At 69.9% G+C, this 57,222-nt stretch carries 50 protein-coding genes, 1 tRNA gene and 1 pseudogene (2 of these 52 running past the window's edge); 31 read left to right on the top strand and 21 right to left on the bottom strand.

The genetic code is table 11. The features are described from left to right. Together RZ1_RS10490 and RZ1_RS10485 are read left to right on the top strand one after the other, a co-directional pair. Positions 1-36 carry the final stretch of a biotin/lipoyl-binding carrier protein gene (locus RZ1_RS10490; protein ID WP_068157911.1) on the top strand. The gene continues 180 nt to the left of window position 1, outside the view, so only the last 36 of its 216 coding nucleotides appear in the window; its start codon lies beyond the left edge, outside the window; its stop codon occupies positions 34-36. Positions 37-50: 14 nt separating this feature from the next. Next, the gene (locus RZ1_RS10485) at positions 51-1,529 is read left to right on the top strand and encodes a sensor histidine kinase (protein WP_072811560.1); all 1,479 of its coding nucleotides are present in this window, start codon (positions 51-53) and stop codon (positions 1,527-1,529) included. Between the two features lie 122 nt (positions 1,530-1,651). On the opposite strand, the gene RZ1_RS10480 is transcribed toward RZ1_RS10485, so the two are convergent. Both RZ1_RS10480 and RZ1_RS10475 read right to left on the bottom strand, forming a co-directional pair. Further along, positions 1,652-1,906, bottom strand: coding sequence for a WhiB family transcriptional regulator (locus RZ1_RS10480; protein ID WP_072811558.1), 255 nt, complete (start codon positions 1,904-1,906; stop codon positions 1,652-1,654). Between the two features lie 248 nt (positions 1,907-2,154). Continuing rightward, complete coding sequence (locus tag RZ1_RS10475; protein WP_072811556.1) at positions 2,155-3,093, bottom strand: diacylglycerol/lipid kinase family protein; 939 nt, start codon at positions 3,091-3,093, stop codon at positions 2,155-2,157. A gap of 47 nt (positions 3,094-3,140) precedes the next feature. On the opposite strand from RZ1_RS10475, the gene RZ1_RS10470 reads away from it, so the two are divergent. Beyond that, positions 3,141-3,584: a hypothetical protein gene (locus RZ1_RS10470; protein WP_139281804.1), complete on the top strand. Its 444-nt coding sequence runs from the start codon at positions 3,141-3,143 to the stop codon at positions 3,582-3,584. A 3-nt stretch (positions 3,585-3,587) separates the two neighbouring features. Here the strand turns inward: RZ1_RS10470 and RZ1_RS10465 are convergent, their stop codons facing one another. Further along, positions 3,588-4,070, bottom strand: coding sequence for a GNAT family N-acetyltransferase (locus RZ1_RS10465; protein WP_072811725.1), 483 nt, complete (start codon positions 4,068-4,070; stop codon positions 3,588-3,590). 95 nt (positions 4,071-4,165) lie between these two features. On the opposite strand from RZ1_RS10465, the gene RZ1_RS10460 reads away from it, so the two are divergent. Further along, positions 4,166-4,951, top strand: coding sequence for a ParA family protein (locus RZ1_RS10460; RefSeq protein ID WP_072811723.1), 786 nt, complete (start codon positions 4,166-4,168; stop codon positions 4,949-4,951). Positions 4,952-4,990: 39 nt separating this feature from the next. Here RZ1_RS10460 and RZ1_RS10455 read toward each other — a convergent pair whose 3' ends face one another. Beyond that, on the bottom strand, positions 4,991-6,208 hold the full coding sequence (locus RZ1_RS10455) for an Rv3212 family protein (RefSeq protein WP_072811554.1): 1,218 nt from the start codon (positions 6,206-6,208) through the stop codon (positions 4,991-4,993). A gap of 6 nt (positions 6,209-6,214) precedes the next feature. Next, positions 6,215-7,849: a DEAD/DEAH box helicase gene (locus RZ1_RS10450; protein ID WP_072811552.1), complete on the bottom strand. Its 1,635-nt coding sequence runs from the start codon at positions 7,847-7,849 to the stop codon at positions 6,215-6,217. A 204-nt stretch (positions 7,850-8,053) separates the two neighbouring features. On the opposite strand from RZ1_RS10450, the gene RZ1_RS10445 reads away from it, so the two are divergent. Next, on the top strand, positions 8,054-8,758 hold the full coding sequence (locus RZ1_RS10445) for a ferritin-like fold-containing protein (RefSeq protein WP_072811550.1): 705 nt from the start codon (positions 8,054-8,056) through the stop codon (positions 8,756-8,758). A gap of 45 nt (positions 8,759-8,803) precedes the next feature. Further along, the gene (locus RZ1_RS10440; protein WP_072811548.1) at positions 8,804-9,034 is read left to right on the top strand and encodes a DUF3107 domain-containing protein; all 231 of its coding nucleotides are present in this window, start codon (positions 8,804-8,806) and stop codon (positions 9,032-9,034) included. Positions 9,035-9,133: 99 nt separating this feature from the next. On the opposite strand, the gene fasR is transcribed toward RZ1_RS10440, so the two are convergent. Continuing rightward, entirely contained in the window at positions 9,134-9,808 is a 675-nt protein-coding gene (gene fasR, locus RZ1_RS10435) for an HTH-type transcriptional activator FasR (protein ID WP_072811546.1), read from the bottom strand. A gap of 301 nt (positions 9,809-10,109) precedes the next feature. Between fasR and RZ1_RS10430 the strand changes: the two genes are divergently transcribed. From RZ1_RS10430 to RZ1_RS10395, 8 genes are all read left to right on the top strand, one after another. After that, positions 10,110-11,021, top strand: a complete 912-nt coding sequence (locus tag RZ1_RS10430; RefSeq protein ID WP_238071988.1) for a DUF3152 domain-containing protein — start codon at positions 10,110-10,112, stop codon at positions 11,019-11,021. An 82-nt stretch (positions 11,022-11,103) separates the two neighbouring features. After that, the gene (gene moeZ, locus RZ1_RS10425; protein ID WP_072811542.1) at positions 11,104-12,279 is read left to right on the top strand and encodes an adenylyltransferase/sulfurtransferase MoeZ; all 1,176 of its coding nucleotides are present in this window, start codon (positions 11,104-11,106) and stop codon (positions 12,277-12,279) included. Between the two features lie 131 nt (positions 12,280-12,410). Beyond that, a complete protein-coding gene (locus tag RZ1_RS10420; RefSeq protein WP_072811721.1) occupies positions 12,411-13,265 on the top strand; it encodes a TIGR02569 family protein in 855 nt (284 codons plus the stop codon). Between the two features lie 126 nt (positions 13,266-13,391). Next, on the top strand, positions 13,392-14,843 hold the full coding sequence (locus tag RZ1_RS10415; RefSeq protein ID WP_072811719.1) for a nitrate/nitrite transporter: 1,452 nt from the start codon (positions 13,392-13,394) through the stop codon (positions 14,841-14,843). A gap of 49 nt (positions 14,844-14,892) precedes the next feature. Further along, on the top strand, positions 14,893-17,406 hold the full coding sequence (nirB, locus tag RZ1_RS10410; protein ID WP_072811529.1) for a nitrite reductase large subunit NirB: 2,514 nt from the start codon (positions 14,893-14,895) through the stop codon (positions 17,404-17,406). A 56-nt stretch (positions 17,407-17,462) separates the two neighbouring features. Beyond that, complete coding sequence (gene nirD, locus RZ1_RS10405; protein WP_072811527.1) at positions 17,463-17,879, top strand: nitrite reductase small subunit NirD; 417 nt, start codon at positions 17,463-17,465, stop codon at positions 17,877-17,879. Continuing rightward, the gene (locus RZ1_RS10400; protein ID WP_072811525.1) at positions 17,876-19,012 is read left to right on the top strand and encodes a uroporphyrinogen-III synthase; all 1,137 of its coding nucleotides are present in this window, start codon (positions 17,876-17,878) and stop codon (positions 19,010-19,012) included. The genes nirD and RZ1_RS10400 overlap by 4 nt, the downstream gene beginning before the upstream one ends. Then, a complete protein-coding gene (locus tag RZ1_RS10395; protein ID WP_072811523.1) occupies positions 19,012-19,701 on the top strand; it encodes a sirohydrochlorin chelatase in 690 nt (229 codons plus the stop codon). Before RZ1_RS10400 ends, RZ1_RS10395 begins: the two co-directional genes overlap by 1 nt. Positions 19,702-19,779: 78 nt before the next feature. Here the strand turns inward: RZ1_RS10395 and RZ1_RS10390 are convergent, their stop codons facing one another. Both RZ1_RS10390 and RZ1_RS10385 read right to left on the bottom strand, forming a co-directional pair. After that, positions 19,780-20,721 carry an SDR family NAD(P)-dependent oxidoreductase gene (locus RZ1_RS10390; protein WP_072811521.1) on the bottom strand — a complete coding sequence of 314 codons (942 nt, stop codon included), beginning with the start codon at positions 20,719-20,721 and terminating at the stop codon, positions 19,780-19,782. A 161-nt stretch (positions 20,722-20,882) separates the two neighbouring features. After that, the gene (locus RZ1_RS10385) at positions 20,883-22,628 is read right to left on the bottom strand and encodes an NTP transferase domain-containing protein (RefSeq protein ID WP_072811718.1); all 1,746 of its coding nucleotides are present in this window, start codon (positions 22,626-22,628) and stop codon (positions 20,883-20,885) included. A 199-nt stretch (positions 22,629-22,827) separates the two neighbouring features. Between RZ1_RS10385 and RZ1_RS10380 the strand changes: the two genes are divergently transcribed. After that, positions 22,828-23,751, top strand: coding sequence for a TIGR03564 family F420-dependent LLM class oxidoreductase (locus tag RZ1_RS10380; RefSeq protein ID WP_072811716.1), 924 nt, complete (start codon positions 22,828-22,830; stop codon positions 23,749-23,751). Positions 23,752-23,858: 107 nt separating this feature from the next. Then, positions 23,859-24,452, top strand: coding sequence for a DedA family protein (locus tag RZ1_RS10375; protein ID WP_083583634.1), 594 nt, complete (start codon positions 23,859-23,861; stop codon positions 24,450-24,452). 6 nt (positions 24,453-24,458) lie between these two features. Here the strand turns inward: RZ1_RS10375 and RZ1_RS10370 are convergent, their stop codons facing one another. Next, entirely contained in the window at positions 24,459-24,755 is a 297-nt protein-coding gene (locus RZ1_RS10370) for an MGMT family protein (RefSeq protein ID WP_072811516.1), read from the bottom strand. Then, positions 24,756-25,544: an alpha/beta fold hydrolase gene (locus RZ1_RS10365; protein WP_371306250.1), complete on the bottom strand. Its 789-nt coding sequence runs from the start codon at positions 25,542-25,544 to the stop codon at positions 24,756-24,758. A 101-nt stretch (positions 25,545-25,645) separates the two neighbouring features. Between RZ1_RS10365 and RZ1_RS10360 the strand changes: the two genes are divergently transcribed. The 5 genes and pseudogenes from RZ1_RS10360 (at position 25,646) to RZ1_RS10340 (ending at position 34,735) form a co-directional block, all read left to right on the top strand. After that, entirely contained in the window at positions 25,646-28,975 is a 3,330-nt protein-coding gene (locus tag RZ1_RS10360) for an ATP-dependent helicase (protein ID WP_072811512.1), read from the top strand. Beyond that, complete coding sequence (locus RZ1_RS10355; RefSeq protein ID WP_072811714.1) at positions 28,972-32,352, top strand: ATP-dependent helicase; 3,381 nt, start codon at positions 28,972-28,974, stop codon at positions 32,350-32,352. The genes RZ1_RS10360 and RZ1_RS10355 overlap by 4 nt, the downstream gene beginning before the upstream one ends. Positions 32,353-32,552: 200 nt before the next feature. Beyond that, positions 32,553-33,071 (top strand): EXLDI protein, encoded by a 519-nt coding sequence (locus RZ1_RS10350; RefSeq protein WP_072811510.1) that lies wholly within the window; start codon positions 32,553-32,555, stop codon positions 33,069-33,071. A 48-nt stretch (positions 33,072-33,119) separates the two neighbouring features. Beyond that, positions 33,120-33,860, top strand: a pseudogene (locus RZ1_RS10345) (ABC transporter ATP-binding protein); the annotation flags it as partial. Positions 33,861-33,877: 17 nt separating this feature from the next. After that, positions 33,878-34,735: an ABC transporter permease gene (locus RZ1_RS10340; RefSeq protein ID WP_083583622.1), complete on the top strand. Its 858-nt coding sequence runs from the start codon at positions 33,878-33,880 to the stop codon at positions 34,733-34,735. Between the two features lie 23 nt (positions 34,736-34,758). On the opposite strand, the gene RZ1_RS10335 is transcribed toward RZ1_RS10340, so the two are convergent. Continuing rightward, positions 34,759-35,151 carry a DoxX family protein gene (locus RZ1_RS10335; protein WP_072811506.1) on the bottom strand — a complete coding sequence of 131 codons (393 nt, stop codon included), beginning with the start codon at positions 35,149-35,151 and terminating at the stop codon, positions 34,759-34,761. Between the two features lie 93 nt (positions 35,152-35,244). Here RZ1_RS10335 and RZ1_RS10330 point away from each other — a divergent pair, with 93 nt between their 5' ends. After that, positions 35,245-36,312 carry a potassium channel family protein gene (locus tag RZ1_RS10330; protein ID WP_072811504.1) on the top strand — a complete coding sequence of 356 codons (1,068 nt, stop codon included), beginning with the start codon at positions 35,245-35,247 and terminating at the stop codon, positions 36,310-36,312. A gap of 34 nt (positions 36,313-36,346) precedes the next feature. Then, positions 36,347-37,246 carry an NAD(+) diphosphatase gene (nudC, locus tag RZ1_RS10325; protein WP_072811710.1) on the top strand — a complete coding sequence of 300 codons (900 nt, stop codon included), beginning with the start codon at positions 36,347-36,349 and terminating at the stop codon, positions 37,244-37,246. A gap of 126 nt (positions 37,247-37,372) precedes the next feature. On the opposite strand, the gene mrx1 is transcribed toward nudC, so the two are convergent. After that, positions 37,373-37,627 (bottom strand): mycoredoxin Mrx1, encoded by a 255-nt coding sequence (gene mrx1 / locus RZ1_RS10320; protein ID WP_072811499.1) that lies wholly within the window; start codon positions 37,625-37,627, stop codon positions 37,373-37,375. 111 nt (positions 37,628-37,738) lie between these two features. Between mrx1 and RZ1_RS10315 the strand changes: the two genes are divergently transcribed. The 3 genes from RZ1_RS10315 (at position 37,739) to RZ1_RS10310 (ending at position 40,566) form a co-directional block, all read left to right on the top strand. Then, entirely contained in the window at positions 37,739-39,883 is a 2,145-nt protein-coding gene (locus RZ1_RS10315) for an ATP-dependent DNA helicase UvrD2 (protein ID WP_072811498.1), read from the top strand. Positions 39,884-39,965: 82 nt separating this feature from the next. Next, a complete protein-coding gene (locus RZ1_RS30465) occupies positions 39,966-40,139 on the top strand; it encodes a hypothetical protein (RefSeq protein ID WP_169917892.1) in 174 nt (57 codons plus the stop codon). A 142-nt stretch (positions 40,140-40,281) separates the two neighbouring features. Beyond that, on the top strand, positions 40,282-40,566 hold the full coding sequence (locus RZ1_RS10310; protein ID WP_072811708.1) for a WhiB family transcriptional regulator: 285 nt from the start codon (positions 40,282-40,284) through the stop codon (positions 40,564-40,566). A 46-nt stretch (positions 40,567-40,612) separates the two neighbouring features. Here RZ1_RS10310 and RZ1_RS10305 read toward each other — a convergent pair whose 3' ends face one another. The 3 genes from RZ1_RS10305 to RZ1_RS10295 form a co-directional block, all read right to left on the bottom strand. Next, complete coding sequence (locus RZ1_RS10305) at positions 40,613-41,956, bottom strand: ABC1 kinase family protein (RefSeq protein ID WP_072811706.1); 1,344 nt, start codon at positions 41,954-41,956, stop codon at positions 40,613-40,615. Beyond that, positions 41,953-42,834 carry a hypothetical protein gene (locus RZ1_RS10300; protein ID WP_072811497.1) on the bottom strand — a complete coding sequence of 294 codons (882 nt, stop codon included), beginning with the start codon at positions 42,832-42,834 and terminating at the stop codon, positions 41,953-41,955. The genes RZ1_RS10305 and RZ1_RS10300 overlap by 4 nt, the downstream gene beginning before the upstream one ends. Before the next feature lie 94 nt (positions 42,835-42,928). Beyond that, the gene (locus RZ1_RS10295) at positions 42,929-44,389 is read right to left on the bottom strand and encodes a zinc-dependent metalloprotease (RefSeq protein WP_072811496.1); all 1,461 of its coding nucleotides are present in this window, start codon (positions 44,387-44,389) and stop codon (positions 42,929-42,931) included. A gap of 89 nt (positions 44,390-44,478) precedes the next feature. Here RZ1_RS10295 and RZ1_RS10290 point away from each other — a divergent pair, with 89 nt between their 5' ends. Then, on the top strand, positions 44,479-45,504 hold the full coding sequence (locus tag RZ1_RS10290) for a YlbL family protein (RefSeq protein WP_072811495.1): 1,026 nt from the start codon (positions 44,479-44,481) through the stop codon (positions 45,502-45,504). A gap of 10 nt (positions 45,505-45,514) precedes the next feature. Here the strand turns inward: RZ1_RS10290 and RZ1_RS10285 are convergent, their stop codons facing one another. Beyond that, on the bottom strand, positions 45,515-46,117 hold the full coding sequence (locus RZ1_RS10285) for a PPA1309 family protein (protein ID WP_072811494.1): 603 nt from the start codon (positions 46,115-46,117) through the stop codon (positions 45,515-45,517). Positions 46,118-46,292: 175 nt separating this feature from the next. Here RZ1_RS10285 and RZ1_RS10280 point away from each other — a divergent pair, with 175 nt between their 5' ends. Next, positions 46,293-49,283 carry a UPF0182 family protein gene (locus RZ1_RS10280; protein WP_174565185.1) on the top strand — a complete coding sequence of 997 codons (2,991 nt, stop codon included), beginning with the start codon at positions 46,293-46,295 and terminating at the stop codon, positions 49,281-49,283. Positions 49,284-49,342: 59 nt separating this feature from the next. Here the strand turns inward: RZ1_RS10280 and RZ1_RS10275 are convergent, their stop codons facing one another. Continuing rightward, positions 49,343-49,855 (bottom strand): transglycosylase family protein, encoded by a 513-nt coding sequence (locus RZ1_RS10275; protein ID WP_072811491.1) that lies wholly within the window; start codon positions 49,853-49,855, stop codon positions 49,343-49,345. 512 nt (positions 49,856-50,367) lie between these two features. Between RZ1_RS10275 and RZ1_RS10270 the strand changes: the two genes are divergently transcribed. Continuing rightward, a tRNA-Met gene (locus RZ1_RS10270) sits at positions 50,368-50,444 on the top strand. Positions 50,445-50,525: 81 nt separating this feature from the next. Here the strand turns inward: RZ1_RS10270 and RZ1_RS10265 are convergent. Continuing rightward, a complete protein-coding gene (locus tag RZ1_RS10265) occupies positions 50,526-52,148 on the bottom strand; it encodes an acyl-CoA synthetase (RefSeq protein ID WP_072811490.1) in 1,623 nt (540 codons plus the stop codon). A gap of 131 nt (positions 52,149-52,279) precedes the next feature. Here RZ1_RS10265 and RZ1_RS10260 point away from each other — a divergent pair, with 131 nt between their 5' ends. Together RZ1_RS10260 and RZ1_RS10255 are read left to right on the top strand one after the other, a co-directional pair. After that, positions 52,280-53,494, top strand: a complete 1,215-nt coding sequence (locus RZ1_RS10260; protein WP_072811489.1) for a winged helix-turn-helix domain-containing protein — start codon at positions 52,280-52,282, stop codon at positions 53,492-53,494. Between the two features lie 95 nt (positions 53,495-53,589). Next, the gene (locus RZ1_RS10255; RefSeq protein WP_072811488.1) at positions 53,590-54,402 is read left to right on the top strand and encodes a TspO/MBR family protein; all 813 of its coding nucleotides are present in this window, start codon (positions 53,590-53,592) and stop codon (positions 54,400-54,402) included. Between the two features lie 57 nt (positions 54,403-54,459). On the opposite strand, the gene RZ1_RS10250 is transcribed toward RZ1_RS10255, so the two are convergent. The 3 genes from RZ1_RS10250 to hisN all read right to left on the bottom strand — a co-directional run. Further along, complete coding sequence (locus tag RZ1_RS10250; RefSeq protein WP_072811487.1) at positions 54,460-55,671, bottom strand: acyl-CoA dehydrogenase family protein; 1,212 nt, start codon at positions 55,669-55,671, stop codon at positions 54,460-54,462. Between the two features lie 29 nt (positions 55,672-55,700). Then, a complete protein-coding gene (locus RZ1_RS10245; protein ID WP_072811486.1) occupies positions 55,701-57,116 on the bottom strand; it encodes an acyl-CoA dehydrogenase family protein in 1,416 nt (471 codons plus the stop codon). Positions 57,117-57,217: 101 nt separating this feature from the next. Beyond that, positions 57,218-57,222: the 3' end of a histidinol-phosphatase gene (gene hisN / locus RZ1_RS10240; protein ID WP_072811485.1), read on the bottom strand. The gene runs 790 nt beyond the window's last position; 5 of the gene's 795 nt are visible here — the last part of the coding sequence; the start codon falls outside the window, past its right edge; it ends in the stop codon at positions 57,218-57,220.

Here is a 57,222-nt window from a genome sequence, read left to right as displayed (position 1 = left end):
ATCCAGGCGGGCGACCTCATCGCCGTCATCTCCTGAGCGGCGAGAGACCGGTGTCCACCCTCAGCGCCCTGCTCGCCGAGTACACCGACCTGCCCGGCGGGGCAGTGGACCATCTGCAACGCGTCGTCGCGGAGTGGCAGTTGCTCGCAGACCTGTCGTTCGCGGACGTGCTGTTGTGGGTCAACGCCGAACCGGGCGGGATCGTCTGCGTGGCCCAGTGCCGGCCCACCACGGCCTCGACCGTGCTGCCCGAGGATTCCGTCGGGACGGTCGTCTCCGAGGACGAGCATCCGTACGTTCCGAAGGCCTTCGAGAGCGGCAAGATCGTCGTCGCGGACGTGGACCCGGCCGACCCGATTCCGATGCGCCGTCAGGCCGTGCCGGTGCGCTGGGACGGTCGGGTCATCGCGGTGCTCAGCCGTGATGCCGCACGGGCATCCCGGCGCTCGACGAGCGCGCTCGAAACTGCCTATCTCGAATGCGCCGACGCGCTGTACCGGATGATCTGTGAGGGCACCTTCCCGACGCCGGAGTCCCGATCGGACACCAAGTCGAGTCCGCGCGCCGGCGACGGGTTCATCCGCCTCGACCGCGAGGGGCGTGTGGTGTACGCGAGCCCCAACGCTCTGTCCGCATACCACCGCATGGGGCTCAACTCAGATCTGGTCGGTCAGGACCTGATCGCGACGACGCGCGCGCTGGTCACCGACCCGTTCGAGAGCCGCGACGTCTCCGACTATCTGAGCGGTGCGGTGGAGGGGCGAATCGGTCAGCGCATGGAAATCGAGGCGCGCGGTGCGACGGTGCTGCTGCGGGCGCTGGTGCTGGCACCCGGCGGTCGGCTCGAGGGCGCGGCTGTCGTGATCCGCGACGTCACCGAGGTCAAACGCCGCGATCGCGCGTTGCTGAGCAAGGACGCGACGATCCGCGAGATCCATCACCGCGTGAAGAACAACCTGCAGACGGTCGCGGCGCTGCTGCGGTTGCAGGCGCGGCGCACCGGAAATGCGGAGGCCCAGCAGGCGCTGGGCGAGGCGGTGCGGCGTGTCACGTCGATCGCGCTGGTGCACGAGGCGCTGTCGATGTCGGTGGACGAGGAGGTCGACCTGGACGACGTCGTCGACCGGTTGATCCCGATCGTCATCGACGTCGCGACGGTGGGCAGCCAGATCCGGGTGCGGCGTGAGGGCAGCCTCGGCGTCTTTCCTGCGGACCGGGCGACACCGCTGGTCATGGTCCTCACCGAGCTCGTGCAGAACGCCGTCGAGCACGCCTTCGATCCGGGCGTGCACGGAACCGTGACGTTGCGGGCGGACCGTTCGGCGCGCTGGCTCGACGTGGTCGTCAACGACGACGGCAAGGGTCTGCCGGACGGTTTCGTGCTGGAGGAGGCGGATCGGCTCGGGCTGCAGATCGTCCGGACCCTGGTCGCTGCGGAGCTCGGAGGGTCACTCCGGCTCGAGCGAGGGGGGTCGGGCGGCACCGACGCGCATCTGCGGTTGCCGCTCGGCCGGGTGCCGGTGACCTGACCGGGTCCTGCGCCCGGCCTGCTACGGACAGACAAAAGCCCGGCACCCGAAATGGTGCCGGGCTGTCCTCTTGCCCTGCGACGACTGCCCCGCAGCGATGCAGGGTTGCGTCCGTGTTCCGTCTAGACGGCGGTGCGTGCGCGGGTGCGGGCGTTGCGACGCTTGAGCGCGCGACGTTCGTCCTCGCTCATGCCACCCCAGACGCCTGCGTCCTGGCCGGACTCGAGGGCCCAGGTCAGGCAGTCGGCGACGACCGGGCAGCGGTTGCACACGAGCTTGGCATCAGCGATCTGCGCGATGGCCGGGCCACTGTTTCCCACGGGGAAGAACAGCTCCGGATCCTCGTCGCGACAGATTGCCTTGTGGCGCCAGTCCATGCTTCTACTCTCCTTCGAAGGTGCTCTCCGCACCGGGGTGATGGTCTCTGCAAGTTCATGCGCGCGTCCGACGAGTGTTTCCGCGCGGTTACTTGTGAATGCTTTCACGAACGAGCGTGAAGTCAATAGAATTCGCCCCGACCGTGGGGAAGCTCACGCCGCCGGTGTTCAGGCATGTTGTCGATCTAACTTTTTACTCTCTTGACAGCGCGAATGTAACCGAATTCACATAATTCCAGCGGCGGAATTCATCGCGCGGGGGCCACCACATCGAGTATTGCGGGCACCGACACGAACTCGACATCGGTGTGAAGGCCCAGGTAGTCGCCGTCGACCTGGAGACCGATCGGCCGCGACGCGACCACTCGGACCCGTTCCACATCGTCGGCGCGCACGAGATGCTTCGACCGAGGATTACCGTGCCGCGCAAGGAACTGCCCGATGACGCGGAGGCTCGGCAGCACGGCCATCGTGCGCATCGCGAATACACCCAGGCCCGTCTCGAACGAGGTGCCCGGATTGGTGTGGACCGGGCGCGTGTCCAGGAACGTCCACGGGCTCGAATTCGACACGAATGCGTAGTAGATCCCGGACACCGGCTCGCGGCCCGGCATCTCGACCGTGAGGGCGGGTTCGGCGCGCCTGGACGCGAAGAACTGTGCGATCGCGTGCCGCACGTACCGGGCCGTCGTGACCTTCTTCCCCTCGGCCCGGCTGAGGTCGATCGCCTCGCAGACCTGTGCGTCCAGCCCGAGTCCCGCGTTGAACACGAACCATCGGTTCGCGCAGTGACCGAGTCCGATCCGGCGATGCGTGCGCTCGGAGAGCAGCCCGAGAAGTTGTTCGGTCGCCTCCATCGGATCCGCGGACATCCCCAGCGACCGCGCGAACACGTTCGCGGAACCGCCCGGCACGACCGCCAGCAGCGGCAGGGTCGGATCGGCCGGATCGGTCGGAGACCCCAGCAGTCCGTTGACGATCTCGTTGACGGTGCCGTCGCCGCCGTGCGCGACGATCACGTCCATGCCGTCGGCGTGCGCGGAACGGGCCAGCTCTGCCGCGTGACCGCGATGTGTGGTGTGCGCGACGGTGAGGGCGACGCTGCGGCCGAGCGCGTGCGCGAGCCGGTCCCGACCTGCGGGAGTGGTCGTCGTCGCGTGAGGATTCACGATCAGCAGTGCGCGCACGGAGCATCAGCCTAAGTGGTCACGATCGGGTCCACTACGCTGGCCGGGTGCCCATCGAGTCCCACCGCAGCATTGTTCCGCCGACCGTGCGCGTCGCAGGTTCCCTTGTCGTCCTCGAGGGTGCCGTTGCGATCGGGTTCGCGGTGTACTCGGTCGTGCGAGCCCTGTCCGGTACCCACGACCAGAGCGTCACCAACGGATACGGCCTGGCGTTGTGGCTGGGCATCCTGTTCGGCGGGGTGCTCGCCGCCGGGATCGCGTTGCTGCGCGGCAAGCGCTGGGGCCGGGCCGTCGCCGTCGTCGCGCAGTTGCTGTTGTTGCCGGTGGCATGGTCGCTGCTGACCGATTCCCACCAGGTGGTGCTGGGCATCGTGCTCTCGGTGATCGTCCTGCCCGCTCTGGTGCTGCTGTTCGCGCCGCAGACGACGACCTGGCTTGCCGAGGACTACGCACCGGATGCCGAACCCGAGGCAGACCCGCACGACCACTGACGGCTAGTTGCCGCCCTCCGTGCCCAGCGCCGTCAGGGCGTCGCCGGTGAGCCGGAACGTGGTCCATTCGTCCTGGGGGACCGCCCCGAGCGCACGGTAGAACCCGATGGACGGCGTGTTCCAGTCCAGCACCGACCAGCTCAGCCGGCTGTAGCCGTGGTCGACGCATTCGGCGGCCAGCGCCGCCAGTAGCGCGCGTCCGTATCCGTGCCCGCGGTGCTCGGGACTCACGAACAGGTCTTCGAGGTAGATCCCGTGCACGCCGTCCCAGGTGGAGAAGTTCAGGAACCACAGTGCCAGTCCGACGACCTCCCCTTCGCCGGTCTCGGCGACGTGCGCAAATGCCGCCGGGTTCGGTCCGAACAGGGCGGTGTGGATCTGCTCGGGCACCACGGTGCACTCGTCCGGTGCCTTCTCGTACTCGGCGAGGCCGTAGATCAGGCCGGTGACGGCGTCGACGTCGTCGGGGCGGGCGCGGCGGATCACGATCGGCTGCATCCTTTCGGGGAGTTTGCGGTTCGCGGGTTCGCGAAGTGTCGTCAATTGTCGCGTGCGGGCACGAAGTGCGCGAGGATCGACGCGTGACAAAGGTACTTGCGGTGGCAAATCAGAAGGGTGGCGTCGCGAAGACGACCACCGTTGCGTCGCTGGGGGCGGCACTGGCAGGGGTGGGGCAGCGGGTACTCGTCGTCGACCTCGACCCTCAGGGGTGTCTGACATTCTCTCTCGGGCACAACCCGGACCGGCTGGAACGGTCGGTGCACGACGTGCTTGTCGGGGACGCGGAAGCGAAGGAGGCTCTGCTCGACACGGACGAGGGGGTGAGCCTGTTGCCCGCGACGATCGATCTCGCGGGCGCCGAGGCGCTGCTGCTCATGCGCCCGGGGCGTGAATTCGCGCTGAAGCGGGCGCTGGCGCCGTTGCTCGCGAACTTCGACGTCGTGATCATCGATTGCCCGCCGTCGCTCGGCGTGCTGACCCTCAATGGGCTGACCGCCGCCGAGGCGGTGCTCGTGCCGCTGCAGTGCGAGACCCTCGCTCACCGTGGCGTCGGCCAGTTGCTGCGCACGGTGTCGGAGGTCAAGCAGGTCACCAACCCCGATCTGGAACTGCTCGGTGCGCTGCCGACCCTGTACGACGCGCGCACCACGCACAGCCGGGACGTGCTCGCCGACGTCGCGGATCGATACGACCTGCCGGTGCTGTCGCCGCCGATTCCGCGGACCGTGCGGTTCGCGGAGGCGTCGGCGTCCGGCGCCACCGTGCTCGCCGGCCGCAAGAACAAGGGCGCGGAGGCTTATCGGGAGCTCGCGAAGAACCTGCTCGGGTATTGGGCGGGTAAGGACCTGGTGACGCTCGCACAGTAGCGGTTCGGACCCGCGCGGCCGCGCCTCGGCGTGACGGTCTCAACGCAGCGCGACGACCTCGTCGCCGCGCTGTTCGAGGACGGTGCTGCCCGCGACCGTCACGGCGACCGGGCCGGTCTCGTCACGATCGACGGGAATGCGGCCCTGCACCGTGCCGGTCGCCGGGTCGACGACCGCGAGGGCGTCGTCGACGGGCAGCAGCAGGGCACCGGCCATCGCATCGCCCCAGCCGATGGTGTCCGGCACCGTCCAGCGCGGCGCCAGATCCGCCGATCCGAGAGCGACGGTGTCCGTTCCGGTCCACCACGTCACGATCCCGTCCCTGGACTTCGCCGGGACGGTCGCGGCGTCGGTGGCCGGATGGGGGAGCGGGTACTCGGCGGTCGCCTGCCCTGCCTCCCCGAAGACCTGGATCCGCGGTCCGGTCCCGTCGCCGGGCGGCAGGTACAGGGCGGTGCGATCGCCTGCGACGGCGACGACGCGCGTACCCATCGTGTCGGCTGCCGACTCGGCGAGCACAGAGGACGCGAACTCCTCGGGTTTCTGATTGTCGTCGGGCACGGGGTCGAGAAGTGTCAGCCGGTCGGCGGCCTCGCCCCGGCATCGCTCGACGACGGCGAGCCGGGTGGCGCTCGCGCCGGCGGACAGCAGTGTGCACCCGGTCCGTGGCTGCGCGTTGGGGTTGACGGCCGCATCGACGCGTCCGTATTCGACGGTGCGGACGAGGTCCGAGCGCCACATCTCGAGACGGGTGTCGCCAGCGGAGATCAGGTGGGTGCCGGCGTCGACGAGCACGATCGCATCGTCGGCGTCGCTGGTGCGCTGGGCACCGCGAGCCCCGTCGGCCGCGGTGAGCTGCGTGACCTGGCCGCATCCGCGCCGGTCCCGGTAGACGGCGACGATCGTCTGCCACGCGGATGCCGCCGCGCACAGCGGCATGTTCCGCTGGTAGCTCCAGTGCCGGGCACCGGTTTCCAGATCTCGCCCGACGACGCTGCCGGCGTCTGCGGTCGCGACGGTCCCACCCACCGCGAGCGGTCGCGTGGTGGCGGCACTGGCGGCACGCCACACCTCGGTGAGGGTCGCCGGAACCGTGGTCGCCGCCGCCGGGACGGCGACGGGCCCGTCCCACGTGATCGATGTGGTGCCGCGCGCGTCGGATCGCAGCCAGACCACACCCGCCGCCACCACGATGGCGACGGCGAGTGCGGCTGCGACGATCAGGTCGGCGCGCGTGCGGCGCTCGGGAGCGAGCACGCGCGGCTACTGGGCGGCCGAGGCCGAGACCGTGTCCTGCGTGGCTGCGGTGGCGTTGGAGGACGAGCCTCCACGACGCCGCCGGCGGCGGCGCCGGGCAGGGGCGGCGTCGCCGTCCGCGCCGGCGCTGTCGGCCGGGGTGGCATCCGTGCCCGGGGCCGCAGTGTCCTGAGCTGCAGTGTCCGGGGTGCCGGCGTCCGCGGTGACGGACCGGCCGCCGCGGGTGCGGCGACGCACCCGGGTGCTGGTGCGCTTCGGACGTTCGCGGCGTGCTTCGCCGTCGGCCGCGTCGCCGGTGCCCTCCGCGCGGGCCTTGCGGACCGTTCCGGTCGCGCCCTCGGGGATGTTCAGCTCCTCGAACAGGTGCGGCGAGCTCGAGTACGTTTCGACCGGCTCTGCCATGTCCAGGCCCAGTGCCTTGTCGATGAGCTCCCAGCGCGGCAGGTCGTCCCAGTCGACGAGCGTGATCGCGATGCCCGTGCGTCCTGCGCGACCGGTGCGGCCGATGCGGTGCACGTAGGTCTTCTCGTCCTCGGGGCACTGGTAGTTGATGACGTGGGTGACGTCGTCGATGTCGATGCCACGCGCGGCGACGTCGGTGGCGACGAGTACGTCGATCTTGCCGCTGCGGAACTTGTCGAGGGCCTTCTCGCGGGCGATCTGGCCGAGGTCGCCGTGGACGGCGCCGCACGCGAAGCCGCGTTCGACGAGGTCGTCGGCGACCTTCTGGGCGGTGCGCTTGGTGCGGGTGAAGATCATGGTGGCGCCGCGGCCCTCGGCCTGCAGCACGCGGGCGACGAGCTCGGCCTTGTCGAGGGCGTGCGCCCGGTACACGAGCTGGTTGGTGCGTTCGTGCACCGCCGACGACTCGGGCTCCTCGGCCCGGATGTGCGTCGGCTGCGTCAGGAACGTGCGGGCGAGGGTGATGATCGGTCCCGGCATGGTCGCCGAGAACAGCATCGTCTGACGCCGGTCGGGGACCATGTTCAGGATGCGCTCGATGTCCGGAAGGAAGCCGAGGTCGAGCATCTCGTCGGCCTCGTCCATGACGAGCACGCCGATCTTGCCGAGGATCAGGTGACCCTGGTTCGCCAGGTCGAGCAGGCGGCCGGGGGTGCCGACGACGACGTCGACGCCCTTCTGCAGCTGGTCGATCTGCTGCTCGTACGGGCGGCCGCCGTAGATCGCGAGGACCTCGAGGCCCTTCTTGCCGCTGCCGGGCAGGTACTTCGACGCGTTCTCCAGGTCGCCGGTGACCTGGATGCACAGCTCGCGGGTCGGGACGATCACCAGGGCGCGAGGGGTGCCGTCGAGGGCGGTGGTTCCGGATCCCGCGGTGGTGACGCGATGCAGCAGCGGCACGCCGAAGCCGAAGGTCTTGCCCATGCCGGTGCGGGCCTGGCCGATGAGGTCGTCGCCGGCGAGGGCGAGCGGGAGCGTGAGCTCCTGGATGGCGAAGGTGCGTTCGATGCCGTGCTCGGCGAGGGCACGGACGATTTCGTCGCGCACACCCAGCTCGCCGAAGGTGGGAGCGAGGTGGGTGGAATCGAGCTGTGCGGAAACGGTGGTTTCGGTGGCGTCGTCTTCGTGGTCGACAGTGATCTTGCTCAGGGGTCTGGCCTTCCTGGTCTCGGCACGCACGCACGAGGTGGAGAAGGCGACCGGATCAGCGCCTCAGCGCGAGCATCGCGGTGAGCTCGGCGAGGCGCGAGCGCGATCGGCGTCGGGTGCGCGCACATCATCGTTGAAGACTGCGGGCCGTGTTCGACAGCTCGAAGCACAGCCTTCCAGGCCCATTGTACCGGCTCCGGCGAACAGGACCCTGCGGTACTACGCTTTGTCGTCATGGGAGCCGAAACGTCGCCGTCCGCAGCAGCATCCGAACCAGCCTTCGCGCAGGCACCGGTTCCGGCCGATCACCCGGGCGTCGCGGAGTTGTTCGCGGTCCTCGCCTACGGCGAGATCTCCGCGTTCTACCGCCTCGCCGAGGACGCGAAACTGTCCCCGACCCTGCGCGGTCGGGTCGCGCTGGCGAGCATGGCTGCCGCCGAGATGAGCCACTTCGAGACTCTGCATGCGGCACTCGAGGCCCGGGGCGTCGAGATCTACGCGGCAATGGAACCGTTCCGCCGGTCCCTCGACGCCTACCACGCGTGCACCACCCCCTCGACATGGCTCGAATCGCTGGTCAAGGCGCACGTGGGCGACGGAATCGCCGCCGATTTCTACTGCGAGATCGCCGGCACGCTCGCCCCGGAGGTCGCGTCGGTGGTGCGCGAGGTCCTCGCCGAGACCGGGCACTCGGAGTTCGTGGTCCACGAGGTGCGCACCGCGGTCGAGAAGAGCAGCCTCGAGAAGGACCGGCTGATGCTGTGGGGACGCAGACTGCTCGGTGAGGCGATCACCCAGGCGCAGTACGTGATGGCGCAGCAGGAAGACCTCGCCGACCTCGTCATCACCGCGACCGGCGACCTGACGAACATCGCCGCGCTGTTCGATCGCATGCAGGTCGAGCACGCCAAACGGATGGCAGTGCTCGGACTGCACTAACCTGACGGAGACAGCTGTAGAGCCCTGAGATTTCGGAGGTCCACCGTGGAGGTCAAGATCGGTGTCGCGGACAGCCCGCGCGAACTCACCGTGGTCAGTGACCAGACGCCCGACGAGGTCGAGGCGCTGGTGACGACTGCCCTGGCCGGTGGCACGGACGGCGTGCTCGCCCTCGTCGACGAGAAGGGCCGCAAGCTCCTCGTCCAGGCGACGCGCATCACGTACGTGGAGATCGGCCCCGCCGACATACGTAAGGTCGGGTTCGCGGCCGGCTGATCCGGGCGGGACGACCGAAGGGCCGGGGCATTCGCCCCGGCCCTTCGTCGTATCCGGTCTCGGTGCTGCCCGTGACCTTGAACGGTGCTGTCGGTGGACCTACGGTCGGTGCAGTCGCAGTTCGGGCTGCAGCGGCACGTGCTTCAGCCCGCCCCAGGCCAGGGCGACGGTCGTGTCGACCGCGTCTTCCTTCGGGATGGGCCGCGCCGCCTCGAGCCAGTAACGCGCGGTGAACTGACTGGTGCCCACGAGTCCGACCGCCAGAATGCGGGCACGATAGGGGTCGAGCCCCGAATCGTGGCTGACCAGGTCGAACACCGCGTCGACGCAGGCCTCGGTGGCCTGTTCCACCCGCTGCGCGACCTGCGGCTCGCCCATCAGATCGGACTCGAACACCAGGCGGAAACCCTGTGAGTCGTTGTCGACGAAGTCGAAGTACGCCTGCACGGCCGCGCGCACGCGCTGACGGTTGTCGGTCGTCGAACGCAGCGCCTGACGGACGCTGGCGATGAGGATGTCGACGTAGCTCTGCAGCACCGCGCAGTACAACTCGAGCTTGCCGGGGAAGTGCTGGTAGAGCACCGGCTTGCTGACCCCGGCGCATTCGGCGATCTCGTCCATTCCCGCGGCGTGGTAGCCCCGGGTGACGAAGACCTCGCTCGCGGCGGCGAGGAGCTGGGCCCGACGTTCCTCGCGAGGCATTCGTGCGCCCCGCTTGGCTCCGTTACCTGAGGTGTTGCCCCGGCCGGACGTGCGGTCGGCGAGTTCGGTCATGTCGCTCCCAAATCTGCACAGTCGTCGGCAGTGACGGAGGCCAAGGTGATGGACACCACTGTCGACATCGATCGTCCTTGCAGGTTACAGGCAGCGCACTTCGCGGAGGTGTACCGCCCTACCGACGAGTATCCCCGCGTCGCACGTCCCCAGGAGCGACGCCACCGACGAATTTGCGCGATGTGACATCCTGGCAGCCGTGACCGACCGAGGAGGATCACGAGCGACAGGCCCCGCAGCCGGCACTCCGCAGACACCGCACCGGGCATCCGGGGAACCGCGCCGGGCGTCGCACCAGCCGCTGCGCGCACAGTGGGACCCCGTCGGAGGGGAGGATCGGCCGGCCCGGCGCCCCCGGCCGGAGCGCGCCGTACGCAAGCAGTCGAGGGTGGGTCGCTTCGTCTCGACCTACGGGTGGCGGGCCTATGCCATCCCGGTTCTCGTCGCCGTCACCGCCTTCGTCATGTGGGACGCGGTGCGCGCGGCACCGGCGCAGTCCGGTGACTCCGCCGTCGCGCCCGACGTGCCCGCGGCCGCGGTGCCCACGCCGGACGGATTGTTCCCGGCCGGTACCGGCCCGGGCGAACTTCCCGACGGCGGGCCGTTCACCGTGGCCGGTGCCGGCACCTGGCACCTGGTGCCCGGCAGCACCGAACAGGTCGGCGCCGGCACGAAGAAGGTGTACACCTACACCGTCGAGGTGGAGGACGGGGTGGACGCGACCGGCTACGGCGGCGAAGCCGCATTCGCCCGGATGGTCGACGAGACCCTCGCGAACCCGAAGAGCTGGACGAACAGCCCCGACTTCGCGTTCCGGCGCGTCGACGGCGGCGAACCCGACTTCCGGATCTCGCTCACCTCGCAGATGAGTATCCGGCGGTACTGCGGTTTCGACATTCCGCTCGAGGGATCGTGTTTCAACCCCGGCATCGAACGGGTGCTGCTCAACGAGGCCCGGTGGGTGCGCGGGGCCGTCGCCTTCCAGGGCGACATCGGCTCGTACCGGCAGTACCAGATCAACCACGAGGTCGGTCACGCCCTCGGTTTCGCCGGGCACGAACCGTGCCGGAGTCAGGGTGGTCTCGCGCCGATCATGATGCAGCAGACGTTCGGGGTCGCCAACGACGACATCGCGCGCGTCGACCCCGGGGGAGTCGTACCCGCAGACGGGCTGATCTGCCGCTTCAACCCGTGGCCGTTCCCGCGCGGGTGATCCCGGCATCGCCGGAGGCGACGGGCCGCACGCCCAGGGGACTAATGTTCCCTGTGCCGTCGAGTGTGCCGAGGAGCTTGTCGTGACCGCATTGCCACCGCTGGTGGAACCCGCCGCCGAACTGACCCGGGAAGACGTGGCCCGGTACAGCCGGCACCTGATCATTCCGGACGTGGGGGTCACCGGGCAGAAACGGCTCCGGAACGCGAAGGTGCTGTTCATCGGCGCGGGCGGACTCGGCTCCCCGGCGCTGCTGTATCTCGCCGCGGCCGGGGTCGGCACGATCGGCATCGTCGAGTTCGACGAGGTCGACAGCTCCAATCTGCAGCGCCAGATCATCCACGGCCAGGCCGACGTCGGCCGGTCGAAGGGGGAGAGCGCCCGCGAGACCATCGCGGGCATCAACGACACCGTCGACGTGCGCCTGCACCCGGTGCGGCTGGACACGACCAACGCCGTCGACCTGTTCCGCGGATACGACCTCATCGTCGACGGCACCGACAACTTCGCGACCCGCTATCTCGTCAACGACGCCGCGATCCTCGCAGGCAAGCCCTACGTCTGGGGATCGATCTTCCGTTTCGAAGGCCAGGTGTCGGTGTTCTGGGAGGACGCGCCCGACGGGATGGGCCTGAACTACCGCGACCTGTATCCGGAGGCGCCGCCGCCCGGCATGGTGCCCTCCTGCGCCGAGGGCGGGGTCCTCGGAGTGCTGCCCGGCACCGTCGGCTGCATCATGGCGACCGAGGCCATCAAGCTCATCACCGGCATCGGCGACACCCTGCTGGGCCGGCTGATGATCTACAACGCCCTCTCGATGACGTTCCGGACCGTCACGCTGCGCCGCGATCCGGGCCGCGTCCCGGTCACCGAACTCGTCGACTACGACGAGTTCTGTGGAGTGGTGTCCGACGAGGGCATGACCGCTGCCGCCGAATCCACAATCACCGCAACGGAATTGCGCGCGATGCTCGACTCCGGCCGCGAGATCGCGCTCGTCGACGTCCGTGAACCCGTCGAGTGGGACATTGTGCACATCGACGGCGCCCGCCTGATTCCCAAGGACCGCATCCTGTCCGGCTCGGCGCTCGCGGAACTTCCACAGAACGTTCCGATCGTTGCGTACTGCAAGACCGGCATCCGGTCCGCGGAGGTGCTCGCCGCACTCAAACGCGCCGGATTCGCGGACGCGACCCACCTGCAGGGCGGCGTCGTCGCGTGGGCGCAGCAGGTCGATCCGTCGCTGCCGCTGTACTGACACCGCAGTGGTATCGGGGCTGCGGCGCGGCGGGGACACCGTCCGGACCGTGCGGGTTCACCGGATCCTGTGAGCCTCGACAACGGAGTGCCTTCCCCGATCGCACAGCGCACGACGGTACGGTGAGCGTCGTGAGCCCACTCGAACCCCCGCAGCACGTGCGCTCCACGTTCGGTCTTCGCGATGCCGAACCGGTACCGCTCGGCTCGGACTGGGACGGCGGCTGGCGATGTGGTGACGTTGTGCTCTCTCCGGTCGCCGATCACGCGCGTGCGGCGTGGTCGGCGAAGGTCCGCGAGACGCTCAGCGTCGACGGGCTGCGCCTGGCCAGGCCGGTCCGCTCCACCGACGGCCGGTACGTCGTGTCCGGATGGCGTGCCGACACCTACATCGTCGGCGCCTCCGAACCCCGCCACGACGAGGTGGTGTCGCTGTCGCTGCGCCTGCACGCCGCGACCGCGCAACTCGAACGTCCCCGGTTCCTCATGCAGCCTCCGGTCGCGCCGTGGGCAGATGTCGACGTGTTCGTCGCCGCCGACCGCGCAGCATGGGAGACCGTGCCGTTGCGTTCGGCACGGGCGGCCGGAGCTCCCGAGACCACCACACCGGACGGACGCAAAAGCCTCGATCTCATCAACCAGCTCGCAACCTTCCGTAAACCCGTGCACCTGCCGGACCAGCTCGTGCACGGCGACCTGTTCGGGACGGTCCTGTTCGCAGGCCGGGCCGCGCCCGGGCTGACCGACATCACGCCGTACTGGCGACCCGCGTCGTGGGCGGCGGCCGTCGCCGCCGTCGACGCGCTGTCGTGGGGTGGCGCCGACGACGCGCTGATCGGCCGCTGGGACGATCTGCCCGAGTGGCCGCAGATGTTGTTGCGTGCGGTGATGTTCCGGCTGGCCGTGCACGCGCTGCATCCGCGTTCGACGGAAGAGGCGTTCCCCGGCCTGGCGCACACCTCCGATCTGGTCCGGCTCCTGCTGTAGGCCACCCTCACAGGGCAGCCTGCGCGTGCGTGAGAAACTCTTGACGCGGAGGTCACCGCGGGCAGCACCGCGGCAACACCCACTTCCTACCTTGGGTTCGACACGAATCCGAGAGAGGTGGGCGGGGTGGCTGTGGCAATCGAAAACGAAACGCTGCGAGCGAAATTCGCACGCAAGCACAACATCGAGCACTGGGACGCCGAGGATGTCGAGGCGTGGGAGTCCGGGAACAAGGACATCGCGAAGCGGAACCTGATCTGGTCCGTCATCGCCGAGCACGTCGGATTCTCGGTGTGGTCCATCTGGTCGGTCATGGTGCTGTTCATGCCCACCGACGTCTACGGCATCGACGCCGCCGGCAAGTTCTTTCTGGTCGCCGTGCCGACCCTGGTCGGTTCGATTCTGCGCATTCCCTACACCGTCGCGACGGCGCGTTTCGGCGGCCGCAACTGGACGATCTTCAGTGCGGTGGTGCTGTTCGTGCCGCTTGTGGCGACGCTCTACCTGATGCTCGAGCCGGGCCACTCGTACACCACGTTCCTGCTGGTCGCCGCGATCGCTGGTGTCGGCGGCGGCAACTTCGCCTCCTCCATGACCAATATCAACGCGTTCTACCCGCAGCGGCTCAAGGGCTGGGCGCTCGGCCTCAACGCCGGCGGCGGCAACATCGGTGTCCCGGTCATCCAGCTCATCGGCCTGTTCGTCATCGCCACCGTCGGTAACACCGAGCCGTGGATCGTGTGCGCGATCTACCTGGTGCTGTGCGGTGTCGCGGCTGTCGGTGCGGCCCTGTTCATGGACAACCTCGGCGGTCAGAAGGCGGACCTGCGGGCGATGGGCGCCGCACTGAAGTTCCGCGACTCGTGGGTCGTGTCCTTCCTGTACATCGGCACGTTCGGTTCGTTCATCGGCTTCAGCTTCGCGTTCGGCCAGGTGCTGCAGATCAACTTCCTCGCCGGTGGCGACACCCCCGCGCAGGCGGCGCTGCACGCCGCACAGATCGCGTTCATCGGTCCGCTGCTCGGCTCGATCTCCCGTCCGTTCGGCGGCAAACTCGCCGACCGCATCGGCGGCGGCCGCATCACGATGGTCACGTTCGCGGCGATGACGATGGCGGCGGGTGTCCTGATCGTGGCCGGTGTCCTCGACGACGCCACGGCCGGTGCGCCCAATGGCGGCATCATGATCGCCTACGTCCTCGGGTTCATCGCACTGTTCCTGCTGTCCGGTCTCGGCAACGGCTCGGTGTACAAGATGATCCCGTCGATCTTCGAGGCGAAGGCGCAGAGCCTCGAGCACCTGGACCGGGCCGCCAAGGCAGCGTGGTCGCGCACCATGTCCGGCGCGCTCATCGGATTCGCCGGCGCCATCGGCGGACTCGGCGGGGTCGGCATCAACCTGGTGCTCCGCGCCTCCTACGCCGGCGCGGCGAAGTCCGCGACCATGGCCTTCTGGGTCTTCGGCGGCTTCTACCTGGTGTGCATCGCCGTCACCTGGCTGGTGTTCCTGCGCACTCCCCGTGCGGCGACCGTCACGGAGACCGCCGAAGTGGACCGTCCGACGGTCCCCGTCGTCTGACGCCGCATCCCGGCACTGATCCACCCTGCACGAGAGAAAGCGAAATCCCATGAGCCGCAAGAACGTTGTCGTCGTCGGACACGGAATGGTCGGGCACCGCTTCGTTGAAGCGCTGCGTGCCCGCGACGAGCACGACACGTGGTCGGTGACGGTCCTGAGCGAAGAGACGCAGCCCGCCTACGACCGCGTCGGATTGTCCTCGTACGTCGGCTCGTGGGATGCGAAGGAACTTGCGCTCGCCGGCAACACCTACGACGGCGACGCCCTCGTCGACCTGAAGCTGGGGACGCGCGCCGCGGCGGTCGACCGCGACGCACGCACCGTCACCACCGACAGCGGTGCGACGATCGGCTACGACGCGCTGGTCCTGGCCACCGGGTCGTATCCGTTCGTCCCGCCGATCCCCGGCAAGGACCTGCCCGGCACGTTCGTCTACCGCACCCTCGGCGACCTCGACGGAATCCGTGCCGCCGCCGACGCCGCCGGACCCGGTGCCGTGGGCGTCGTCGTCGGCGGTGGCCTCCTCGGCCTCGAGGCGGCCAACGCCCTGCAGTTGATGGGGATGACGCCGCATGTCGTCGAGTTCGCGCCGCGGCTGATGCCGCTGCAGGTCGACGAGGGTGGTGGAAACGTGCTGGCCCGCCTCGTGACCGATCTCGGTCTGACCGTACACACCGGGGTCGGGACCTCCGCGATCACCGAGGGCCCCGCGGGGCTGCGGGTCGAGCTGTCCGACGGCTCGGTCCTCGACGCCGCGGTGCTGGTGTTCTCGGCCGGTGTGCGCCCGCAGGACGGGATCGCCCGTGACACCGGGCTCGCGGTCGGCGCGCGCGGCGGCATCCTCACCGATCTCCGATGCCGCAGCGTCACCGACGAGGCCGTGTACGCGGTCGGCGAGTGCGCGGCCGTCGAAGGCACCTGCTACGGCCTCGTCGCTCCCGGTTACAGCACCGCCGAGGTCGTCGCGGACCGCCTGCTCGGCGGCGACGCCGAGTTCCCCGGCGCCGACCTGTCCACCAAGCTCAAGCTGCTCGGCGTCGACGTCGCCAGCTTCGGCGACGCCCACGCAACCACCCCCGGTGCGCTCGAGGTGGTGCTGTCCGACGCGGCGAAGGGCACCTACGCCAAGCTCGTCGTCTCCGACGACGCGAAGATCCTGCTCGGCGGCATCCTCGTCGGCGACGCCTCCGCGTACGGGTCGCTGCGCCCGCTCGTCGGGCGGGAGCTGCCCGGTGACCCGGCGGCGCTCATCTCCCCGGCCGGGGAGAAGCCGGGCGCGGGGACGCTGCCGGACGACGCCGAGGTGTGCTCGTGCAACGGCGTCACCAAGGGAGCGATCTGCGGTGCGATCGCCGAGGGCGCCTGCGACATCGCGCAGGTCAAGGCGTGCACGAACGCCGGCACCACCTGCGGTGGCTGTCTGCCGACGGTCAAGCAGCTGCTCGCGTCCTCCGGGGTGGTGCTCAGCAAGGCGCTGTGCGAGCACTTCGAGCAGTCCCGCGCCGAGCTGTTCGAGATCGTCCGGGCCACCGGCACCCGCACCTTCTCCGCGTTGATTGCGAAGTACGGCAAGGGATCCGGCTGTGACATCTGCAAGCCGGTGGTCGCCTCGATCCTGGCTTCCACCGACTCGGATCACATCCTGCACCGGCAGCAGGCCGGTCTGCAGGACACCAACGACCACTTCCTGGCGAACATCCAGAAGAACGGCACCTACTCGGTGGTGCCGCGGATGCCCGGCGGTGAATGCACGCCCGAGCAGCTCATCGTGATCGGTGAGGTGGCCCGCGACTTCGGCCTGTACGTGAAGATGACCGGCGGTCAGCGGATCGACATGTTCGGTGCGCGCGTCGAGCAGCTGCCGCTGATCTGGAAGCGCCTCGTCGACGCCGGCATGGAGTCGGGTCAGGCCTACGGCAAATCGCTGCGGACCGTGAAGAGTTGCGTCGGTTCGACGTGGTGCCGGTACGGCGTGCAGGACTCCGTCGGCATGGCCGTCGACCTGGAGATGCGTTACCGTGGCCTGCGCTCGCCCCACAAGATCAAGTTCGGTGTCTCCGGGTGCGCCCGCGAATGCGCGGAGGCCCGCGGCAAGGACGTCGGCGTCATCGCCACCGAGAGCGGCTGGAACCTCTACGTGTGCGGCAACGGCGGCCAGTCCCCGAAGCACGCGCAACTGCTCGCCGGTGGCCTCGACGACGAAACCCTCGTCAAGTACATCGACCGGTTCCTGATGTTCTACATCCGCACCGCCGACCGGCTGCAGCGCACCGCGCCGTGGCTCGACGCGATGGACGGCGGTCTCGACCACCTCCGTGAGGTCGTGTGCGAGGACAGCCTCGGCATCGCCGCCGAACTCGAAGCATCGATGGCCAAGCACGTCGAGGGCTACCGGGACGAGTGGGCAGGCGTGCTCGAGGACCCGGAGAAACTTGCCCGGTTCGTCTCGTTCGTCAACGCACCCGACGAAATCGACCCGACCGTGCAGTTCGACGACTCCGGCAAGCGGAAGGTGCCCGTCCTGGTCGGGATGCCCGCTTACCGTCCGGGAATCTCCGGGTAACCGGCCCGAAACACCGGACCCGGATGATTACACCAGTACTTTTCGAGGGAGGACCGATGACCGTCATCGAGATGCACGGTGCAGGGGGATCGACGCGCGAGAGCGTGTTCGACGGGCGATTGGAATGGACGTCGGCATGCCCGCTCAGCCGGCTGGTACCCGGCTGCGGTGTCGCGGTGCTGCTGCGCGGGGGCGAGCAGGTTGCCCTGTTCCTGCTCGACGACGGCACGCTGCGTGCCGTCGGCAACATCGATCCGTTCGGGCATGCCGCGGTGATGTCACGTGGACTCGTCGGCGACCGCTCCGGCGAGCCGACCGTCGCATCCCCGCTGCTCAAGCAGGTGTTCTCGCTCGACGACGGTCGGTGCCTCGACGACCCTGCCGTATCGCTGCCCGTCTACGACGTGCGTGTGTGGGCCGGCGTGGTGCAGATCCACAGCAACCGGACGCCGAGCGACGGCGAGCTTTCGTGAGCGACGGCACCGAGCCGTTGCGGGGATTCACCATCGGGGTGACCGCGTCCCGTCGCGCGGACGAGTTCACGACGTTGCTCACCCGCCGGGGCGCGGAGGTCGTGCGCGCACCGGCGATCCGCATCATCCCGCTCGCCGACGACACCGAACTCGAGCGCGTCACCCGCGACGTCATTGCGAATCCGCCGGACATCACGGTCGCCACCACGGCGATCGGGTTCCGCGGGTGGATCGGGGCAGCCGAGGGCTGGGGCCTGTCCGAGGAGCTGACCGGCGCCCTCGGCGGGAGCCGAATCCTGGCCCGCGGCCCGAAGGTGACCGGGGCGATCCGGGCCGCGGAACTACGGGAGGAATGGTCCCCCGCGTCCGAATCGTCGGCCGAGGTCCTCGCACACCTGCTCGCGGAAGGTGTTGCGGGGCTGCGCATCGCGGTGCAGTTGCACGGCGAGCGCACCGAATGGGAGCCCGGCGCCGACCTGTGCGAGGAACTGCGCGCCGCCGGCGCCGAGGTCGTCGCCGTCCCCGTCTACCGCTGGACGCCGCCCGAGGACCCGACCGCGCTGGATCGGCTCATCGAGCAGATCGCCGATTACGGGATCGACGCGGTCAGCTTCACCAGCGCACCGGCGGTCGCGTCGCTGCTGATGCGGGCCAAACAGACCGGGATGCTCGAGCTGATGCTGCGGGCGCTGCGCAGCGGCGTCACCGCGGTGTGCGTCGGCCCGGTCACGGCAGCGCCGCTCGTCGACCTCGAGGTACCGGTCACCATGCCGGCCCGGGCGCGGCTCGGTGCCCTGGCCCGCCACCTCGCCGAGGAACTGCCCCGCCGCGCGGTCCGCATCGAAGCCGGCGGGCACGTCCTGGGCATGCGCGGGCGCTGCGTCATCGTCGACGAGGAGAAACGTTGCCTCGCCCCGGCAGGAATGGCCCTGCTCCGCACGCTCGCATCCCGCCCCGGACGGGTCGTCGCGCGTGCGGAACTGCTCACCGCGCTGCCCGGCGGTGGGGGAGATACCCACGCGGTCGAGACCGCCGTGGCACGACTGCGGTCGTCGCTCGGCGCGCCTGCGATCGTGCAGACCGTCGTCAAGCGGGGCTACCGCCTCGCCGTCGACCCGGAGGATGTGCACTGATGACCCGGCCACAGTTGCTGCTCGTCGCCCACGGCACCCGCAATCCGCGCGGTGTCGACATGATCGCCTCGCTCGCGGATGCCGTGTCGGAGAAGGTCGGCCCCACGCGGGTCGCCTTCGTCGACGTGCTCGGACCGTCCCCGGCGGAGGTCCTGCGCGACTCGTCCCGCCCGACCGTGTTGGTGCCGGCTTTCCTTGCGTCCGGCTACCACGTGCACGGCGACGTCCCGCAGGAAGTCGCGGCCAGCGGGCACACCGCGGTGGCGGTGACCCGCGCCCTCGGACCCGACCCGATCCTCGCCCGGGTTCTCGTGCAGCGGCTCGAGGCCGCCGGATGGCGCCCCGGGGACGCGGTGGTCCTCGCCGCCGCCGGCTCGTCCGATCCGCGTGCCCTCCGCGACGTGCGTGGTGCCTCCCGCATGCTGTCCTCGCTGGTACGCACCACCGTGCGCATCGCATATGTCGCGACCGGCTCGCCCCGGGTCCCCGAGGTTGTCGGCACCTTGCGCGCGCAGGGGGCGCGCCGGGTGTTCATCGCCTCGTACCTGCTCGCGCCCGGCCTGTTCCACTCCCGGCTCGCCGACGCGGGAGCCGACGGGGTCTCCGCGCCGCTGGGAGTGACCGATTCGATCGTCGATCTGGTCGTGCAGCGCTACTGTGTGGGCGCGCGGCTGGTCCTCGCTCGCTGATTCGGGCCCGCGGCCGGTGTGGACTTCTGGCGCTCGGAGTCGCTGTGCTCAGAGCCGCCGAGGGTGCACACCGATCGATCACCTTGTTCGGCGGGCCGCCTCCGGCCACCAGTCGGCGACCTGCTCTGATCCCAGACCCGTTGCAGTGTTGAGGAACTCGAAGAGTTCGCGCTCGCGGTCCTCATCGTAGGACTCGTCGGACGAGGGGACCAGACGATCGATCTCGACGTAGTTCCCCCGCAGATCTGCTTCCGGGATCGGTGCCGTACCGGTGGCCAGAGCGGCCAAGTGCGTCCCGGAACGCTCGGGGGTGGAGACGCCGGCCAGGACGTTCATCGCGGGCAGCACGTACTTCCAGCCGAACCGCTCGAAAGCGCTTCTGTCTCGGGCCAAACCTGTTCCCGGCATCATCCCCGGATCGAAGCAGAACGCGTCGATGCCTCGAGGAGCGCGCCGGGCGAGTTCGTGCACCCAGTACAGCGTTCCGAGCTTGCTCGTCGAGTAGGCGCGGATGCCGTCACCCTCGCGCGGCCGGGCCAGTGTCTCGGGAGCTTCCCAGACCGGTGCCGGAACCATCCCGTAGGAACGGCGGAACTTGCCGTAGTGGGTGCCGGACCCCACGGCGATCACGCGTACCGGCGCGGTGAGGGAGCGGCTGATGGTGCCCACCAGCAGGTGGGGGCCGATCAGGTTGGTGCCGAAGGTCACTTCGAATCCGTCGGTGGTTTCCGTTGCAGTGGAGCCTGTTTGGATTCCCGCGTTGAGGACGATGCCGCGAAGGGGCGCGATGGCGGGGTCTGCGAGCAGCTCGACGATCCGTTCGCCGGCTTCCCGGGTGCCGGCGATGCTTCCTTGGTCGCACACCACGTAGCGGAAGTTGCCGGGATCACCGAGAAGTGCCCGTAGCTCGTCGGCGCGGGTCTGCGAACGCGCCGTGGCGATCACGGTCCAGCCGGGCGTGGTGGTCAACAGGCGCGCCATCAGCAACCCCATGCCCGAGGTCGCGCCGGTCAAGAGCATGGTTGCGTCATCGGCCGCAGGAACCATTGCTTCCCCCATTTTCTGTTGCGGACGAATCACCCTTCGCGTGAAGTCTGCGGTGCTGCGTCGACCACGGCAACCGCGATCGGGTCGGGCCCGCGTCGGACCCGGATGGCCGGGACTGTGCTTGGCTCGCGCAGTCAGATCCGGGGCAGCGGCACCATCTCGACGAGATCGCCGTCGGCCGCGCCCGGCGGAACCAGCGCGACCGCCTGCCGTCCGATCAGTCCGGCCAGATGGGATGTGCGGATCGCGTTGTCGCACAGCCACGACCCGTCGGGAAGCTGCCGCGCGGGCAGCAGGCGTGTGACCTCGCCGACGACGTCGGAGGCGTTCGCCAGCGGTGCGGTCCACGGCACGCGTGGGGTCCGGCAGGTGCGGCCGTCGATCACCGCGGGCAACATGACCAGCAGCGTCGCGACCGCCGCCACCGGGTTCCCCGGCAACCCCAGCACGGCCCGGCCGTCCGGCAGTACCGCCGCGACCTGGGAGCCGCCCGGCTTGCACCGGACACGTTCGACGGCGATGTGTGCTCCGGTGCGGGCCAGCGCACCGCGCAGCTGGTCCGCGGCGCCACGGCCGGTCGCGCCGACGACGACGACCGCGTCCACGTCCGTGGTTTCCTGTAGCAGCCGGTCGAACCCGTCCTCGGTGTCGCGCAGGTGCGCCTCGCTCACCGCGTCGGCGCCGCACCACCGCACGAACTGCCCGAGCACGGGCCCGAGCGAGTCGCGGGTCTGGCCCTCGCGCAGCGGACCGTCGCGCCGGATCTCGTCGCCGCTGACGACAATGTGCACCCGCACCGGTCCGCGCGCTTCGACGTCGGTGACCTCGCCGCTCAGCGCCGCCGACACCACCGCCGGATCGATTCCCGTACCTGCCTGAGCGAGAACGAATCCGGGCAGCCAGTCTTCCCCGCGGCGGCGGGCGTCGTCACGCACCGGGACATCGGGACGACGGCGGAGGGCACCGCCCTCGCCGATGTCGACGTATTCGTCGCGCACGACCGCGGTCGCGCCGGACGGCAGATGCGCACCGGTCGCGATGCGCGCGGCGTCACCGTCGGCGAGGGCGAATCCGTGGTCCGAACCGGCGCGGCGGATCTCGCTGCGCAGCGTCCACGGTCCGTCGCCCGCCACCGCGTAACCATCCATCGCGGACACCGCGACGGGCGGCAGGGCCTCCGCTGCGACCAGCGGCGCCGCGAGGGTCGCGCCGAGGGCTGCGCGAACCTGAATCCTCCTGACGGGCAACGGCTGCAAGGACTTTCGGAGCATCTCGCGGGCATCGGAGGGGTCGGCGGCGACTACCCCGGTGTGGCCGGAGCGGGCTCGGTGGAGATCCTCGGGAGTGTCGCAGTCCGTGGTGCCGGACACGGGGACCGTCACGTACCGATCGGGCAGCAGCGCCTTCATCGGCTGGTTCGCGACCGCTCCGGCGAGCGAGTCCAGGCGCGCGGTCAGAGCTGCGCCCCGCCAGGCGGCGAGCAGGAACTGGAGGCGGCCGTCCGTGTCGACCGCGAACGCGGCCTCCGCGTCCGGGTCCTCGTGCAGCGCGTCCATCAGTGCGACGAGCGTGTCGGCGGTGACGAACGGCAGGTCCGACGCGAGAGTCAGGACCGGGGCGTCGGCGGGGATGGGGGCGGCCGAGAGGGCGGCCACCGGCCCTGCGCCCACGGGCGTCTCCTGTACCTGGCCGATGGCGGGGTCGAGGTCGTCGCGGTGCGGGCCGACGACGGTGACACGCCGGCACGCGGAGACCGCGGCGAGGGCGCTGTCGAGCATGCGCCGGCCCTGTACGACCAGAGCCGGTTTGTCGACGCCACCCATCCGGGTTGCTCTCCCACCCGCGACGACGACGGCTTCGGAACCGCTCAGCGTGGTCATGACGACCATGCTGCCGTACCGCGCCCGACCGCCGTGGAGCGGACCACGAGAGGTGTCGATCGGTCGTCTCGGTATGAAACATTATTCTAACAATTGAGATATCACGTATTCGGTGAAGAGAGCAGCGTTTCCATTCTAGGCCGAAGTCGTGTATCCGTCGAAGGAGACCGGGCACTGCCCGGCGACCGGAAGGAGCCTCATGCGAATCGGATTGACCGGTGGTGCCGCATCGGCCGACAAGGTGGTCCGGCAGGTGCAGCAGGCGGAAGCGGACGGCTTTGCATCGCTGTGGTTCGCGAGTGGTGTGCTCGGCGACCCGCTGGCTGCGCTGGCCGTCGCGGGTAGGGCCACGTCCTCGATCGAGCTGGGCACGGCGGTGTTGCAGACCTACCCGTGCCACCCGTTGCTGCAGGCCAACCGCGCGGCCGCGGTCGCCGAGGCGATGGGACGACCCGGCTTCACCCTCGGGCTCGGCCCGTCGCACGAATCGTCGATCCGCGACGTCTACGGTCTGTCGTACGACCGGCCGGGGACGAACACCGAGGAATACGTGAGCATCGTCACGGCATTGCTCCGTGGTGACGACGTGGACGTGCGCGGCACCGAGTGGACGACGCGCAGCGTCGGACGCATGACCGAGGTCACGCATCCGGTGCCCGTATTGCTTTCCGCGATGTCGCCGCGCATGCTGCGTGTCGCGGGCAGCCACGCCGACGGCACGATCCTGTGGATGGCGTCGGCGTCGGTCATCGAGACCCGGATCGTGCCCGCTCTGCACGCCGCGGCGCAGCGCGCGGGTCGGCCCGTGCCGCGCGTCGTCGCCGGGCTTCCGGTCGCGGTCCACGACGATGTGAAGCAGGCCCGGATCGCGTGCGCGGCAACGGCGACGTCGTACGCCGCGGTGCCCGCCTACCGCCGCGTTCTCGACGCAGGAGGAGCATCCGAACCGGCCGATGTCGCGATCGTCGGGGACGAGAACGCGGTGCGGGCACAGTTGCGGTCGCTGGTGGCCGCCGGCGTGACCGACGTATGGGCGGCGCCGTTCCCGGTCGGAGACGATCCGCGCGCGTCGTTGCGCCGCACCCGGGACCTGCTGCGGCAACTGGCCGCCGAACCGGACTGACCGGCCTGCCTGCCTAGGGTGGAGTGGTGAGCCCCATCAGCATCGCCGCCGTCCCGCCCGGAACGAACGTCCCCACCGAGGGGCTCGCGGGGTGGGCGCTGTCACTGATGGATCGGCTCGGCGGACTCGGTGCCGGCCTGGCGATCGCGCTCGAGAACTTCTTCCCCCCGTTGCCCAGCGAGGTGATCCTGCCGCTCGCGGGATTCGCGGCCGGCCTGGGCAGCTTCACGCTGGTATCGGCGCTGTTCTGGACGACCCTCGGTTCGCTGCTCGGCGCGCTCGGCCTCTATGGGTTGGGGCGGGCGGTCGGGGAGGAGCGGATCCGGCGGATCGTGGACCGGATGCCACTGGTCGACGTCGCCGATCTCGACCGGACGGCGGCCTGGTTTCACCGGCACGGCGGCAAGTCGGTGTTCCTCGGCCGCATGATTCCGCTGTTCCGCAGCCTCGTCTCGATTCCCGCCGGGGTCACCCGGATGCCGCTGTGGCGGTTCGCGATCCTCACCGCAGGCGGAAGCCTGATCTGGAACACGGTGTTCGTGCTGGCCGGTTACCACCTGGGACAGAACTGGACACGGATCGAGCCGTACGCATCGGGATTCCAGCGCATCGTGATCGCCGTGGTCGTGGTCGCGGTCGGTGTCCTCGTCGTCCGCCGGTTCCTGCGCCGCCGCGCGCAGAGCCGGGACCTGGAACGGTGAACGAATTCAGAATCGGTGCCGCGCCGCCGCGAGGTCGACACGGTCACCGCGGATCGGGGTGCCTTCGAGCGCGAGCCGGGCAAGCTGGCGGCGAGCCAGATGCGCGGCGGGCTTACCGGACGCCGGCAGGACCCGATGCCACGGAAGGTCCGCGCTGTCGGTGCGCATGATCCACCCGACGGTGCGCGGACTCGACAGGCCGGCGGCGTCGGCGATGTCGCCGTAGGTCGCTACCCGGCCGGCGGGGATCGACGCGACCAATTCGCGGACGCGTTCGATCTGTGCGTCGGTGGTCGCGGCCATCTACAGCATTCCGCGGATCAGAGCCGCGGTCTCCTCGGGCCGCGCCTGGTCGATCATGTGGTCGCAGTCCATCTCCAGTTCGGTCAGATTCGTGCCCAGTCGCTCGGCGAGCGCCGCGCGGAACTCGTCGGTGACGTACGGCGGCTGTACCTTCGCTGCCCGCACGACGGTGGTCGGAAGGTCCACGGGCGGCAGCACGAAGTCGCGGGCGAGTTCGCTCCAGGACGTCACCAGCGCCGGCACGAACAGACGCCAGTTCACCCGGCCGGTCTCCAGTTCGATCAGATGCTCCGCTATCTCGGCGTCGAGCAGTTCCTCCGCGACCTCGCCCCACGCGCCGTGCACCTTGTCGGAGCGAGCCTCCGCGGCATCGGTGTAGTCGGGATACCGGACCGTGAGATCCGCGATCTCCTGCATGCGGTCGGGCGGCAGTCCGATCGCCGGGTCCAGCAGCAGCAGCCCGCGTACCCGGTCGGGGGCGGTGGCCGCGAGGTGCACCGCGAGAGCGCCACCGAACGAATGCCCGACCACGAGCACCGGCCCGGTGGTGTGGGCGTCGAGCACCCCGAACAGGTCCTGCACGTGCGTCTCGAAATTCCACGGCGGTGCCCACGGCGACCGGCCGTGCCCACGCAGGTCGGGCGCGACGAACCGGGTGTCCGGGAGGTGCCTGGAGGCGAGGTGTTCCCACCGGCGGCCGTGGCCGGTCAGACCGTGCAGGGCCAGGATCTGCGGGCCGTCGGCCGGTCCGAACAGGTGGGTGTGCAGCGGCGGCGGTGGCGTGTTCACGCCGATCACTATCGCAGTTCGCGCGCGGTCGCGCCGCCCGCGAATCGTGCCGGGCTCGTCCGGGTCGGTGCCGTGTCGGACCCTTCTGATGGGATATCGGCATGACCGTCGCCGACCTCCGCACACTCGACCGGACCCGCCGTCCGGCCGCGCGGCTGGTGCAGCGACCGGACACGGCTCCTCCCCGGCGCGAGTGGCCCGACGACGTGCGGCGGGTGTTTGCGGACGCCCCGCCGTTGCCGCGCTGGCGGCCCTGGCAGATCCTCGGCGGCCCCGGAACCGGCAAGACATCGCTGCTCGTCGACCTGGCCGTCTCGCGGATCGCGGCCGGAGCCGAACCGGAATCGGTCCTGATACTCACTCATTCGCGCCGCGCCGCGACCGCGGTGCGTGAGGAGATCACCGCCGGCCTGCTGCGCGAAGGTGCCGGCACCGGTGCCCGCGCCACCCGCGAGCCCCTGGTCCGCACGGTGCATTCGTATGCGTTCGCGGTGCTGCGGCTGCAGGCGTCGGCACACGGCAATCCGCCGCCGCGGCTGATCACCGGCGCCGAGCAGGACGCGGTGCTGCGCGAGCTGCTGCGCGGCGATATCGACGACGGCGCCGACATGTGGCCCGAGCGCCTGCGACCGGCGCTGGGGATGACGGGGTTCGCGGTCGAGCTACGCGACCTGATGCTGCGTGCCAACGAACGCGGTCTCGGGCCGGAGGACCTCGTCGCGCTGGGGGAGGAACGCGACCGGCCCGAATGGGTCGCGGCGGGCCTGTTCGCGGTCCGCTACGAGCAGGTGATGCTGCTGCGTGGCGCGGTCGGTCTCGAAGCCCCCGAGGCCACGGCACCGGCCCTCGATGCCGCCGAACTCGTCGGTGCCGCGCTCGCCGCGTTCGCCACGGACCCGGATCTGCTCGCGTCCGAACGCAGCCGCATCCGGCACCTGCTCGTCGACGACGCCCAGCACCTCGATCCGCAGTCCGCGCAGCTCATCCGCGCGATCGGTGTCGGCACCCGCACCGCAACGGTCACGGGCGACCCCGACCAGATGGTGTTCGCCTTCCGCGGCGCGGACCCCGGGTTCCTCACCGGGCTCGCCGAGACCGATCCGGAGCGGCGCATCGTGCTCGGCACCAACCATCGTGCAGGTACCGATGTCGCGGCCGTCACCGACTCCATCGCACGGCGGTTGCCGGGTCTGCCGCCGCATCGCGGGGCCGCGGCCGTCGCGGACGACCCCGAGCCCGGTCGGGTGCGGGTGCGGGTGTTGCCGACGCCGGCCAAGGAGGCGGCACTGATCGCCGACACCCTGCGCCGCGCACACCTGATCGACGAGGTGCCCTGGTCGCGCATGGCCATTGTGGTGCGCTCGGTGCCGCGGGTCCTCGCGCCGCTGCGCCGTGCCCTGCTCGCCGCGGGCGTCCCCATGACCACCGCGGCCTCCGAACTGCCGCTGGCGCGTCAGCACAGCGTCGCCGGCCTGCTGCTGGTGCTGCGTGCGCTCTCGGGGCGGCGGTTCGGCGGTGAGGAAGCCCTGGCGTTGCTGTCCGGTCCCGTCGGTGGTGCCGAACCGGTGACGCTGCGGCGACTGCGCCGGGGCCTGCGGCGCGTCGAGGTCGCTGCCGGGGGAGACCGCGACTCCGCGGAACTGCTGCGCGCGCTGCTCGTCGACGGGGAGGACGCCGAGACCACCGCGCACCTGGTGCGCGGGCTCACCGACGTCGAGGCGGCGCCGTTGAAGGGCGCGCTCGCGGTGCTCGGCAAGGCCCGCGCCGCGATGAACCGCGGTGGAGGCGTCGAGGACGTGCTCTGGGAGGCGTGGCAGGCCACCGGTCTGGAACGCCGTTGGGCGGCGGCGTCCGCGCGTGGTGGCCCGGCCGGGGCGCAGGCCGATCGTGATCTCGACGGGATCGTCGCGCTGTTCGACGCCGCCGCCGACTACGTCGACCGGCTGCCGCGCGCCCACATCGCCGGATTCGTCGACTACCTCAGCGAACAGGAGATCCCGGGCACGGTCCGCAACCGCGCCACCGCCGAATCCGAAGCGGTCACGGTCGTCAGCGCGCACTCGGCGGTCGGCCGCCAATGGGACGTCGTCGCGGTCGCCGGAGTCCAGGAAGGTCTGTGGCCGAGCCTGCGCGCCCGCGGCACCCTGCTCGGCATCGAAGCGCTCCTCGACGCGGTCTCCGGGGTCGACGGGGGAGCCGACGGCATCACCCGGCTGTCGCGGACCGCGCCGCTGCTCGCCGACGAGCGCCGGCTGTTCCTCGTTGCGTGCAGCCGCGCCCGCCGCGAGCTGCTCGTCACCGCCGTCGACGCGACCACCGCGGACACGGACCTCGTGCGATCGCGGTTCGTCGACGAACTGCTCGGCAGAGACGACACCGACACCGAGGGCGACGAGACGCTCGAGCCCGACGGTCTGCCCGACGAGGCCCGGATCCGGGTGCTCGCGTTGCCGGCGCTCGTCGCCGAACTGCGCAGCGTGGTGTGCGATCCGGTGGTCGCCGCGTACGAGCCGGAACGGCAACGACGGGCCGCGGCGCAACTGGCCCGGCTCGCGCGGGCGGGGGTGCGCGGCGCGCACCCGGACCGTTGGTACGGCACCGCCGACCCCAGTACCGACCGGCCGCTGTGGGATGCCGAAACCGAGGCGGTGCCGCTGTCGCCGTCCACGATCGAGCAGCTCACGACCTGTCCGCTGCGGTGGATGTTCGAACGACACGGTGGCACCGACGGCGAGAACAGCCACGCGGTCGCGGGAACGCTCGTGCACACCCTGGTGCAGGCGCTCGCCGGACGGATCCCGCCCGACCAGGTGGACCGGGCCCTCGAACGTGCCTGGGACTCGGTCGATCTCGGTTCGCAATGGTACGCGCGCCGCGAGCTGGAGCGGACCCGCACGATGCTCGAGACGTTCACGACGTGGCTGCGCGGCTCGCGCGGCGAGCTGACCGAGGTCGGTGTCGAGGTCGCCGTAGACGGCATCCTCGAGCCGCCGGCCGATGGCCTGCCGCGGGTGAAGCTGCGTGGCCGCATCGACCGCCTCGAACGCGACGCGGACGGGCGGCCCGTCGTCGTCGACGTCAAGACCGCGAAGAACCCGGTCACCAAGGATGCCGCGCGCGACCACGCGCAGCTCGCCGCCTACCAGGTCGCGGCGGCGACCGGGGCGATCGACGGGGAACCGGCGACCGAACCCGGCGGGGCACGTCTGGTGTTCGTGGCCAAACCGCACAACAAGGACGGCGCCGCCCAGCGGACGCAGCCGCCCCTGGACGCGGAGGGACTCGCGCACTGGCGCACGGTGATCCACGAGGCCGCGGCGGCCACCCGCGGACCGCAGTTCCTCGCGCAGGTCAACGACGGATGCCGGCACTGCCCGGTGATGTCGAGCTGCCCCGCGCACGACGACGGCAGGCAGGTGACCGGCGGATGAGCACGCCTCGGGTCCTTCGTCGTCGCAGCGTCGGGGCGGTCGAACTCGCTGCCGCGGTGGGGCAGAAGTTCCCGCCCACCGACGAGCAGGTCGCGGTTATCGAAGCGCACCGCGGGCCGACCCTCGTTGTTGCGGGGGCCGGTGCCGGCAAGACCGAAACGATGGCTGCGCGTGTGGTGTGGCTGGTCGCCAACGGATTCGTCGACCCGGAACAGGTACTGGGCCTGACGTTCACCCGCAAGGCGGCCCAACAGCTGACGACCCGCATCCGCACGCGGCTCGCGAAACTCGCCGGCTCGCGGCTGGTGCGCGACCTGGACCCCGGTGGTGAACTGCGCAGCCGGATTCTCGGTAGCGAGCCGGAGGTGAGCACCTACCACGCGTACGCGGGGCGCCTGCTCGGCGAGCACGGGCTGCTGCTGCCGATCGAACCGTCGGCGACTCTCCTGTCGGAAACCGAGCTGTGGCAGATCGCGCACCGGGTGGTCAGCGCGTGGGACGGCGAGCTCGAGACCGACAGCAACCCGGCCTCGGTCACCGAGGCCGTTCTCGCGCTGTCCGGTCAGCTCGCCGAGCACCTCGTCGAACCCGAGGATCTGCGTGAGGCCCACACCGAACTCGACAAGCTGATCCACACGTTGCCCGCCGGGCCGGGTCAGCGGGGCGGGCCGTCGAAAGCCCTGCTCGGCTACCTCGGCACCCAGCAGAATCGGATTGCGTTGCTGCCGCTGGTGCAGCGGCTCGCGGAGACGCTGCGGCGCGAGGGCGCGCTCGATTTCGGCAGTCAGATGTCGCTGGCGGCGCGGGTCGCCCAGGACCACCCCGAGGTGGGCCGCACCGAGCGAGAACGTTTCCGGGTGGTGTTGCTCGACGAGTACCAGGACACCGGCCACGCCCAGCGGATCCTGTTGTCGTCGTTGTTCGGGGGTGGTCAGGACCCGGACCTCGCCGTGACCGCGGTGGGCGACCCCATGCAGTCCATCTACGGCTGGCGCGGCGCGTCCGCGGCCAACCTGCCGCGGTTCACCACCGACTTCCCGGTGCGCGGGCGGCCCACACCGGTCCTCGAGCTGCTCACCAGCTGGCGCAACCCGCCGGAGGCGCTGGCCCTGGCCAACCACGCGACCGAACCGCTGCGGTACGGGGGGGTCGAGGTCAGCACCCTCCGTCCGCGACCGGGTGCCGACCCGGGCGACGTGCGGCTGGCGCTGCATCCCGACATCGAGGCCGAACGCGACTGGGTCGCCGACCGGATCGCCGCCGAATACGCCGCGGACGGTCGCGACAAGCCGCCGACCGCCGCGGTGCTGGTGCGCCGCAACGCCGACGCCGCCCCGATCGCGGAGGCGCTGCGGGCGCGGGGGTTGCCCGTCGAGGTCGTCGGGCTCGGCGGCCTGCTGCACACTCCGGAGGTCGCCGACGTCATCGCGATGCTTCGGCTGGCGGCGGACCCGATGGCCGGCAGCTCCGCGGTGCGGGTGCTGACCGGCGCCCGCTGGCAGCTCGGCGCTGCCGACCTGACGGCGCTGTGGCGGCGGGCCCGGGAGCTGGCGATCGGGGGCCGGTACGCGGTGACCGGGGCGGTCGCCGACACCGCGGCCCTCGACGACGCGCTCGACGCCGCACTTCCCGGTGAACAGGCCGAACAGGCGGGCCTCGCCGATGCGATCTCCGATCCCGGTTCGCCGCAACACTATTCGGAATTCGGGTACGCCCGCATCACCGCGCTCGCGAAGGAACTGGCGTCGTTGCGCGAGCGGCTCGGGCAGCCGCTGACCGAGCTCGTCGCCGAGGTCGAACGGGTCCTCGGCATCGGCATCGAGGCGCAGGCGCGCGTCGACGCCCGCGGCGGCAGCACCGGCCGCGAACACCTCGACGCGTTCGCCGACGTCGTCGCCGGATACGCCGGGCGCGGCACCGCCACACTCACCGGGCTGCTCGCCTATCTCGCCGCCGCCGAACAGATCGAACAGGGCCTCGCCCCCGGCGAGGTGGAGGTCGATCCGAACTGTGTGCAGGTGCTCACCGTGCACTCGGCCAAGGGCCTCGAATGGGAGGTTGTGGCCGTGCCGCACGTCAGCGCCGGGGTGTTCCCGTCGTCGACGGCCGCGGCGACGTGGCTCGGTGCGGTCGCGGAACTGCCGCCACAGTTGCGCGGCGACCGCGCCGACGTCTCGGCGGACGGCACCGCGACCGACGGGGTGCCGCAGCTCGACCTCGACGACGTCTACGACCGCAAGGTCCTCGAAAACACCATCTCCGCGCACAAGGACGCGCTCAAGCAGCGGAAGCTCGACGAGGACCGCCGCCTGTTCTACGTCGCGCTGACCCGCACCGAACGGGCCCTGCTCGTGTCGGGCCACCACTGGGCCGAATCGGGTAGCGAACCGAAGGGCCCGTCGCCGTTCCTGGCCGAACTGCACGACCTCGTCGAGGCGCAGCCGGACCTCGGTGTGATCGAGATCTGGGCGCCCGCACCGGAAGCCGGCACCGACAACCCGCTGATGGCGACGCCCCGCACGGCGCCGTGGCCGCGCGACCCGCTCGGTGTGCGCCGCGCCGACGTCGAACGCGGCGCGGCCCTGGTGCTCACGGCGCTGGACGAACCCGAACCGGAGCCCCCGGCGAGCATCGAGGACGACCCCGACGAATGGGCCGCCGACGTCGACGCGTTGCTCGCCGAACGCGAACGCCGCGCCGAACACGGCGCCGAGGTGATGCTGCCCGCGCAGATGTCGGTGAGTCAGCTCGTCGACCTCGCCACCGATCCGGACGCCCTCGCCGCGCGGCTGCGCCGGCCGCTGCCGTTCCGGCCGAACCCGCTGGCGCGCCGCGGCACCGCCTTCCACGCGTGGCTCGAGCGCCGGTACGGCGCGACGCGGCTGCTGGATCTCGACGAACTGCCCGGCGCCGACGACGAGGGCGGCGACGAAACCGATTTCGACCGGCTGCAGGAGGCGTTCCTGCGGTCGCCGTGGGCGCAGCGCAGCCCGGTCGAGGTGGAGGTGCCATTCGAGACATCTCTCGGCGGCACCGTGATCCGCGGCCGCATCGACGCGGTGTTCGAGGATCCGGACGGGGGATGGACCGTCATCGACTGGAAGACCGGCGCCGAACCGACCGACGAGAAACTGCAGTCGGTGGCGATGCAGCTCGCCGCCTACCGGCTCGCGTGGGCGCAGCTGATGGCCGCCCGGACCGCGCGGCACACCGGCCGTCCCGCCGAGCTGCCCCTCGACCGGGTGCGGGCCGCGTTCCACTACGTGCGCACGGGTCGCACCGTCGCCCCGGTCGACCTGCCGGGTGCCGCGGAACTCGAGCAGCTGATCCGTTCGGGCGGTGCGGTCCGCGAACCGGTCCAGCATCCAGAAAATTGAAGCACCACAGCATCTTTCATAACAACACCGCTTGACGATCGTGGCGTGACCGCCGATCGCGGTAGCCCTCTGCTGCTGCGCTGTACCGGCGCAGGCCGGGACCCCCTGTGTCGGCGGCGGCGTGCGCGTCGACGCCCGAGCAACAGCTATTGCTATACGTAGACATATACGTATACTCGTGCCATGGCTACGATGGCCGCATGCCGAACAAGACGATCTATGTCTCCGATGCAGACCTGCCGGTGTTCCAGCGCGCGCAGGAACTCGCCGGGGGCAACCTGTCCGCGGCCATCTCCAAAGCCCTGCATCGCCTCGTCGAGGTCGAGGAAGGACTCCTGGAGGGATTCGAGGAGATCACCGTTCGAGTCGGGGTCGGGGCGGGGAAACTGCAGCGGTTCCAGGGAGTGTTGCTGGCGGACTGGAACCGATCCACCGCCACCGGCGTCGAGCGCTACCGCGCGTACCGCACCCGCGCCGGCAAACTCGCCGTCCATGTCTCCCGGCCGAAGGGCTTCGTGCACACCGCGGGCAAGGACGGCCAGCTGACCGGCTGGCGCAAGCATTTCGCCACCGACCAGCAGTGGGGCGAAACCCCCGCGGCCGCGATCCTCGAGGTCTTCGACACCTTCGAGGATCTGCGGGCGGAGGTCCCCGCCGAGCTGGCCGCCCTGGTGGAGGTCAATGCCACCGAACCCGAGGTCGAGGACCTCGACATCTGACGCCCCCGGTGTTGCCGGGGGCACCCGGTATCACCGTAAGGAGCGTTCATGTCCGCAACGTCCGTCCCGGCGATCGAGATCGTCGGGCTCCGCAAACAGTACGGCGACCAGACCGTGCTCGACGGCATCGACCTGACGGTGCCGGCCGGCACCGTCACGGCGCTGCTCGGCCCCAACGGGGCCGGCAAGACGACGGTCGTCTCGATCCTGTCCACCCTGCTGTCCGCAGACGGCGGCACCGCGCGGGTCCTGGGCCACGACGTCGCCCGCGAACCGGACATCGTGCGACGGCTGATCGGTGTGACCGGTCAGCTCTCCGCCGTGGATCCGCTGCTGACCGCCGCCGAGAATCTGCGGCTCATGGCCGACCTGTTTCACCTGCCCCGGTCCGAAAGTCGGAGCCGCATCGCGGGTCTGCTCGACCGGTTCGGGCTCGCCGACGCCGCTCGCAGACAGGCACAGCAGTTGTCCGGCGGCATGCAACGCAAGCTCGACCTGGCCATGACCCTCGTCGGCAACCCGCGAGTGGTGTTCCTCGACGAACCCACCACCGGCCTGGATCCGCGCGCTCGCCGCGACCTGTGGGACCAGGTGCGCACCCTGGTCGACGGCGGCGCAAGCGTGCTGCTGACCACCCAGTACCTCGATGAGGCAGACCATCTCGCCGACCGCGTCGCCGTCCTGCACGGAGGCCGGTTGGTCGCCCACGACACTCCGGCCGGGCTCAAGGCCGCCCACGACGCCGGTTCACTCGACGACGTCTTCCTCGCACTGACCGCTCCGATCGACACGAAGGAGGTGGCGTGATGACCGCCGCCGACGCAACCACCGCATGCGCTCCCGCGCTCGTTCCGGCGGGGCCGCCCGGACCCTCCCGCGCCGCCCGCGACCTGGTGACGATGACCAAGCGCAGCCTGGTGCGGATGATCCGCTACCCGTCGCTGACCCTGACGGTCGTCGGCATGCCGGTCGTCCTGCTGCTGTTGTTCGTGTACGTGTTCGGCGGCGCATTCGGCGCCGGTGTCGCTGAGGGTGTTTCGCCGGGAGCAGGCGGTCGCGCGGCCTACCTCGACTACCTCACGCCCACCATGCTCGTCATGACCGCGACGGCCGTCGCGCAGTCGACGTCGATCGGTGTCGCGATGGACATGACCGGTGGCATCGTCACCCGGCTGCGCACCATGCCCGTCGCGTCCCTGTCGGTGCTCGGTGGGCACGTGGCCGCCGCCGTCGTGCAAACCCTGCTGGCCATCGCGGCCGTCCTCGGCGTGGCCGCCCTCCTCGGCTTCAGGCCCGGTGCGGACGCGACCGAATGGCTTGCGCTGGTGGGCTTCCTGACTCTGGTCGCACTCATGCTGACTTCGCTGTCCGTCGCGATGGGTGTGGCCGCGCGCAGTGTCGAATCGGCGTCGAACACCCCGATGATCCTGCTGCTTCTGCCGTTCCTGGGCAGCGGATTCGTGCCCGTCGAGACGATGCCCACCGCGGTGCGCGTGTTCGCCGAATTCCAGCCGTTCACGCCGATCATCGAAACCGTCCGTGGGCTTCTCGAGGGCAGCGGGCCGGAGGCCTCGACCGGCTGGATCGCCGTCGCGTGGTGCGTGGGCCTGACATTCGTCGGCTGGCTGTGGGCCCGCGCCGCCTACCGCCGGCCCCGTGTCTGAGGGGTAACGGCCGCTGAACCGGATCAGCGGCGGGGTGAGCTCCGCCACACCTTCACGGCCTCGGTGACGAGCGGAATCTGCAACGGAAGGCGCACGACCGCGATCACCTTCGCGGCGGGCGAGATGCGAGCGCTGCGCAGCCACGACACGGTCATCTGGATGTTGGCGGGGAACACCGCGACGAACAACGCTGCGGCGAGCGCACCTCCGAGCCGCCGCGTCCGCGGAAAGGCCAGTGCGGTACCGACGGCCAGTTCCGCCACACCCGAGGCATAGGTATAGGCGCGGGCGTCGCCGGGCAGCGCCCGGGGCACGATCCGGTCGAACGGCTCGGGGCGAGCGAAGTGCAGGGTTCCGGTGCCGAGCAGCAGCGCGGCAAGCCGTAGGGCGGACGCGCGGGTCGGTTGTGTGGACATGTGCGCCACGGTAGCGGTCTGGGCGTAGGCTGCGACGCGATGTCAGCACCCATCGGTGCCGGCAACCGACGACGAAGAGGTGGAGTCCACGCAATGCCTGGCAGGTTGCGCGCGCGGTTCAGCCGCTCCGATCAGCTCACCGAACGCCCGGATTTCGCGCTCGTCGGCGTCCTGCGGGTACCGCAGGAACAGCAGAGTCCCGGCGTGGCCATCGCCCGGCGGATCGGATATGCCGTTGTCGCACTGACCGTGGCGGTTCTCGTCGTCTACATCGACCGCAGCGGGTATCGCGACGTGCAGGACAACGAAATGTCCCTGCTCGACTGCATCTACTACGCCACGGTCTCGCTCTCCACGACCGGGTACGGCGACATCACCCCGTTCACACCGGAAGCGCGGTTGATCAACGTCCTGGTGATCACCCCGTTGCGGATCTTCTTCCTCATCGTCCTGGTCGGTACCACCCTGTCGGCCCTCACCGAGAATTCCCGGCAGGCATTCAAGATTCAGCGTTGGAGGCGCAAGGTGCGTAATCACACCGTCGTCATCGGTTACGGCACCAAGGGCCGCACCGCTGTCGACGCCATGCTCGGCGACGGCATCGCGCCGTCGGACATCGTGGTCGTGGACATGGACCCGGTCGTGCTGGAGACGGCCGCGGGGCAGGGTCTGGTGACGGTGCAGGGGTCGGCGACGAAGTCGGACGTGCTGCGCCTGGCGGGTGTGCAGCACGCGTCGGCGGTCATCGTCGCCGCGAACCGTGACGACACCGCCGTGCTGGTGACGCTCAGCGCCCGCGAGATCGCGCCGAAGGCGAAGATCGTGGCGGCGATCCGCGAATCGGAGAACACCCACCTGCTGCGTCAGTCCGGCGCGGACTCGGTGGTCATCTCGTCCGAAACCGCGGGCCGGTTGCTCGGTATCGCGACGACCACCCCGAACGTCGTGGAGATGATCGAGGACCTGCTGACCCCGGAGGCGGGGTTCGCGATCGCCGAGCGCGACGTCGAACCCGGCGAGGTCGGCGGATCGCCGCGGCACCTGTCCGACATCGTGCTCGGTGTCGTCCGCGACGGCCGTCTGCTGCGCATCGGTGCCCCGGAGGTCGACGCGGTCGAGGCGAACGACAAACTCCTCTACATCCGCAGGGTGTCGGCCTGATCCACCGTCGAAGCACACGGTTAAGGTGCAGGGCGTGACCCGTTTCGAACTGTCCGGCACCCCGCTGCTCTCCCGTACCGTCGTCGACCGCGCCGAGGAATTGCGCTCCGATGTCGATGCCTTGCGTGGAGGCTGGGCGCAGGCTCGGCTGCTGCGCGTCGACCGGCGAGGACAGGTGCCGGTGGACGGAGACTCGGTCGTGTTCGGCAAGGCCGTCGAACTCGGCCCCGAACCTCAGCCCGGCGCGGTGTTCCTGGGCGTGCGCGAGGGCCGGCACGTGTGGGCCGTCCGGGTGCTGGCGCAGACCGGACCGGTCGCGGACCTGCGTCGCCTCGGCGAGAAGCTCGACAGTGCCGAGGCCGATCTGATGGTCAGTGCCGTGGCGTTGCTGAACTGGCACGATCAGGCCGGATTCAGCGCGATCGACGGATCCGCGAGCGAACCGACGATGTCCGGATGGTCGCGCATCAGCACGGTCAGCGGTCACGAGGAGTTCCCGCGCACCGACCCGGCGATCATCTGCCTCGTGCACGACGACGGTGATCGCGTGCTTCTCGCCCGGCAGCCGACGTGGCCGGAGCGCCGATTCTCGGTGCTCGCCGGATTCGTCGAGGCCGGCGAATCCCTCGAATCGTGCGTGGTCCGGGAGATCCGCGAGGAGGTCGGGCTCGATGTGCGCGACGTCCGCTACCTGGGCAGCCAGCCGTGGCCGTTCCCGCGGTCGGTGATGCTCGGGTTCGCCGCGGTCGCCGACCCGGAACAGCCGTTCGAGTTCCAGGACGGTGAGATCGCCGAGGCGGCGTGGTTCACCCGCGACCAGGTCCGCGCGGCCCTCGAGATCGGGGACTGGGCGTCGTCCGAGGACGCGCCGCTGCTGCTGCCCGGGTCGATCTCGATCGCGCGCGGCATGCTCGAAGGATGGGCGAACGCCTGACGGCGTTGCGCAGCGAGTTCGACGGGCACACGAATCCGCTCGGCCGCCAGTCGTCCGCTGTGACAATTGCGTTGGCGGATGCCTGGCGACCGAGCGAATGTGAAAAGAGCCGGCGGCCGCGAGTCCCTACAGGCCCAGCGCGGCCTTGACCTCGACCAGCGACGGGTTGGTCGCGGTGCTGCCGTCCGCGTACTTCACGGTCGGCACGACGTGATTGCCGCCGTTGACGCTGCCGACGAACTCCGCGGCGGCCGGGTCGGCCTCGATGTCGATCTCGGTGTACGCGATGCCGTTCGCATCGAGCTGCGTCTTCAGGCGCCGGCAGTAGCCGCACCAGGTGGTCGAGTACATCGTGAGGGCGGAGGCTTCGGTCGTGGTCATGTTCGCGAGAACACCACATCGGGGCGGTTCTGTTCCCGGCGGGGTCCCGGATGTGTTCTGCGCCACAGGCGTCGGGGGAGTCGCGGCAATGGGCTGTCGGGGCGCACTGCCATGATGGAGGCCATGCGAGCGGATGCGGCGGTGGACGGGCTGGACCCACAGCAGGCGGCGGCGGTGCTCGCCCCCCGCGGCCCGGTGTGCGTGCTCGCCGGCGCCGGCACCGGCAAGACCCGCACCATCACCCGTCGCATCGCGCACCTCGTCTCCGCCGGTCACGTCTCCGCCGGACAGGTCCTCGCGGTGACGTTCACCGCCCGCGCGGCGGGGGAGATGCGCTCACGCCTGCGCGAACTCGGCGTCGGCGGATCGGGTGCCCAGGTGCAGGCTCGCACCTTCCACGCCGCCGCGCTGCGGCAGCTGCGCTACTTCTGGCCGCAGGTCGTCGGTGACATCCCGTGGCAGCTGCTCGACCGCAAGTTCGCGGTCGTGTCACAGGCCGCGCACCGCGCCAAGTTCGCGACCGACACCGACACCGTGCGCGACCTGCTCTCGGAGATCGAATGGGCGAAGGGCTCGCTCATCGCGCCGGAGGACTACCCGGCGGCGGTCGAGCGGGTCCGCCGTGAACCCCCGGCCGAGGCGTCCCGGGTGGCGGCCGTCTACGAGATCTACGAGAAGCTCAAGGTGCGCGACGAGGGGATGTACCTCGACTTCGACGATCTCCTGCTGCACACCGCCAGCGCGCTCGAGGAGAACAGCGCCGTCGCCGAGGAGTTCCGCGACCGGTATCGCTGTTTCGTCGTGGACGAATACCAGGACGTCACGCCGCTGCAGCAGCGGGTCCTCGACGCGTGGCTCGGCGACCGCGACGACCTGACCGTCGTCGGCGACGCAAACCAGACCATCTACTCGTTCACCGGTGCCACCCCGAAATACCTGCTCGACTTCACCCGGCGCTTCCCGGAGGCGACGATCGTGCGCCTCGAACGGGACTACCGGTCCACGCCGCAGGTCGTCGACCTCGCCAACCGGGTGATCGGCGCGGCCCGCGGCCGCATCGCCGGCACCCGTCTGCAACTGATCGGGCAGCGCCCGCCGGGCCCGGAACCGCACTTCGCCGAGTACGACGACGAACCGGCCGAGGCCACCGCTGTCGCCAAGGCGATCGCGAAGCTGCTGCGCGACGGGGTCGACGCCGCCGAGATCGCGGTGCTGTACCGGATCAACGCGCAGTCGGAGGCGTACGAGCAGGCGTTCACCCAGGCCGGAATCCCGTATCAGGTGCGTGGCGGCGAAGGGTTCTTCCAGCGCGACGAGGTGCGGCAGGCCGTCAACGCGCTGCGGCAGGTTCACGCGCGCGACGACCTGCCCGAGGAATCGGGTCGCGGTGCCGGGCTCGTCACGCTTGTTCGTGCGGTCCTGGTGCCGCTCGGGCTCACCGACACCGAACCGGCCGGTGCGCAGGCGCGGGAACGTTGGGCGTCGCTGACCGCGCTCGTGGCGCTCACCGAGGAACTGCTCGAACATCAGCCCGAACTCACCCTCGACGAGTTGCTTCGTGACCTCGCGGCGCGCGCCGAAGCGCGGCAGCCACCGACCGTGCAGGGCGTGACGCTCGCCTCGCTGCATGCCGCCAAGGGCCTGGAATGGGACGCGGTGTTCCTCGTCGGGCTCACCGACGGCACGCTGCCCATCACCCATGTCACCGGCGACAGCAACACCCCGCCGGACGAGGCCGGCATCGAGGAAGAACGCCGCCTGCTGTATGTCGGGGTGACCCGTGCCCGCGTCCACCTGCACCTGTCGTGGGCGCTGTCCCGCAGCGAGGGCGGTCGCCGGTCGCGGCGCCGCTCCCGGTTCCTGCACGATCTCATCCCCGAGGACTCACCGGCTTCGCGAATCGCGATCCCACCGCCGTCGAAGAAGAAGCGGCCGCAGTGCCGGGTGTGCGGCAAGCCCCTGATGGGATCGACGTCGACGATGCTGGGCCGCTGCGAGACCTGCCCGTCGAACCTCGACGAGGATCTGCTGGTGGCGCTGAAGAACTGGAGGCGGGAACGCTCGAAGGAGCAGAAGGTTCCGGCCTACGTCGTGTTCAGTGACAACACGCTCGTCGCCATCGCCGAGCAGCGGCCGGGCGACACCCGATCGCTGGTGGCGATCCCGGGGATCGGCGCGAAGAAGCTCGAGCAGTACGGCGAGGATGTGCTCGCGCTCGTACGGGGCGAACGCACCGCGGACACCCTCGACATCTGACCGCAAAACCGCAGGTAGAAAATAACTTGTGCGATCGACGGCCTCGAACCTAGGCTGGACGACGTTGTCACGGGAAGAGCCCGTGCGCGAACGACGTGAGGAGGTGGCCACGATGATCGGCTTCAACGCAGCTGCAGCGGACCTGGCCGCCGCGCGCGTCGTGGCGCCCATCGCCGCCGCACCGTGGGCGCATCGTGCCCGCGCTGCCGCCGCCTCGTCCGTGGCCCGAAGCCGGTTCCGGGAGATTCCCCGGTAACCCGCTCCATCGTTTCGGCCACGGACCCGCCCAGCGGACCGTGGCCGTTCTTCTTTCCGGCCCCCGGTTCGCGCCCATCATCCGAACCAGCCAGAAGGAGGCCACTGTGCCGACCGCAACTGTGCCCACCCCGACTGCGACCGTGACCGAGATCGGCGTCGCGATCGACCGGACCGGGACGGCACGTGTGCGTGAACTCCCGTGCCGACAGGACAACCCCGACCTGTGGTTCGCCGAGACCCCGGCCGAGCTCGAGCAGGCCAAGGCGCTGTGCGCCGACTGTCCCATCCGCACGCGCTGCCTCGCGGCGGCACTCGATCGCGCCGAGCCGTGGGGTGTGTGGGGCGGCGAGATCCTCGACCGCGGAACCGTCGTCGCACGCAAACGCCCCCGGGGGCGACCACGGAAACAACTGGTGTGCGCGTGAATTCGTGAAACACCCGGAGCCGGTCCGGGGCCCCGAGATCAGGGAATCACTCGAGGGCCTCAGACCGGTCGTCGGTGAAACCGGGCAACCATTCCGACAGGATCCGCATGTACGGCGCGTACGCGTCGAGCTGCGCGCAGATCCCCACCGAGCCGAGCAGCACGCGGAACACACTCACGTACTCCGGCGGCAGATTCAGTGTCCGCGCGGTGCGGAACTGCGGGCTCGAGAAGTCGGTGGCCGTGCCCGCGGCCTTCTGCAGCCATGCCCGTGTGAAGTGGAACGACTCGGCGCGGATCGGATCGGTGAACGGCCGCAGATAGTCCGCGATCTCGCGATCCGTGACCTCCTTGCCGGGCAACACGAACCGATTCGTGTACAGCAGCTCGGTCAGCTCGTCGAACCGCTCGTCCACCGCCAGGCGCACCATCCGGCCCAGTACCGCCGGCAGACCGTCGGGCATCGACGCGGTCGCGCCGAAATCGATGATCCCCAGACGTCCGTCGTCGAGCAGCATGAAGTTCCCCGGATGCGGATCGCTGTGCAACAGCCCGACCTGGGCGGGGGAGGCGAAATGGAACTCGGCGAGCAGGGCCCCCGCGCGGTTGCGCTGCTCGCGAGTACCCTTCTGGATGATCGCCGACAGTGGTGTCGCCGAAAGCCACTCGGTCACTACAACTTTCGGCGCGCTTGCGACAACATGCGGCACCAGGAAGCGGGGGTCGCCATCGAAGGCTCGGGCGAAGGCCCGCTGGTTGTCCGCCTCGATGCGGTAGTCGAGTTCTTCCTCGGTGCGGGCCGACAATTCGTCGAGGACCGGACGCACGTCGGTGCCGGGCATGACCGTCGCGAACAGTCCCGCGAACCGTTGCAGGGTGCGCAGATCCGCGCGCAACGCCTCGTCGGCACCCGGGTACTGCACCTTCACCGCGACCTCGCGGCCGTCGGACCACACCGCCCGGTGCACCTGTCCGATGCTCGCCGACGCCGTCGGTACGTCGTCGAACGACGCGAAACGCTCACGCCACCTTGTCCCGAGCTGCTGATCGAGCATCCGGTGCACAGCCTTCGCGGGCAGCGGCGGAGCCTCGGACTGCAGCTTGGTCAGGGCCTCGCGATACGGTTCGGCGAACTCCTCCGGGACGGCCGCCTCCATGACGCTCAGTGCCTGGCCGAACTTCATGGCGCCGCCCTTGAGTTCGCCGAGGACGGAGAACAGTTGTTCGGCCGCCTTTGCGGTCAGCTCGGCGTCGATCTCGTCGCGGTCGCCGCCGGCCAGCCGGCGACCGAAGCCCACGGCGGCGCGTCCGGCGATCCCGAGCGGGATGCTCGCCAGTTTGGCGGTGCGGGAGGAGCTCTTGCGGGGAATTTCGGCCACGCCCACCATCATGCCCGACCCGCACCCGTCGCCGGTGTGCACGTACACCGTGGATGCCAGAACCAGCGGCGTGTCGTGAACCGGTGTGCGTCGAGGTCCACCTCGAGCGTGCGGTCGACCAGGAGCGGCGCGTTCTCCGGACGGCCGGTCGCGGCAGCATCGATCTGTCCCACCGCGACCGCCGCGGTCGCCAGGACGACGGCGGGGTCGGCGCGACCGACCCGGCCCCACAGCTGGGCTGCGAGGTGCGGCCACGCCGGGTCGAGATCGGTGCGGGCCAGGTCCGCGCAGCGCAGGCAACTGGTCCGGCCGGGCACGACGAACGGTCCGACGACACCGCGACCGTCGCGGAGCCGGACCGGCAGGTGCGGGATCCGGTGCCGCATCAGATCCACGACGAGGTGCGGATCCGGGGTCAGATCGTCGGTGAGGAGCACACACTGCACGTTCCACGCCGCGACATCGCTGGTCTGCGGATACGAACCGGACCGGGACACCCGCACCGAGGACACCCCCAGGTGCGCGGCGATCGCATCGGCGAGCGGTCCGTCGCCGTGGATACGCACTCGCGGTTCCACGGTGGTGTCCGAGCCGGTGCGCGCGGGATCCCGCAGTGCCCCGTACGAGACGAGCTCGTCGAGGATCGCGTCGACCGCGGCGGCATCCACGCCGCGCTCGGTGATGCGGGCGAGGACCCTCTCACGCGGGTGACGGCCGTCGAGCATCCGCAGCACGGTGAGCAGATCGAACGCATCGATGCCCTCCGGTGGAACCACCAGAGCACCGGTGTCCGGTCCCCATCCGAGCTGGACGGTGCCGTCCGGGCGGCGCAGCAGCTCGAGGCAGTGGTCGAGGGCGGGGCCGGACGTGTGCGCAGATGTCGACGTCATGACGTCGAGCCTGACAGCCGCATCGTCCGGCGCCGCCCTCGATCACCGAGTTATCCACAGGGCGAAATCTGCTGCTGCCTGCGGAAACAGGGTGCTAGGCCGATTCGTCGGGATCGACCCCGTCGCCCTTCTCCCTCTCCGCGCGTTCGCGTTCCTCGACGGCCCGCAGCTGAGCGATCGGATCGTCGAACACCCCGGTGTCGCCGCCGAGCATCCGATCGACGAACCCGGCCGGGCTGTCCAGATCGGACGCATCGGGCAGCAGATCCGGATGGGCCCACACCTTGTCCCGCGCTTCCGCGCCGGCCTGCTCGGTGAGGGTGCGCCACAGCGCCGCGGCTTCCCGCAGCTTGCGCGGCCGCAGTTCGAGGCCGACCAGCGTCGCGAAGGTCTGCTCGGCGGGACCACCGGAGGCGCGGCGCCGCCGCAGGGTCTCGCTCAGCGCCGACGCTCCGGGCAGCCGCTCGCCGAGCGCATTCGACACCACGGTCTCGACCCAGCCCTCGACGAGGGCGAGCAGCGTCTCGAGCCGTTCGAGAGCCTGCTTCTGCTCCGGGGTGGTCTGCGGTTCGAGGGCGCCCTGCTGGAGGATCTCCTGGAGCTTCGACGGGTCGGTCAGCGCGGACGGGTCCAGGCCCTGCGCGAGATCCTCGATGGCGGAGAAGTCCATGCGAATATTGCGGGCGTACTCCTCGACGGTCGAGAGCAACCGCTGCCGCAGCCACGGCACGTGGCTGTAGAGACGGTGGTGCGCCGCCTCACGGGCGGCCAGGAACACCAGAACCTCCTGCGCGGGCTGTTCGAGACCCTCCCCGAACCTGCCCACCGCCTCGGGCAGCAACGCCGCGGTCCCGGCCGGACCGAGCGGCAGACCGATGTCGGTGGAGGTCAGTACCTCCTTCGACAACTGACCGAGCGCCTGACCCAGCTGAGAACCGAACGCGAGTCCGCCCATCTGACCGAACATGCCCAGCATCGGACCCGCCATCGTGCGGGCCTCCTCCGGCAGACCCTGCAGCCACATGCCGTTGACCTGCTCGGCCACCGGATCGCACAGCCGCTTCCAGGTGTCGAGGGTGTTCTCGAGCCACTCGACCGGCGTCCACGCGACCGTGCGGGTCGCGCCCGCGGGGAGCGTGGTCGCGCCGTCGAGCCAGAGTTCGGCGAGATGCGCCGCGTCGCGGACCGCGTCGGCTTCTCCGGAGGAGACGGGTGTGAACGACCCGACCTGCTGCCGGGCCAGCTTCATCGCAATCTCGTAGTTCACCGGCCCGGAACCGCCGGTGCCCATCGCGCTGCCCATACCGCTGAGCATCTGACCGAACTGGGAGAGCATCTGGCCGAACTGCGACGGGTCGAAACCCTGCGCCCCGAACGGATTCGCACCGGCGTCGCCGCCGCCGAACGGGTTCGCGCCGCCGGGCAGCCCGAAACCGAACGGGAAGCCGCCGGACGCGCCGCCCTCCGATCCGGACCCGCCGGTGCCGGAATTGTCGTCCTTCTTCCGGTCCGGGTCGTCGTCGGAGCTCGAGAATCCGAAAGGCGTGTCGCTCATGTATTCAACGGTACAAGGCGCCGGCGTGGGGATCGGACATCCGTGATCACGCTGATCGCGAACATCGGCTGCCCGCTACCCTGGGCCGGGTGAATCGACGCTTCGTGACGCCGCTCGCGGTGCTGATCCCCCTCCTGGGCCTGGCGGGTATCGCCACCAATACGAAGGCTCCGTACGTGGCGCTCGGTCCGGGGCCGACGTTCGACACGCTCGGCGAGGCCGACGGCAAGCCCGTCGTGCAGATCGACGGCGTCGAACCCGACGCGACCAGCGGCCAGCTGCGGATGACTACGGTCGGCGTCAACGACCAGCTGACGCTCGCGCAGGCTCTGACGGTGTGGATCAGCGACCGGTACGCGCTCGCTCCGCGCGAGACCGTGTACCCGCCGGATGTCAGCAAGGACGACGTCCGCGCCGCCGACCAGGAGATGTTCACGCAGTCCGAACGCAGCGCCGAACTCGCCGCGCTGCACCACCTCGACATGCCGGTGACCGTACGGGTCGCGCAGGTCGGCGACGATGCACCGGCCACCGGAGTGTTCCGGGAGGGCGATCAGATCGTCGCGGTCGCGGGCGAACAGGTGACCACCGCCGGCAGCGTGCAGCGCGCCGTCGGTGCGGTCGCGCCGGGCACGGAACTGGATGTGCAGGTACGCCGCGACGGCGTCGACGAGGCTGTGCAGGTCACCGTCGCGTCACGTCCGGGTGACCCGGACAAGGGCTATCTCGGGATCACCACCGAGGAGGTGCCCGAGGTGCCCTTCACCGTCACGTTCAACCTCGCCGACATCGGCGGACCCTCGGCCGGCCTCATGTTCAGCCTCGCCGTCGTCGACAAGCTCAGTCCCGGACCGCTCAACGGCGGGCTCGCCGTCGCGGGCACCGGCACCATCGATTCGGACGGCAAAGTCGGACCGATCGGCGGCATCACCCACAAGCTCGAGGGTGCGGTCGAGGACGGCGCCACCGTCTTCCTGGTGCCCGCCGACAATTGCGCCGAGGCGCTCACCGACGTCCCCGACGGTCTGCAGCTGATCCGCGTCGAATCCCTCGCGGGCGCGATCGACGCTCTCGCGGCCGTCACCGCGGGTGGCGACGCACCCACCTGCGGTTGACGGCCGGGCGTCAGTCGTCGTCGCCGGGCTCGAGCGTCGCGTACAGCGCGGCGACCAGATTCGGCGCCAGGTTCTCGTAGGTGCGCAGTTCGATTCCCGCGAACGGATCGTCGTCGTCGGTGGGACGCAGCTGCAGCAGGCATTGTGACGGCCCGTCGCGCAGCACCGCCGCGATCAGGCGCGCGTCCCGCCGCTCGGGATGACTGTGCGCCGCGTGCCGGGCCGCCTCGTCCGCAGCGTGCGCGTCGGCCAGCCGCGGGACGAGCGCGTCGTCGAGGTCCGTTTCGGCGCTCGGCGGCAACACCACGATCTCCTGGACGAGCACGCACCCGGCCACCGACGGTGGCCAGCTGGTCGTCGCGAGGAACTCGTCGAGCGCCGGGCTGCCACCCTCGACATCGTCGGGGAAGGCGTCCTGTTCGATCGGGGTGTACTCGCTGCCCTGGTCGAGCTGGTCGCCGAGCGACGGCTCCTCCGCCGCCAGCAGCACGGTCGGGACCAGCGCGAACATCACCGGCGGACGGCCCCAGCCGTCGGCGTCGACGAAATCGACGATCTCACCGACGCAGCGGCGCAGGCCTTCTTCGGACGGGACGGGAAGATGCTCACTCACCGTCCTATCCTTGCACCGTGAGCAACCGCGGCGCGCGGGACGGCGGTCCCGGGCTCGGCGGTTCGGCGGCAGGGCCGGATCGTTCCGTAGAGTGGGGCGAAACGGTCACCGGTAGCCGCCGGAGGCGAGCAACTGCGGCGTGATCCGCGTCGCCGGAGAATTGGGAGTGTGACACGTGGGCATGAGGCCCCCCTCAGGGGTACCCACCCTGTCGAGACGTAGCAAGGTTCTACTGATCCTCGCGCTGGTGGTCGCGGCCTTGTTGTTGCTCGGTCCCCGGCTCGTCGACGCGTACACCAACTGGCTGTGGTTCGGTGAGGTCGACTACCGCGACGTGTACGTCAAGGTGCTGGTGACCCGCATCGTCCTGTTCCTGGTGGCCGCGCTCTTCGTCGGTGCCGTCGTGTGGCTGGCGATGCTGCTGGCCTATCGATCGCGGCCGGTGTTCGTGCCCACGGTCGGTCCCAGCGACCCGGTCGCTCGGTATCGCACCACGGTGATGACCCGCATGCGCATGTTCGGGCTCGGCATCCCGATCGTGCTGGGTCTGCTGTCGGGCCTGGTCGCGCAGGCCAGCTGGGTGACCGTGCAGATGTTCTTCAACGGCGGCTCCTTCGGCACCGTCGATCCGCAATTCGGTCTCGATGTCGGGTTCTACGCGTTCGACCTGCCGTTCTACCGGTTCCTGCTGAACTGGATGTTCGTGGCGGTGATCCTGGCGCTCATCGCGAACCTGGTCACCCACTACATCTTCGGCGGGATCCGGCTCGCCGGCCGCGGCGGCAACGTCAGCCGCGCCGCGCGGATCCAGCTCGCCGTCCTCGCCGGTCTGTTCGTCGCGCTCAAGGCGGTCGCGTACTGGCTCGACCGGTACACGCTGCTGTGGAGCGGCCGGAAGGAACCGACGTTCACCGGTCCGGGCTACACCGACATCCACGCGGTGCTGCCGGCGAAGCTCATCCTGCTGGCCATCGCGGTCATCTGCGCGATCGCCTTCTTCGCGGCGATCGTGCTGCGGGATCTGCGCATCCCGGCGCTGGCCACCGCGCTGCTGGTGCTCTCGTCGATCCTCGTCGGCGCGGTGTACCCGTTGGTGGTCGAGCAGTTCTCGGTGCGCCCGAACGCCGCGGACAAGGAGTCCCCCTTCATCGAACGGAACATCGCCGCAACCCGTGAGGCATACGGCATCACCGACGACAAGGTCGAATACCGGGACTACCCGGGGGTCGGCACCGCGTCGCCGAGCAATGTGCCCGCGGACCTGACGACCATCGCGAACACGCGCCTGCTCGACCCGAACGTGCTGCCGCGCACGTTCACGCAGCAGCAGCAGCTCAAGAACTTCTACGGGTTCCCGCAGTCGCTCGACATCGACCGGTACAACGTGGACGGCAGGGTCGAGGACTACATCGTCGCGGCCCGCGAGCTGTCCCCGTCGAGCCTGACCGGCAACCAGACCGACTGGATCAACCGCCACACCGTGTACACGCACGGCAACGGTCTGGTCGCGGCACCGGCGAACCGAGTCAATGCGGCCGCCAGCGAATCGGCGGAGGAAGCCGCCAACAGCAACAGCGGCTACCCGGTGTACATGGTCAGCGACCTCGCCTCGCTCAAATCGGACAGCCAGGTGATCCCGGTCGAGCAGCCGCGGATCTACTTCGGTGAGGTCATCGCACAGGCAAATCCGGATTACGCGATCGTGGGTGCGGCCGGCGACTCCGGTCCGCGTGAATACGACACCGACACCGACAAGTACACCTACGACGGGTCCGGTGGTGTCTCGATCGGCAACTGGTTCAACCGGCTCGCGTTCGCGGCGAAGTACGCCGAGCGCAACATCCTGTTCTCCGGCGCGATCGGCGAGGATTCGAAGATCCTGTTCAACCGCGACCCCCGCGACCGCGTCACCAAGGTCGCGCCGTGGCTGACCGCCGACGGCGACGCCTACCCGGCGGCGGTGAACGGACGGATGGTGTGGATCGTCGATGCGTACACCACGCTCGACAACTACCCGTACGCGCAGCGCAGCTCCCTCGAGGGGCTCGTCGAGGACAGCATCGACCAGAACACCGGCCGGTTGCTGCCCCGGAAGGAAGTCTCCTACATCCGCAACTCGGTGAAGGCGACTGTCGACGCGTACGACGGCACGGTCACCCTGTACCAGGTCGACGATCAGGATCCGGTCCTGAAGGCGTGGATGGGTGTGTTCCCGGATGCGGTCACTCCGCAGGACCAGGTCAGCGACGAGTTGCGCTCGCACTTCCGGTACCCCGAGGACCTGTTCAAGGTGCAGCGCGAGATGCTCGCGAAGTACCACGTGGACGACCCGCGGGAGTTCTTCACCAACAACGCGTTCTGGTCGGTGCCGTCGGATCCGACGGTCGAGACGAACGCCAACCAGCCGCCGTACTACGTGCTCGTCGGTGACGAGGAGACGGCTGCGCCGTCGTTCCGGCTGAGCTCGGCGATGGTCGGATACAACCGGCAGTTCCTGTCGGCGTACATCTCGGTGGACGCCGATCCGCAGGACTACGGAAAGTTCACGATCCTGCAGTTGCCGACCGACACGCAGACGTTCGGTCCCGAGCAGACGCAGAACGCGATGATCTCCGATACCCGGGTGGCGTCGGAACGGACTCTGCTCGAGAGATCGAACCGGATCCACTACGGCAACCTGCTCACCCTGCCCATCGCGGAGGGCGGCATCCTGTACGTCCAGCCGATGTACACCGAACGCAATTCGACCGGTGGCAGTACGTCGACGTTCCCGCAGCTGTCGCGGGTGCTGGTGAGCTACCGCGAGCCGGGACAGGGTGGCGGTGTCCGCATCGGTTACGCGCCGACGCTGGCGGGAGCACTGGATCAGGTGTTCGGTGGCGGGGTCGGCAATGCGGCCACCGCACCGGGCGGCGAATCGGCGCCGACCGCACCGGCGGACTCCGGTGCGTCCGGCGAACAGGCGCAAGGGACCGCACCGCAGCCGCAGCCGCAGCCGGCTGCACCGGCTCCGGTGCCGGCGGATCGGGCCGCGGCGGTGACCGAACTCGACGCCGCGTTGAGCGAGCTGAGCACTGCGCAGCGCAGCGGCGACTTCGCCGCCTACGGTCGGGCTCTGGAACGGGTGCAGCGCGCGGTCGATGCCTACCAGGCAACCGGCGGCTGAGCGTAGCGACACCGACGAAGCCGGGCCCCGCTTGCGGGGCCCGGCTTCGTCGCGTTCGGTCAGCGACCGGTGATGTCGATCAGTTGCTGGAACTGCGCGCCGAAACCGTTCTGCTGGGCGGCGATTCGCGCGGCGTCGAGGGCCTGCTGCACCTGGTCGCCGGCCGCGCCGGGAACCTCGGGTGCGACCGGAGCGGGAGCCGGGGCCGGTGTCTCCGGAGCCGGAGCGGGAGCGGACTCGGTGGTCAGGTACTGGCCGCACACCGGCCACGCGCCGGGACCCTGGGTCTGCAGGGTGTTCTCGGCGACGCGGATCTGCTCTTCCTTCGAGGCGGTGTGCGGGCTGCCGGTACCGCCGTTCGCGGCCCAGGTGCTCTGGGAGAACTGGAGGCCGCCGTAGTAGCCGTTGCCGGTGTTGATGCCCCAGTTGCCGCCGCTCTCGCACTGGGCGACGCCGTCCCAGTTGTGGGAAGCCGCGGAGGCGGTGCCGGTGGCGAGGCCGAACGGGAGGGCGACGAGGGCGCCGGTGGCGACGGCCATGCCGAGGCCGCGCTTGCTGAACAGAGTGGTCATGCGGGTGGATCCTCTCCGCGCTCGCTGACGGCGGCGGGCCCGGCGTCCCGGTCGAGCACCGGATGGCGGTGCGATCGGGAGCGGACGCATCTCATGGCCGCGTCCCTGCCCCTCGAAGGTTTCGTAGGCACCGGATCCTGCGGGGCAGGGTGACAGCAGCGGCAGTCCGATGTTGGCCCGTTGGTTTCGGGCCGGGACCGACCGTACAGAGCCCCCGCGTCGCGGTCACCCCACCCGAATCGGCGGACAAGTGTCCAACCAGTGGGATGCTTCAGAGGTGTTTCCCCAGGTCGCTACGCGAAAATCACGCGAGATCCACAGTTCCGTTACCCACCCGTTATGTGAAATGAATCATGTCCTCCGTGTGGCCCCGGCCACGCGGCGGAGGGCGCCGCGGCCCCGGTGACGGGAACCGGGATTCGGCTTGACCGGATGAAGATTCCCTTCGCCCGGGATTGCGATGCGGGCGATTTGCTTTCCGTTCAAACGCTCGTGTAACTTCGTTTCTGCAACGCGGGGTGGAGCAGCTCGGTAGCTCGCTGGGCTCATAACCCAGAGGTCGCAGGTTCAAATCCTGTCCCCGCTACCACCGGAAGGCCGGCATTCGAATTCGGATGCCGGCCTTTCCTTTTGCCTGCGCCGGTATGATCTCGGACGACCGGTTGACGGGTCAGATCTCCATGTCGACCAGGACACGGCGCAGCAGCTTGCCCGTCGTGTTGCGAGGAAGTTCGTCGAGGAAGATCACCTCGCGTGGCACCTTGTAGCGCGCCAGGTTCGCTTTGACATACGCCTTGATGTCCTCGGCGTCGCGTGCTGCTTCGGGCGCGGGGACCACGAACGCCCGCAGTCGGGCGCCGAACTCGGCGTCCTCGACCCCGACGACCGCCGCATCGAGTACGTCGTCGCGTTCGACGAGCAGGTTCTCCACCTCCAGCGGATACACGTTCTCGCCGCCGGAGACGATCATGTCGTCGTCGCGTCCGTCGACGAACAGGTATCCGTCGGCGTCCCAGTGGCCGACGTCACCGGTCGAGAGCATTCCGCGGACGCGTTCCTTGTCGCGTCCGTCCGTGTATCCCTCGAAACTCAACCCGCTCGCGGCGAAGATGCGCCCGGAGACCCCGGGTTCGGTGATGGCGTTGCCCGTGTCGTCGAGGATTTCCACCCGGCACGACACGGGTGGCCGGCCGGCCGTGCCGGGCGCGCGACGCAGGTCCTCCGGGGTTGCGACCGTCGCGACCGCGCACTCGGTCGACCCGTACAGGTTGTGCAGCACGTCGCCGAACGATTCGCGCGTGCGCCGGCACAGGTCGGGGGACAGGGCCGACCCGGCGGCGAAGATGATCTTCAAGCTCGAGGTGTCGAACTCCGCGATCTTCTCCGGGCCGAGGTCGAGGATGCGCTGCAGCATCGTGGGCACCGCGACCAGCACGTTCGCTCGTTCCGCCTCGACAAGACGCAGCGTCTCGAGGGGATCGAACCGGCGTGGCATGATCACCGTCTGGCCGAGCGCCAGGGCCATGGCCATCTGGGAGACGCCGGTGCCGTGGAAGGCGGGGGCGGCCATGAGCATCCGCTGCCCGCGACGCAACGGGACCCGGTCGAGGAACTGGGCCGACGCGAACGGAGAGGTCCGGCCACGGGGGGCGCCTTTCGGGGTGCCCGTCGTGCCACTGGTGAGCAGCACGAATCCGCCCGGCTCCGACGGGGCCGGGACCGCCGATCGATCGAACTCGGCGAGCAGCGACTCGATCGACGGCGCGCCGGGAACCGGCTCGTCCTGCCACGACAGATAGGTCCGCGTGCCTGCCGGCAGGGCGGCTGCGGCATCGGCGAACTCGGAGTCGAAGACGAACGTCTCGACGTTCTCGCGGGCCGCGATGTCCGCGAGTTGGCGGGGTGCGAGTCCGGTGTTCATCATCACGAGATTCGTGCCGAGCTTCGCCGAGGCGATCATCGTCAGCACCAGGCCGCGGTGGTTGCGCGCCATCACGCCCAGCGCCGTACCCGGGCGCATGCCGTCGGCCTGCCACGCGCGCACCAGCGCGTTCGACATGCCGTCGAGGTTCCGGTAGCTCAATGCGCCGCGTTCGTCGACGATCGCAACGGCGTCGAGGCCGCGGGCGACGTCGGCGTGCACCGTCCCGGCGAACGGCCCGTACTTTCGCACCGCGAGGAGCGTGGAGACCGCGTGGTCGACCCGGGGGAACGGCAGCATCCCGGCGCGTTGCATCACCGCAAGCGATCCGATGGTGTCGGTGATCTTCCGGACGAGATCCTGCGCCGACATACGGCACCTCCTGTCTTCGAGGGACTCACCCATCGTGACGTACATCACAGCGGACGTGGGCGTCTTTCCGCTCGCCGCCGGCCCGTCGGCGGGAAAGCGTCGATGTCGGTGGTCGATGGCAGTGTGGAGGGGTGCTGGAATTGACCGCCGACGCGGCCCGACGGGTCGTCCTCGCCGCCCAGGGATTCGCCGACCGCCGCCCCGCGGGCCGGGCAACCCGCCGCCACGTGTTGCGCGCTGTCCAGCGAACCTCGCTGCTTCAGCTCGACTCGGTCTCGGTGGCCGTCCGTGCCCACTACATGCCGGTGTTCAGCAGGATCGGCGGCTACGACCGCGATCTCCTCGACGGCGCGGCCTGGCAGAACACCGGCCGCTCGCCGCGAGCCCTCGTCGAATACTGGGCGCACGAGGCCGCGCTGATTCCCGTCGCGGACTGGCCGCTGATGAGGTGGCGCATGACGCGCTACTCGCATGGGCGCTGGGCCGGGGAACGACGTGTGATGGAACAGAATCCGACGCTGGGTAAGGACGTTCTCGACGTCGTCACGGAGGTCGGCGCCGCCACCGCCGGCGACATCGAACGGCATCTGCAGATCACGCCGCAGGATCGGGGCGGGCCCTGGTGGGGCCGCACCGACACGAAGGTGATCTGCGAGCAACTCTTCGCGTCCGGAGCGTTGTCGGTCGACCGGCGGGTCGCATTCACCCGGCACTACGACCTCGCGGAACGGGTGCTCCCCGACGGCGTGATCGGTGCGGAGATCGGCGAGCGCGACGCGGTCCGCGAGCTCGTGCGGAGATCGGCGCGGTCGCTCGGTGTGGCCACCGCTGCCGACCTCCGGGACTATTACCGCCTCTCGGCCGAGCAGACCGCGGCGGCCGTGGCCGAACTCGTCGACGACGGCGCGCTCGTGCCGGTCACCGTGCGCGGCTGGTCCGATCCCGCCTACCTGCATGCCGGGTCCCGGATCCCGCGCCGCGCGCACGGCACCGCGCTGCTGTGCCCTTTCGATCCGCTGGTCTTCTGCCGGCCGCGCACCGAGCGACTGTTCGGCTTCCGGTACCGCATCGAGATCTACACGCCGGCGCACAAGAGGATCCACGGGTACTACGTCTTCCCGTTTCTGCAGAACGGCGACCTGGTCGCGCGGGTGGACCTCAAGGCCGACCGCGCTGCCGACGCCCTGCGCGTGCCCGGCGCGTTCGTCGAACCGGGCCGCGCCGCGGGTGAAGTCGCCGAATCGCTCGCCGACGAGTTGCGGGAGATGGCGACCTGGCTCGGTCTGTCCGATGTCGTGATCGGAGACCGCGGCGACCTGGTCGCCGAACTGGCGGCGCGGTTCTGATCGCGGCGGTTCCGGTCACCGCGGTTTCGACCGCCCCGTCCTGTCGGCCACCGCCCAGGGTTTCGTCAGGCGGAGGAACGGGCATCTCGGGTCGCATGACGCCCCCAGCTGTCGCAGCCTCGTCCACCGACTCGGTTCGATCAACGATCGTCGCCCTGTGTGCGGTCGTCGCGGTGGTGTTCTCGCTTCTCGGCTCCGGAGCGGTCGCCGGAACGCCGGTGTCGGAGGCGGCCGGGGGAGCGCTGTCGGCCGACGCGACGGCCGTCGCACCCGGCGGCGCCGCCTTCTCGATCTGGACGCTCATCTATCTCGGGTTGATCGCGCTCGCGGTGTGGCAGGCACTGCCGACGCAACGCCCGAGTACGCGCCAGCGACAGGCCGGGTGGTGGATCGCGGCGTCGATGCTGCTCAACGCGGCGTGGATCCTGGCGGTGCAGTTCGACCTGGTGTGGCTCAGCGTCGCGATCATCGTGGTGCTGCTTGCCGTCTTGGCGAGGGTGTTCGTGCTGCTCTCCGCATCCCGCCCCGGATCTCGCCTGGAGGCCGTGGTGGTCGACGGCACGATGTTCGTCTATCTGGGATGGGTGGCGGTCGCGACCGTGGCGAACATCGCGGCCGCGTTGCAGGCCGACCGGGTCGACCCACTGGGTCTCGGCGCGGACACGTGGGCGGTGGTCGTTCTCGCCCTGGTGGCCGTGGTATCGGTGGTCGTGGCCGTCGTCGGACGTGGCCGGCTCGCGGTCGCCGCTGCGGTCGTCTGGGGTCTGCTGTGGATTGCCTTGGCCCGCACCGACTCCGAAGGATGGCAGTCCACGCCGGCGGCGGTGGCTGCCGTTGTCGCCGCGGTGGTGGCGGCGGTCTCGGCGGTGGTGGTGCGGACCGCCTCGTCGGGAGCGGAACCGCGGTAAAACGGGTCCGGTCCGGACCGCGGTAGCGGTCCGGACCGGGTTTCCCTGGGGTGCAGTCTATTTCAATTCGGACGACGACTTGCCGAGCAGGCGTCGCGCCACGATGAGCTGCTGGATCTGCTGGGTGCCCTCGAAGATGTCGAGGATCTTGGCGTCCCGCGCCCACTTCTCGAGCAGCGGACGCTCCGAATACCCGTAGGTGCCGGCGAGTTCGACGGCTTTGAGTGACACCGCGGTCCCGGTGCGGCCGGCCTTCGCCTTCGAGATGGACGCCTCGAGCGAGTTCGGCTTCTTGTTGTCGGCCATCCAGGTGGCGCGCAGCGCCAGCAGGTACGACGCCTCCCAATCCGCCTCGAGCGCCAGGAATTCGGCGGCTGCGGCGTGCTGGTTGTTCGGCGGAATATCGTAGGACACCTCGACGCCCGCCTCGGACAGGATCGCGCGCAGTTCCTCGAGCACGGCCCGTCCCAGACCGATTGCCATGCCGGCGACGATGGGGCGGGTGTTGTCGAAGGTCTGCATGACGCCCGCGAAGCCCTGCTCGACGTTCACCTCGGGGGATCCGAGGATGTTGTCCTTCGGGATGCGGCAATCCTGCAGCAGCAGCACCGCGGTGTCGGAAGCCTTGATGCCGAGTTTGTGCTCGAGCCGGGCGACGCTCAGCCCCGGCGCGTCGCGCGGCACCACGAACGACTTGATCGCGGCGCGGCCCTTGGACTTGTCGACACTGGCCCACACGACGACGTGCGTCGAACGCTCACCGGCGGTGACGAAGATCTTCTCGCCGTTGAGAACCCACTCGTCGCCGTCGAGAACGGCGGTGGCGGTCACGGCCGCCGAGTCGGAGCCGAAGCTCGGTTCGGTGATCGCCATCGACGCCCACACTTTGCCGAACCGCTCGAGCTGTTCGTCGGTGGCGACCGCGGCGATCGCGGAGTTCCCGAGCCCCTGGTAGGGGATGGACAAGGTCAGACCGACGTCACCCCAGCAGGTTTCGATGACGTTGAGCAGCCCGGCCATGTTCCCGCCGTTGGAGTTGCCGGTGGCGGCGCCCTGCTTCTTCGAGTCGCGCCCGAGTGCGGCGCCGGCGGCGCCCTGCCCGGAGTCGTTGAGCCCCTCGACCATCGCAGCCATCGTGTCGAGCTCGACCGGGTACACGTGCTCGGCGAGATCGTACTTGCGGGAGACGGGACGGAAGATCTGCGCGGCGACCTGATGAGCCTGATTGGCTGAGGCCTTGAGCTTCTTGGGAAGTTCGAGATTGATCATTTACCGGTTCCTTGTTCGGGTCGGACCGCTCAGATGAGGACGACGCCCTCGGCAACGCCGACGGCACGCAGGTCGCGGTACCAGCGCTCGACGGGATGTTCCTTGGTGAAACCGTGGCCACCGAGCAGCTGCACGCCGTCGAGGCCGATCTGCATGCCCTTGTCGGTGGCGAGCTTGCGGGCGAGCGCCGCCTCCCGCCCGAACGACAGACCCTGCTCCGCGCGGGATGCGCCGCGCAGGGTGACGAGGCGGATGCCGTCGAGCTCGATCTTGATGTTGGCGACCATGAATGCCACGGCCTGGCGGTGGCTGATCGGTTCGCCGAACGCCTCGCGCTCGTTGACATAGGGAATCACGTAGTCGAGGACGGCCTGGCCGGTGCCCATCGCGAGCGACGCCCAGCCCAGACGCGCCAGACGCACGGCGTCGGCGTACTGCTCGGCGCGCAGGTCCGCGGCGGCGGTGTCGTGCGAATCGGTTCCGTCCCAGCCGAGCAGCGCCGACTGCGGCACCGCGACGTCGGTCAGGTGCAGCCGGCCGAGACCGGCGGCCCGCAGGCCCATGCTCGGGTCGGCCTCGACGACGACGCCCTTGCTCTTGGCTTCGACGATGAACAGTGCCGGGCGGCCGTCGAGTTCGGCGGCGACGACGAACAGCTCGGCGCTGCCCGCGGCCGGGACGAGTGCCTTGACGCCGTTGAGGCGGTAGCCGCTGGGGGAGCGCACCGCCTTGGTCTGCAGCGCGAACGGATCGAACAGGGCGCGGGGCTCGGTGATGACGACCGATGCCTGCGGCACGTCGTCGCTCGCGAATGCGGGCAGGTAGGTCTTCTGCTGCTCGTCGCTGCCCCAGTGGGTGAGGGCGACTGCGACGCCGCTGGGCGCGAGGATCGGCAGCGCCAGGCCCATGTCGCCGTGCGCGAGTGCTTCGGCGACGAGTGCGTTGGTGACGGTGCCGCGCTCGGTGGCGGCGCCGTCGAACGCCTCGGGGACGTTGACGAGGGTGATGCCGAGCTCGGCGGCGCGCGCGAGCAGGTCGGCGGGTGCGGCGGCGGCCGCGTCGGCGTCGTGGGCTGCGGGCCGGAGGATCTCGGCCGCGAATTCGCGGACGGTCTCGGCGATCATCTGCTGATCGTCGGTGGGGGTGAGGTCGAAGAAGTCGTGGTTCTTCGGGGTGTCGAGGCGTTGGGGCGTTCCGCCGCCGGAAACCTGCTTGAACGCGCGCGTGGCGGCGCCGAGCGTCTTGAAGCCGGTCTTGGTGGACTGGTACGTGGCCCGGTCGATGGTCTGGCGGAAGTTGTAGCGATCCGCCAGCTCCGAACCGGTGATCCGCGTGAGCACGCGCATCGCGGCGCCCATGACATCGCGCTTGACGGGGTTCAAGCCGACCGCAGACGTATCGCGTCGGGCGTTCCGGGCCACACTGTCTTGCTTGCTCATGATCACCAGAAGTCTCTCGAGGGGATCGGACCCCACGAACCTTACTCTGGAGTAAGAAGCGTGTCTACTACGGAGTAAGAAGTATCCGGCGACTGTGCCGACGCAGGTCAGT

The organism is Rhodococcus zopfii NBRC 100606 = JCM 9919 (assembly GCF_001895025.1).
In the GTDB taxonomy this organism is placed as follows: domain Bacteria; phylum Actinomycetota; class Actinomycetes; order Mycobacteriales; family Mycobacteriaceae; genus Rhodococcus; species Rhodococcus zopfii.
This window is presented reverse-complemented; position numbering and strand designations above follow the sequence as displayed.

What these genes read in the sequence shown, in the direction of transcription:
- RZ1_RS10250 (WP_072811487.1), bottom strand. Translation starts at nt 55,671, where the DNA reads ATGATCAATCTCGAACTTCCCAAGAAGCTCAAGGCCTCAGCCAATCAG.
- RZ1_RS10480 (WP_072811558.1), bottom strand. Translation starts at nt 1,906, where the DNA reads ATGGACTGGCGCCACAAGGCAATCTGTCGCGACGAGGATCCGGAGCTG.
- RZ1_RS10305 (WP_072811706.1), bottom strand. Translation starts at nt 41,956, where the DNA reads ATGATGGTGGGCGTGGCCGAAATTCCCCGCAAGAGCTCCTCCCGCACC.
- nirD (WP_072811527.1), top strand. Translation starts at nt 17,463, where the DNA reads ATGACCGTCATCGAGATGCACGGTGCAGGGGGATCGACGCGCGAGAGC.
- RZ1_RS10445 (WP_072811550.1), top strand. Translation starts at nt 8,054, where the DNA reads ATGGGAGCCGAAACGTCGCCGTCCGCAGCAGCATCCGAACCAGCCTTC.
- RZ1_RS10355 (WP_072811714.1), top strand. Translation starts at nt 28,972, where the DNA reads ATGAGCACGCCTCGGGTCCTTCGTCGTCGCAGCGTCGGGGCGGTCGAA.
- RZ1_RS10360 (WP_072811512.1), top strand. Translation starts at nt 25,646, where the DNA reads ATGACCGTCGCCGACCTCCGCACACTCGACCGGACCCGCCGTCCGGCC.
- RZ1_RS10335 (WP_072811506.1), bottom strand. Translation starts at nt 35,151, where the DNA reads ATGTCCACACAACCGACCCGCGCGTCCGCCCTACGGCTTGCCGCGCTG.
- RZ1_RS10300 (WP_072811497.1), bottom strand. Translation starts at nt 42,834, where the DNA reads ATGACGTCGACATCTGCGCACACGTCCGGCCCCGCCCTCGACCACTGC.
- mrx1 (WP_072811499.1), bottom strand. Translation starts at nt 37,627, where the DNA reads ATGACCACGACCGAAGCCTCCGCCCTCACGATGTACTCGACCACCTGG.
- RZ1_RS10265 (WP_072811490.1), bottom strand. Translation starts at nt 52,148, where the DNA reads ATGTCGGCGCAGGATCTCGTCCGGAAGATCACCGACACCATCGGATCG.
- RZ1_RS10385 (WP_072811718.1), bottom strand. Translation starts at nt 22,628, where the DNA reads ATGACCACGCTGAGCGGTTCCGAAGCCGTCGTCGTCGCGGGTGGGAGA.
- RZ1_RS10295 (WP_072811496.1), bottom strand. Translation starts at nt 44,389, where the DNA reads ATGAGCGACACGCCTTTCGGATTCTCGAGCTCCGACGACGACCCGGAC.
- RZ1_RS10375 (WP_083583634.1), top strand. Translation starts at nt 23,859, where the DNA reads ATGGATCGGCTCGGCGGACTCGGTGCCGGCCTGGCGATCGCGCTCGAG.
- RZ1_RS10350 (WP_072811510.1), top strand. Translation starts at nt 32,553, where the DNA reads ATGCCGAACAAGACGATCTATGTCTCCGATGCAGACCTGCCGGTGTTC.
- RZ1_RS10370 (WP_072811516.1), bottom strand. Translation starts at nt 24,755, where the DNA reads ATGGCCGCGACCACCGACGCACAGATCGAACGCGTCCGCGAATTGGTC.
- RZ1_RS10330 (WP_072811504.1), top strand. Translation starts at nt 35,245, where the DNA reads ATGCCTGGCAGGTTGCGCGCGCGGTTCAGCCGCTCCGATCAGCTCACC.
- RZ1_RS10380 (WP_072811716.1), top strand. Translation starts at nt 22,828, where the DNA reads ATGCGAATCGGATTGACCGGTGGTGCCGCATCGGCCGACAAGGTGGTC.
- RZ1_RS10315 (WP_072811498.1), top strand. Translation starts at nt 37,739, where the DNA reads ATGATGGAGGCCATGCGAGCGGATGCGGCGGTGGACGGGCTGGACCCA.
- RZ1_RS10340 (WP_083583622.1), top strand. Translation starts at nt 33,878, where the DNA reads ATGACCGCCGCCGACGCAACCACCGCATGCGCTCCCGCGCTCGTTCCG.
- RZ1_RS10390 (WP_072811521.1), bottom strand. Translation starts at nt 20,721, where the DNA reads ATGCTCTTGACCGGCGCGACCTCGGGCATGGGGTTGCTGATGGCGCGC.
- RZ1_RS10255 (WP_072811488.1), top strand. Translation starts at nt 53,590, where the DNA reads ATGACGCCCCCAGCTGTCGCAGCCTCGTCCACCGACTCGGTTCGATCA.
- nirB (WP_072811529.1), top strand. Translation starts at nt 14,893, where the DNA reads ATGAGCCGCAAGAACGTTGTCGTCGTCGGACACGGAATGGTCGGGCAC.
- RZ1_RS10395 (WP_072811523.1), top strand. Translation starts at nt 19,012, where the DNA reads ATGACCCGGCCACAGTTGCTGCTCGTCGCCCACGGCACCCGCAATCCG.
- RZ1_RS10275 (WP_072811491.1), bottom strand. Translation starts at nt 49,855, where the DNA reads ATGACCACTCTGTTCAGCAAGCGCGGCCTCGGCATGGCCGTCGCCACC.
- fasR (WP_072811546.1), bottom strand. Translation starts at nt 9,808, where the DNA reads ATGACCGAACTCGCCGACCGCACGTCCGGCCGGGGCAACACCTCAGGT.